The organism is Prosthecobacter sp., from assembly GCF_044226605.1.
In the GTDB taxonomy this organism is placed as follows: domain Bacteria; phylum Verrucomicrobiota; class Verrucomicrobiia; order Verrucomicrobiales; family Verrucomicrobiaceae; genus Prosthecobacter.
Map to the genome: position 1 here is coordinate 1 of NZ_JBGAGS010000011.1, position 56,640 is coordinate 56,640.

The following is a 56,640-nucleotide window of genomic DNA, read 5'->3' on the forward strand; positions in this document are numbered from 1 at the left end:
CAACGAAACCGCGCCCGCATGAATCCCCAAAACCCCACCGACGAATACCTCCTGCTCATTCGAGGCACCCACTGGAACCACGGCATGTCCCCCTCAGAACTCCAGCACGTCATGACCGACTTCTACGCCTGGGTGGACGGCCTCGGCAAAGCGGGCATCCATCGCGGCGCACAGCCTCTCGTGGAAGAAGGCAAACTCGTCACCGGTCCCAAGGGAACCACCGTGACCGACGGCGTCTTCGCCGAGTCCAAGGAAGCCATCGCCGGATACTTCCGCATCGCCGTCAGCAGCATGGATGAAGCCGTGCGCATCGCCCAGCAGTGCCCCATCCTTCAATACGGCGCGACCATCGAAGTCCGCCCCATCGCCGATCTCTGCCGCCCCATGGCCGAAGTCAAATCCGCCACCCAGCATTAAAATCCCCACGCCAATTCGTCATTGATTCGCTTCGCTCACCCTGCGGGCTCACTTCGTTCGTCTGTCTCGCTCCGCTCGGCTCGTCATTCGTCATTCGTCATTCGTCATTCGTCATTCGTCATTCAACACCCCCAACCCACCACCACCACCACCACCATGAGCACTCCATCCTACCCCGCCTTCAGTCCCTACATCACCGTGACCAACGCCGCCGAGGCCATCGCTTTCTATGAGAAAGCCTTCGGTGCCAAAGAGCGCTTCCGCCTCACCGACAAAACCACCGGAAAAATCGGCCACGCCGAGCTGTCTCTGAACGACGGCCTCCTCATGCTCTCGGATGAAAATCCCGCCTGGAACAAGTCCCCGCAGACGCTGGGTGGCACGCCGGTGAAGTTCTGCCTCATGGTGGAAAACTCAGACGCCGCCATCGCCAAAGCAGCCGCCGCCGGGGCCACGGTGCAGATGCCCGCCATGGACATGTTTTACGGCTTCCGCAGCGGCTGCGTGTGCGATCCCTACGGCCACGTCTGGCTGCTGCAGCACGAGATCGAAAAAGTGTCTCCCGAAGAAATGCAGAAGCGCTGGGACAACATGAGCGGCGAGTGCCCCGCCTCCAAAGACGCCGCCAAGTAATCGCCGCAAACATTCCTCATTCCTCATTCCTCATTCCTCATTCTCCACCCATCTCATCATGATTAAAAAAATCCTCCTCGGCCTCGTCGCCATCATCGCTGTCATTTGCATCATCGCCTCCTTTCAGTCCGATGACATGAACGTCACCCGCACGGCCACCACCACCGCCTCGCCGGAAGCCGTGTTCAAAATCGTGAACGACTTCCGCCAGTGGGATGCGTGGTCCCCGTGGGCCAAGAAAGACCCTGCAATGAAGAAGTCCCTCGAAGGCCCGCCGGAAGGTGTGGGCGCCGTTTACAAATGGAACGGCAACAACGAGGTCGGCGAAGGCAGCACCACGCTCATCGAGAGCAAGCCGAATGAAAAAATCGGCATGAAGCTGGCCTTCGTGCGTCCCTTCGCCGGCACCAGCGATGTGCAGTTCACCTTCACTTCTGAAGGCAGCGGCACCAAGATCACCTGGGCCATGCAGGGCAAAAAGCCCTTCATCGGCAAGATCATGGGCCTCTTCATGGATTGCGATAAAATATGCGGAGACCAGTTCCTCGAAGGCCTCGCCAACCTGAAGAAGCTCGCCGAAGCCGCGCCGAAAGCCTAAGCCAAGGAGTGGGGGTTTCGCTTCGCGGCTTCGCAGCCGACCCCCACGAAAACCCACGCCTCACTTAAAACCCACGCGCAGACTTATCTTCCCAGAGTCTTCGCTTCGCTCATCCACAGACGGGGTCGGAGACCCCGTCGCCTCGGCCAAAACCCCTCCCCCCCATGCTCGACACCCCCTCATCCCCCATCACCACCACAGCCCAGCCTGCTGCGGTGATTCACATCACCGTGCCGCGAGATCAAATCCAGGAGGTGATGGGTCCGGCCATTCAGGAAGTCATCGCCGCAGCCACGGCGCAGGGCATTGGACCGAAGGGGCCTCTGTTTGCCCACCACTTCGGCATGACGCCCGGCATCTTCAATTTCGATGTCGGCGTGCCGGTCTCCGATGCCGTGCAGCCCACCGGCCGCGTCATCGCTGGAGAGATCCCTGCCGCCACCATCATCCGTACCGTCTATACCGGCCCGTATGAAGGTCTCGGCCAGGCCTGGGGAGATTTTCAGGACATTATCGAAGGCCAGGGTCACACACTCGGCCCCAGCCTGTGGGAGCGCTACCTCTCCGGCCCCGAGTGCGGCGGCGACTCCTCCACCTTCCGCACGGAGCTCAATCAAACCATCGTCGCATCATGACATCTCATACCACAGTCTCACAGGAAGAGGCGCTGCAGGCCCGCCTTACGCTGCTGGCCAAAGAAAAGGCCCACATGGCCGCTGGCGATGAGCTGGCACGCCAGCGCCGCGAGCTGCCCTGGGTGAAAATCACCAAGCCCTACGTCTTCGACACGCCCACCGGCCAGCAGGTGACGCTGGCGGATCTCTTCGACGGCCGCAGCCAGCTCTTTCTCTACCACTTCATGTTCGGCCCGGATTGGGAGGAAGGCTGCACCGGCTGCTCCTTCCTGTGCGATCATGTGGACGGCGCACGCCAGCACTTTGAGCATCACGATCTCTCCTTCGTGGCGGTGTCGCGCGGCCCCATCGACAAAATTGAAGCTTATCGCCAGCGCATGGGCTGGAAGTTCCGCTGGGTCTCCGCCGCACACACGGACTTCAATCAGGACTTCCACGTCTCCTTCCCGCCTGAGACCGTGAAGAACGGCAAGATCACCTACAACTTCACCGAGCAGGACTACAACGCCGACAGCGAAGAACTCCCCGGCTTCAGCATCTTCTTCAAAGACGAGGACGGCCAGATCTACCACACCTACTCCTCCTTCAGCCGCGGCGGCGAGGCTTTGCTCGGCGCTTACCAGTTCATCGATCAAACTCCCAAAGGCCGCATGGAAAAGGTGAACGGCAACCTCATGGACTGGGTGAAACGCCACGATCGCTACGAAAACGACGGCCGCACCGCCGAAAAGAAATGCTGCGGCTGTAGTGCCGCCTAACGCCATCATCCCCTTCACGCTAACTTCGACATCCCACTACTTCACCATCATGCCTCCTCCCGCCCCCATCGACTCACCCCTGTCCGAACGCGAACTCGTGCTCGTCCGTGAAACCGACGTCCCCGCTGCCAAACTCTTTGCCGGATGGACCACCCCTGAGCTCTATCCCCAGTGGTTCTGCCCCAAACCGTGGTATGTAACCGACGTCGAAATCGATCTCCGCCCGGGCGGCTTTAGCAGCATGACCATGTGTGGTCCCGATGGCGAGCGCTTCCCCAACAGGGGCGTCTATCTCGAAATTGTGCCCAACGAAAAAATCGTCTTTACCGACGCTTACTTCGCCAACTGGGAACCCAATCCCAATCCTTTCTTCACGGCGATCGTCACCTTCGAAACACTGCCCACCGGCAAAACCCGCTACACCGCCCGCGTCATGCATTGGACCAAGGAAAACTGCGAGAAACACGCCGCCATGGGCTTCGCGGACGGCTGGGGCAAAGCCTTCGACCAGCTCGTCGAACTCATGAGCAAATAATCCTCTCCGCCTTTTCATCCCCACCATTCATCCTTCACCCTCTCCCACCATGGCCCGCGTTTCCACTTACCTGAATTTCCCCCGCAATACTGAAGAGGCCTTCGCCTTCTACAAGTCGGTGTTCAAAACCGAATACGTCGGTCACATCGCCCGCTTCGGCGACATCCCCGCCAGCCCTGACTGCCCACCTGCAGCGGAGGCAGACAAAAATCTCGTCATGCACATAGCGCTGCCAACTCTGGGCGAGCATGTGCTTATGGGCACGGACTCTCCTGAGTCCATGGGCTTCACCTGCACCAAAGGCAACAACGTGCACATCAATCTCGAACCCGACACCCGCGAAGAAGCAGACCGCCTCTTCAATGCACTCTCCGCCGGCGGCAAAGTCGAGATGCCCATCCAGGACATGTTCTGGGGCGCCTACTTCGGCTCCTTCAGCGACAAGTTTGGCATCAACTGGATGATCAACTGCATGCAGCCTAAACAATGACGAATGCAGAATGCAAAATGCAAAATGCAAAATGACGAATGCCTGAGCCGCTGTGTCCGACTGAATTCTTGAATCACCCAACCCAGCTCGATTTCGTCATTCGTCATTCGTCATTCGTCATTCCCACCGCAACACCCACACCTCCGCAATAAACACCCCATGTCCCAATCCCACATCCAGCCCTATCTCTTCTTCGGCGGCCGCTGCGAAGAAGCTCTCGAGTTCTACAAATCCGCCATCGGTGCCGAGACCCAGATGCTCATGCGTTACAGCGACAGCCCGGACCCCATGCCGCCGGGCATGCTTCCCACGGGTTATGAAAACAAAGTCATGCATGCCAGCTTCAAGGTCGGCAGCAGCGTCATCCTCGCTTCCGACGGCTGCGGTGGCGAGGAGAGCAAAGGCTTCCGCGCCTTCTCACTCTCGCTCGCTCTGCCAGATGCCGCAGCAACCGATCGCGTCTTCAGCGCACTCGCTGAAGGCGGCTCGGTGAACATGCCCCTCGGAGAGACTTTCTGGTCCTCACGCTTCGGCATGCTGCAGGACAAGTTCGGCATGGGCTGGATGATCACCATCGATCCCGGTTGCGATCCGAAGTACAAAAACGCCTGAACCTAACCTCCACCACTGTGCGCCATGCAAAAGATCAGCACCTTCCTCTGGTTCAATGACAACGCCGAAGAGGCTGTGCGCTTCTACCTCGGCGTCTTCAAAGACGGCCGCATCCTGCGCACCACCCGCTATGCCGAGGTGCCCGAGGAGGAGAGACCGCCCTGCCCTCCCGCAGGCACCATCATGACCATCGAGTTCGAGCTCTTTGGCCAGACCTACACCGCCCTCAATGGCGGCCCCATCTTCACCTTCAATGAAGCCATCTCCCTCGTCGTCTCCTGCCAGACGCAGGAGGAAATCGACCGCTACTGGGATGCCCTCACCGCCGATGGCGGCAAGGCCGTGCAGTGCGGCTGGCTGAAGGACAAGTTTGGCGTCTTCTGGCAGATCGTCCCTTCCATCCTCGCGGACCTCAACGCCTCCGGCGATCCCGCGGTCGCTTCACGGGTCACCCGCGCCATGCTCAAAATGATCAAGCTCGACATCGCCGCGCTTCAAGCCGCTGCCGCCTCCCAATAACCCCCACTCTCCACGCCATGAGCCAGCCCCACGATCCCGCTACCGAGATCATCAGCACCCGACTCTTCTCCGCCAGCCGCGAACGCATCTTCGCGGCCTTCAGCGATCCCACCCAGCTCGCCCGCTGGTGGGGGCCGAAGGGCTTTACCAATACCTTTGAATTCTTCGACTTCCGCGCAGGCGGCGACTGGATCTTCACCATGCACGGCCCCGATGGCAAAGACTACGCCAATCACTCCCGCTTCATCGAGATCGTGCCCGCCGAGCGCATCGTTTATGAACACATCACCCCGCATTTCCGCATGACCATCACCCTGGCAGATGCCGGAGACGGCGCTCACATGACGTGGTGCATGCAGTTCCCCACCGCGGAAATGTGCGAACGCTTCAAGCCCATCTGCGTCCCGGCAAACGAAGAGAATTTTGACCGGCTCGAAGCCGCTCTGCTGAAGTAAGAAAGCCTCCGCCCACTTTACCTTCACTTGGCCGTTCCCTGACCTCCTCTCTGTTCGTAAATCAGCAGTCACTTTCTCCCTCCACACTCCCATGAAATACGCTACCCTCGCCACCTCCATCATGCTCGGACTTCTGTTCGTCACGTTCTCCAGCATCTTTTTCTTCGGCACCATTCCCGAGCAGAAGCTGAACCCCGAGGAGGCCCACTTCATGGCCGCCTTCGGTCCTACGGGTTACATGAAGTTTGTGAAGGTGTTTGAGATGCTTGGCGGACTGCTGCTCCTCGTTCCAAAAACCCGCAACCTCGGGCTGCTGTGCCTCGGTCCGGTCATCGTCAATATCCTGGCCTACCATCAGTTCGTAAAGGGAGACGGCATCCTCAATCCCATCCTCATCGTCATCAGCCTGCTCGCCCTCTTCTTGCTCTGGTCCGAGCGCAAAGCCTGGGCCGGGCTGGTGAAGTAAAGGTGACTTAGGCCTCACAGGCCTGCATGTGGCATCTGGCTGATTCCCTTCTTCGCGGCCTTGCACGATGCGAAAGAATGGCTGGATCCGCTCTTTCCACAGTCCGAATTCAGTCCCATCAGTCGCCGGACATGAATCCAGGTGACTCCCGGTCTTTTTTCGCAGCACTCATCGGCGATGGGCGATCATTGATCTTGCTCACAGCACTGGCGCTCGCCTTCTCAGGAGGCGGCGCCATTTTTCTCTCGGTCACGGGCCACTTTCTTCCGCACGATGTCGAATTTCTCGGCATGCAGCCCATCACCCTGTGTGGGCTGAACCACTGCCGCATCGTGCATTTCATGATTCATGATCGTGCGTCCTTCGGCGGCGTGCTTATCGCGATCGCGGCGCTCTACACATGGATCGCCCTCTTTCCTCTGCGCGAAGGCGAGAGCTGGGCGTGGTGGACTCTGGTGCTGACGAATGTAACGGGCTTCGTCTCTTTTCTCGCCTATCTCGGCTACGGTTACCTGGACGGCTGGCATGCCTGGGCGACCGCCATGCTGCTCCCCGTGGTGGTGGCAGGTCTGTGGCGCACGCGAAGGCTTTGTGTGCATCCCATGACATGCCGACCCGGCAGATGGCCGGCCTCCTGGCACACGGCTGCATCATGGGGCTGGCTGCTGTGGCTTGCCTGGGGTGGCGGCATGGTGGCCGCGGGCGCGACGATTTTGATCATAGTAATGACCGCCGTATTTGTCCCCAGTGATCTGGATTTCATCGGCTACTCGCTTGCTCAGCTCAATGCCATCAATCCCCGTCTGGTGCCGCTGATTGCTCACGATCGCGCCGGTTTTGGAGGAGGTGTCCTGACCACCGGTCTGCTGATCCTGTGCATCGTGTGGAAAGCACCTCCCTCACGGCACTTATGGCAGGCCGCGGTGGTGGCGGGCGCCATCGGTTTTATTTGCGCCATCGGAGTTCATTATCCCATCGGCTACCTGGATGCCGGGCATTTGGCGCCTGCATGGGCCGGAGCATTGTCATTCGGCCTCGGAGCCTGCCTCTCACGTTCTAAAATGAAATAACCGCAGCCTCACAGCGGTTTCATGAGCAAGTCCCATCCCGACCGCTCACCATGACCTCACGCCGCACATTCCTTGCCACCACCGCCATGACTGCCGCCACGCATGCGTTTGCGGCTCCGAAAGACAATGACATCAAGATCGCTCTCATCGGCTGCGGCGGGCGCGGTACCGGCGCGTGCAATCAGGCGCTCTCCGCTGGCTCCACCATCAAGCTCGTCGCGGTGGTCGATCCCCTGGAGGGCAAGGCTCAGGCGGCGCTGGACATCCTGAAGGAAAAACACGAGGGCCAGGTGGATGTGCCGCCGGACCAGGTGTTCACGAATTTCGAAGACTACACCAAGGCCTTCGCACTGGCCGATGTGGTGCTCATCACCACGCCGCCCGGCCCGCGCCCCTTCCTTTTTGAGCAGGCCATCAAAGCCGGAAAGCATGTGTTCATGGAGAAACCCGTGGCCGTGGATGCCGCCGGCGTGCGCCGTGTGCTCGCCGCCTCCGAAGAGGCGAAAAAGAAGAAGCTCAATGTCACCGTGGGCTTCCAACGTCGCTACCAGCCCAGCTACATCGACATGATCGAGCGCATTCATAATGGCGAGATCGGCGATCTCATCTTTGGCCGCGTGTACTGGAACGGCACCTCGCGCCCCGGATTTGAGCGCCTGCCGGGCGAGAGCGAGATGCACTACCAAATCCGCAACTGGTACTTCTTCACCTGGATGAGCGGAGACCACATCCTCGAGCAGCATTGCCACAATCTCGACGTGGCCAACTGGGTCATGAAAGGCGAGATGCCCATCAAGGCCGTGGGCCAGGGCGGACGCCAGGTGCGCCGTGGAAAGGAAAACGGCACCATCTTTGACCACCACACCGTCGAGTTTGAATACGAGAGCGGCATGCGCATTCTCAGCCAGTGCTGCCAGATCGGCGGCAAATGCGCGCGCGATGTCAGCGAACATTTCCACGGCACCAAGGGCGCGGCCGATCTCGCCAACAACGGCAAATTCCTCATCAACAACATGCCCCCCGGCGGCAAGCGCACCCGCAACAAGGAAGATCCCTACCAGCTGGAGCACGACGCCCTCTTTGAAAACATCCGCACCGGCAAAGTCCGCAACGACGCCGACTACGCCGCACATTCCACATTGATGGGCGTCATGGGCCGCATGGCCACCTATACCGGCCAGGTCATCTCGTGGAATCAGGCCATGGAATCACAGGAAAACCTCGTTCCCGACAACCTCTCCTGGGCCACCGAGCCGCCGGTGAAACCGGATGCGGACGGATGGTATCCCGTGGCGATTCCGGGGACGACGATGCCGATTTAAAAGGGTAAAAAAATGAAGGGTAAAAAGATTTCTCCGATCTCTGATTCTGAAATTTTTTTACCCGAAATCTTTTTACCCTAATCCTTTCAAGTCATCGCCCCCAGCCCATGCGCCTTACGTGCCTGCAGACATTTGTCATCCCCGACTTCCACACTGCGGCACGGCGTCGTTCGCTTCTCATAAATCCGGCATGAGACACAGGAGCCGATTTCACCTTCCAGATTCACACACCTCACCGGTTTTTGCTCCGTTCCTTTGAAACACACCTGCCACGGACTCACCTGCACCAGCATGCTTTCCTCCAGCCCATGCTGCACCGCCTCCTGCCAGTAGAAAGAGACGCGGTAGTGCGCACAGCAGGCGCCGCAGGTCTGGCAGGGGGAGGCTGATTCTGGCTGCGTCGTGAGGGCCATGAGGGGGAGCAGGGTCGGAGTGACACCAGAGAGAGGACGGGCCGCGGGTCAAAAGATAGCAATCCTGGCACACTGACAGGCATTTACTTGGTTGTTTCGCCAAATAGTTTGGCACCAGGAAAAATGCGCCTGCTATGGCAGGATGCCATCCCCCACCCGCCCCTCCCTATGAAAACGGTCCAAGTCTATGATCCGCCCATGTGCTGCTCCACCGGCATCTGCGGCCCGAACGTCGATCCCGATCTCATCAACTTCGCCGCCATGCTCTCCCAGTTGTCCGGACAAGGGGTGAAGGTGGAGCGCCAGAATCTCGGGCAGCAGCCCATGGCCTTTGCGCAAAATCCGGTGGTCAAAGACGCGCTGCAAAAGGAAGGGACCACGGTGCTGCCGCTGATCTTCCTCGAGGGAGAGATCTACATGAAGGGCCGCTACCCCAATCATGACGAGCGCCCGGCTTTCTTCCGCGCCGCACTGGGCATCATGGAAAAGGAGGCCGCATCATGAAGCTTCCTCCTTATGTGCCCGATCCCGCCACGGCCACCCGCTTTCTGTTTTTCACCGGCAAGGGCGGTGTTGGGAAGACGTCCTTGTCATGCGCGGCGGCATTGAAGCTTGCCGAGGCTGGCAGGCGCGTGCTGCTGGTGAGCACCGATCCAGCCTCCAACCTCGATGAAGTTCTGGAGACCCGGCTGACCAATCACCCCACGGCCATCGCAGGTGCGCCCGGGCTGGAGGCGATGAACATCAACCCCGTCGAGGCCGCGGCGGCGTATCGCGAGCGTTTGATCGGGCCCATGCGCGGCATTCTGCCCGAAGCGGCGCTGCGCAGCATGGAGGAGCAGCTTTCAGGATCGTGCACCGTGGAGATCGCGGCCTTTGACGAGTTCTCCGGCCTCATTGGAAACCCCGAGGCCGTGCAGGCCTATGACCACGTCATCTTTGACACCGCGCCCACCGGCCACACGCTGCGCCTCATGAGCCTGGCAAAGGCCTGGGATCAGTTTTTGGAAAACAACACCAGCGGCACTTCCTGCCTGGGCCCGCTGGCCGGTCTGGAAAAGCAGCGCGTCATTTACGAGGCCACGGTCAGTACGCTCGCAGACGCAGCGGCCACCACGCTCGTGCTCGTCAGCCGTCCTCAGGTTGCGGCCCTGCGCGAAGCGGAGCGCACCTCCAAAGAGCTGCGCGCCATCGGTGTGGGCAATCAGTGCCTCATCATCAACGGCTCCTTTGAAACGCAGTGTGCAAAAGATCCGACGGCGCAGGCCATGCAGCAGCGCGGCATGGCCGCCCTGGAGGCAGCAGACAGCTTCATCCGCAGCATGCCCAGCTTCATCGTTCCGCTGCGTGCCATCAATATCCTCGGCATCGCCGGACTGCGCGTGCTGCTGGGCGGCGATGCACCCGGCAGTCTCACGCCTCAGGTGGTAGAGAGCTGGACGCCACCCGAAATGGAAAGCCTGGCAGATCTCGTCAGCGCCATGGAGCAGCAGGGCCATGGCGTGATCATGACCATGGGCAAAGGCGGTGTGGGCAAGACCACCGTGGCCGCAGCCATCGCCGTCATGTTGGCCCGCCGCGGCCACTCCGTCCATCTCAGCACCACCGATCCCGCTGCGCATGTGGCCCAGACGCTGCATGGCCGGGTGGAGGGCCTCACGCTCAGCAAGATCGATCCGGCTGCGGAGACGGCTGCCTATCAAAACGAAGTGATGCAGGCCCAGGGCGGCGCGATGGATGACGCAGGCCGCGCCTTGCTGGAGGAAGATCTGCGCTCCCCCTGCACTGAGGAGATCGCGGTGTTTCGCGCCTTTGCGCGCGAAGTCGGCCAAGGGGCCAGTCGCTTTGTGGTGCTGGACACCGCTCCCACGGGCCACACGCTGCTGCTGCTGGATGCCAGCGAGGCCTACCACCGCGAGTTGCAGCGCCAAGCCCGCAGCACCCAGCCCGAGCAGGTGCTCAGGCTTCTCGATCGTCTGCGTGATCCTGATTATACCCGCATCCTCCTCGTCACTCTGCCAGAGGCCACGCCCGTGCATGAGGCCGCTGCTTTGCAGGCAGACCTGCGCCGCGCGCGGATCGAACCTTTTGCATGGGTCATCAATCAAAGCCTGCTGCACAGCGGCACCTGCGATCCACTCCTGCAAAGCCGCGAGGCCTCCGAGCACCGCTACCTGCTGGAGGTGGTGGAAAAGCAGGCGCACCGCACCGCGTGGCTGCCCTGGCAGCCCGAGGAGCCGGTGGGGCCGGACGCTCTCGCCCACCTGGCATCTTCATCCCTGCAAAGTGCTTTGGCGCATGCCTGAGCTTCTCAGCTCTTTTGCGCGATGATGAACACATGCAGCTCAGGATGCTGATCGTACTCGAGATGGCGCAGGATGCAGCCCGCCGCGGCGAGCAGCTGCAGTGTCTGCGGAATGCCCAGCGTGCTGTAGTGCATGGGCGGGCCCATGCTGCAGTCCTGCTTCGCCCCCGGCGCGTCCAGTCCGCCGAGCGTGAAGATGATGACCCCACCCGGTGCCAGCGCGCCGCAGAGCTTTGAGAGCACCTCCGCGCTCTACGCCAGCGGCACGTGCCAGATGCTGTCCCATGCGCTGATGAACTCATACTCACCTGGCGGCTGCCACTGGCATACATCCGCGTGGTGAAAGACCACGCCAGGGTGCCGCTGCCGCGCCAGATCAAGCATCCGCGCAGAGATGTCCAGCCCTTCAGTGAGGTAGCCGTGCTGCGTCAGCAGACGGATGAAGCGCCCATGGCATCCGCAGCCCACGTCCAGCGCACGCCCGCCCTGCTGGCGGCGAAATTTCAGCGCGTGCTCGTGCTGGCGCATGCCATTGGTTTCCAGATGAGGCTCCAGCCACTGGTGCGCGATCTCATCGTAGCTGCGGGCGGTTTCTGCGGGCTGCATAGGCCGCGCAGACTCACGGCAGATGAATCCGTCCGCAAGCAATGCCATGCGGCCACCGCATTCTCCTCTTGTGCATCAGCAGGCGCTTTGAGTAAAACCGCAAACCTGCTGAAATGTGGCTGCGCTCCGGCACGTCACTCATGCGCGCCACCACCGGCCTTTTCCATTCTCCATCTCCCGCCCATGTCTTCCGCCCCCTCCAAATGGTACTCCACCGTCACCCGCTACCAGTGGCTGGTGCTTCTCGTCGCTTCGCTCGGCTGGGTGTTTGATGCGTTTGAGGGGCAGATTTTTAACATCACCCGCAAGTCGATGCTGGCGGAGATATTCATGCAATCGCCCGACTCGGCGGATGTAAAGGCATGGGGAGACATCGTTCTCGGCTTCTTTCTGGTAGGTGGCACACTTGGAGGTTGGTTGTTTGGCATGCTCGCGGATCGCTGGGGCCGTAATCCGACAATGATCATCACAATCCTGTTCTACTCGATCTTTTCGGGCCTGACTTACTTCGCCACTGATCTCTGGCATGTCTGCGCTCTGCGTTTTCTGGTAGCGATGGGCGTAGGCGGTGAGTGGGCGGTGGCCGCGGCGCTTGTCGCGGAAGTCTTCCCCAAAGAGGCCCGTGCGCGCGCTTCCGGCATCTTCCATTCCACAAGTGTGCTGGCCACATGGCTCGCTGGCATCACGGGCATGTGGGTCGGCGCGAACTGGCGCTATGGCTATCTCATAGGTGTCGTTCCCGCACTGCTCACTTTGTGGGTGCGCGCCTCGATTCAGGAGCCGGAGCGTCTGCAATCGGCCCAAAAGTCGATGGGAGATCGCGTGGGGAGTTTTCGCGAGTTGTTCAGTCACCCCGTGTGGCGGGTGCGCGCGCTGTGCGGCATGACGCTCGCCGCCGTGGGACTGGGCACTTTCTGGGGCGTCACCGTCGCGGGGCAGGATTTGATGAGTCATCTCCTCACCAAACTTGGCTGGGCGAAGGATGTGATTGAATCAGAATCCAAATTTGCCTATGGCATCGTGCAGGCAACTGGCGGCGGTTTGGGCATGCTGGCTTTCGGGCCGATATGCGAGCGCATCGGACGCAAGCGCACGTTCTTCATGATGCAATTGCTCGCGCTCATTGTGATTCCCATCGTCTGCTTTCTGCCTCAAACCCACTGGCAGATGCTCGTTGCGCTGCCCGTCATGGGATTCGTCACGTTAAGCATTCATGCTGGATTCGCAGTGTATTTTCCCGAACTTTTCCCCGATCACCTTCGTGCGACAGGAGCGAGTTTTTGCTTCAACACCGGGCGCCTGCTCGCCGCGCCAATTCTTTTCACATCGGGAAAAATCAAGGCCGCCTATGATCCTCCCGTTGCCATCACAATGCTTTCAGGATTGTTTGTGATCGGCCTTCTGGTGCTGAAGTTCCTTCCAGAAACCAAGGGACAAGAACTGCCGGAATGATGCTCTGCAAAGCATCGCAGCACCGGTGCTCATCTGGCTCAGCGCCGGGATGAAATCGGCCCTGGATCTTCGGGTGGCCATCACCTGTTTCGGCGGGCTTTTCCTGCTGGGCCTGATTTTCCTCGCGTGCCTGCCGGAGACCCGCGGCGAGGATTTGCCGGAGTAGCCGAATGGTCACAGCCACTCGCGTCCCCATGGCCGAATGGTGGATGTGACAAAACTCTTTTGCCTCATGCTTGTGCTGTACGTGCTGTTCATGGCCGCGTCGTGTTCGCACACCGGAAAGACTGCGGGTGTCCATGAGGCCAGAACCTCCTACCTCAGCGGCGGAAAAAAGATCGTGGTGGAGACTTATCTGCCCACATCCCCCGGACCACATCCGGCGGTGGCGGTGCTGTATGGTTCGGGAGGACTTGTGAATGGCAAAGGAGACATGGTGGCCTTCGCACAGCAGCTCGCACAGCGCGGCATGGCGGCGTACCTCATCCACTACTTCGACCGCACCGGCACGCTGATCGCCGGAGACAAATCCATCGCCGCAGACTCGAAGGTGTGGCAGGCCACCGTGAAAGACGGCATCGATTTCATCGCGCAGCAGCCGGAGGTGAATCCGCGAGCGATCGGCCTGTATGGCTACTCCTTGGGCGCGTTTCTCAACGTCGGCGCGGCCACCACGGATGCACGCATCGTCGCGGCAGCCGAGCTTTCCGGTGGGCTGTTTGACTGGCTGAAAGGCCACACACAGCGCTTCCCGCCCATGCTCATCCTGCATGGCAGCAATGACCAGCGCGTGCCCATCAAGTTTGCCGAGGAGCTGCAGCGTGAGGCCCGGCGCTTGCATGCGCGGCCTGCGGTGCATATTTATCCTGGAGAAGGTCACTCCCTTTCCAAACCCGCCGCGGCGGACGCCACCGCGCGTGCCCTCAATTTTCTGCAGCTCCACCTGCACCCATGAGCTTCACGTTTCATCCTCTGGACCGCCTAGCCCTCGGCCTCTGCCTCTCCTTGTGCATCATGATGGCGTCCTGCTCCGGCCCGCATGCGCGCGACTTCGCAGGCAAGAAACCCGCTCTGGATCCCAAGGACTACTTCACCGGCCACCTCCGCTCCCAAGGCACCGTCAAGGGGCCCGGCGGCAAGGTGCAGGACCACTTCTCCACCCAGCTGCACGGCGTGCCAAATCGTGATGGCTTGCTGCTCATTCAGGACTTCACCTTTGACAGCGGCCGCAAAGTTCATCGCGTGTGGGACATCCACGCCGTGGATGCTCATCACTTCGAGGGGCATGCCAGCGATGGCGTGGGCATCGCTCACGGCGAAGCCTGGGGCAATGCCTTTGAATGGATCTACACCCTCGCCCTGCCGGTGAAGGGCCATCCCGTGAAAGTGCACTTCCACCAGATCATGCAGTTGCAGCCCGATGGTCAGCTGCAAAACCGCGCGCAGTTCCGCAAGTTTGGCCTGCGGCTGGGCAGCGTGTCCGAGACCTTCCGAAAGTGACGCCACGTGCCTGATGTCCGCTTGCTGAAATGAAAAGCTGCGGCACGAGTGACCGCTGCCGTCCGCTTACTCTCCCGCGCCCATGCCCACGGTTCACTTCACCGCCAATCTCGCGAGCCAGACCGCAGCACCCGTCTGCCAGGTGGAAGCCGCCACGGTTCGCGAGGCCCTGCAGGCCGTGTTTGCACAGCACCCCGCGCTGCGCAGCTACGTGCTGGATGATCAGGGCGCGGTGCGGCAGCACGTCATCGTCTTTGTGGATGGCACCGCCATTGCCGACCGTCGGCAGCAGGCCGATGTGCTGAAGCCGGATTCGGAAGTTTTCGTCATGCAGTCACTTTCAGGAGGATGAACAAACCATGAGCCAGAAACTGTACCTCGGCACCCGCAAAGGACTCATCGAAGCAGAGCGCGGCAAAGAAGGCTGGCGCATCACCCGCTGCTCATTCCTCGGCGTGCAGGTGCCCATGCTGCTGCCTCACGCTGCTGAGGGCGTGGTATACGCCGCTGTGGAGCACGGACACTTTGGCACCAAATTTCACGCCTCCAAAGATGACGGCGCCACGTGGGAGGAGCGCGCCTGTCCGGCCTACCCAGCCAAGCCGGAGCACGCGCCGGAGGTCATCAATCCCGCGAGCCAGCAGGCCATTCCCTGGGACCTGAAAAAAGTCTGGGCTCTCGAGGCCGGAGCAGCATCGGAAGAGCTGTGGTGCGGCACCCTTCCCGGCGGACTGTTTCACTCGCTCGATGGCGGCGCCACATGGCAGCTTGTCGAAAGTCTGTGGAATGATCCGGGCCGCGCCAAGTGGATGGGCGGCGGTGCCGAGTGGCCCGGCATCCACACCATCCTCGTCGATCCGCGTAACCGCCACCGCCTGCTCATCGCCATCTCCTGCGGCGGCGTGTGGGAGTCTTTGGACAATGGTGCGAGCTGGAAAAACATCGGCTCGGGCGTTCGCGCCGAATTCATGCCGCCAGAGCTGGCCTTTGATCCCGGCATTCAGGATCCGCACCGCATCGCCTGGAGCGCGGCGGATCCGGACACAATCTGGATGCAGCACCACAACGGCATCTTTCACTCCACCGACGGCGGTCAAAACTGGCGCGAGATTCTGAATGCCAATCCGTCCAATTTCGGTTTCGCGGTGGTCATGCATCCGCGCGACCCGCAGACCGCCTGGTTCGTGCCCGGCATCAAAGACGAGCTTCGCGTGGCCTGCGACGGCGCCCTCTGCGTGATGCGCACCTGCGATGGCGGCCAGACCTTTGAGCCTTTGCGCCACGGCCTGCCGCAGGAGCACGCCTATCATCTCGTCTATCGCCACTGCCTCGATGTCTCCGGCGATGGCGGCACCCTCGCCTTCGGCAGCACCACCGGCTCCCTCTGGATCAGCGAAGACGGCGGCGACTCCTGGGACCGCCTCAGCGCCGATCTGCCCCCGATCTACTGCGTGCGGTTTGGGTGATGCTGGGGCAGGGCATGCCCACGCATCAACTGGCTTTGACGCGACGCAAGAGTTCCGCGCTGAACTTGGCCAGAAGTTCCGGGTTGTTGAGAAAGCGGGAGGGTGAGCGGCTGGCAACGACAAGGCCTGCCAATTCTGGCTCGGTCAATTCTTCAATCGATCTCCCATAGAGGCGCGTGCAGAGATGACGAATGCCCGTCTTCCCGGCTCCGTCGTTCAGGCAGGCACAGAGCAGGACATCCCGCTCCGCCGTGGAAAAATGCAGGCGCAGCGACCAGCTCCAAAAAAGGGTTCGCATGTGCCGCCGCGACGAAGAGATCCCTTCAAGATTGTCCTGGGCGAGAAGGCATACCACAATGAAGTGATCCGCGGAGCCTTCTGCATGCAGGCATTGAACGAGGAAGGGCGGCAGCACAGGTGTCGATGCTCTCTGCGCCTCGAGCCTCTGCCTGATGTGAGGGATTCGCGGCTGAAAGGAGGACAGTTCAGAATGCAGGAACAAGATGCCCACGCCAGCCGCCATGAACCCGATGACAAGCAATGGGATCAGCACGAGAAGCCGCAGGATGCGACTTGCGCTGATGGCCGTTTTTTCGGCTGTCTCTGTGCGAGGACTTTTCATGTTCAGGTCCCGCGTAGTCTGGCCCAAACGCGGAGACTTCCAAGACCTGTTGTGTGAAATGGCGGTGAAGCGGCAACGCGTTTCCGTCAGTTTCACTCTTTACCCTCGGGCGCTTTGCTGGTGATCCACTCAATGCTCTCCAGCGCCTGAATCGCGGCGAGGAAGTCCGCGTCCTTCGCATCATCGGCGGAGATAGTCACGGTGCCCAGCACATCCGGCTGAGGTGCCACCAAGCCGGAGCAGGTCACCTTCGCATTCCCGGGTTCGACCGGCTTCTCCGCCAGCGCGGCATCGGTAAACACGGCCTGGCAACCCACGCCCTGCTTGAGCTTGATCTCCTGCATCTTCGCCGCTCCTTCCACCGAATGCGCGGCGGCGGCTTGCTGCACATTTTGCGCGGTCACCTCGATGTCCTTCTGCGTTTTGTAGCGCATGGAGCTGTTGAAAAACGTCATCTTCCAGGTCTTGTTGGGGTCCGTCGGAGAGAAGAGAGCAAGCGAGTGCTGCTCCGCAGTGCCAATGCCCATGGTCACACAATGGTTCCCCAGCTGCCATGCCGCAGGCACCACAAAACGCAGACGCCCCATGGCCCCCATCTCAAACTCCTGCGGCTCGCTTTTGGGCCGGGCAAAGGTGCAATAGATGAGAGACTCGCCCAGCTTCTTCAACATGCGCGTGTCATCGTCCGTCGGCGTGATGACCGAGGCATGTATGTCCACCCATTTGCCCAGCAGCTCGAAGTAGCAGTCGATATTCGCCAGCGTCTGTTTCTCCCCTTGGCTCTCGTCCACGGTCACATACTCCACGCATTCACACATCGGCGTGCTCCACTGCTTCACGCTGTCCTTTTGCACCATCGGATTCTGCACAGCCTTCTGCCAGAAATGATCGCGGCAGGCCTTGCTGTCGTCACCGCCCCCAGGCTGCGGCTCCACAATGGCGGACACATTAAAGCGCCCCGCATTGCCACGATAGATCAGTCCGTCGGCATCGAAATGCTGACTCTCCACGGCAAGCACCGGCCCCTCAAACTTGATCCGCCATCCCTGACCGACCACAGGAATGACCAGGGTCTCGGCATGCAGCACTGCGCTGGCGATCACACTGACCAGCAGCGCCGCGATGACATGCCTCATGCCTCTGAAGATCGTCGCCTGAATGCTCACACCATCGCAGGCGCGAAGCCGTCCTTCTGTTTCTTCTTCAGCTTGCCCATGCGCACCATCTCTACATCGGCGGCCACGACTTTGTACTCGGGGCACAGCGTGTCGCCATCGCAGCCCTGGCCGGTGACGTTGTTCACCATGGCTTCGGGGAAATGGAACGTCGTGTAGAGAATGCCGGGCTTCACCTCATCGGTGACACGCGCCTCCAGCTCCACCTCGCCACGCGCGCTGGAAAGCCGCGTGATGTCTCCGGTGCGGATGCCTTTGCGTTTGGCATCCTCCGGATTGATGGAGAGGAAGTCCTGGCCGACGATGTCGCTGTTGCCCGTGCGGCGCGTCATGGTGCCGCAGTTGTAGTGCTCCAGAATGCGCCCGGTGGTGAGAATGAAAGGGAACTCCGCACCGTTGGTCTTCAGCTCGGTGGATTCCTTCCACGAGAAGAAATGGAAGTGTCCTTTGCCACGGGTGAACTGCTCCTGATGCATGATCTGGGTGTCCACGCCGCCTTCTTTGACGGGCCATTGCAAGCCGTTCACACTCAGGTTCTCCCAGGTGATACCTTTGAAGAACGGCACGATTTGAGCGATCTCCGCCAGCACACCATCCGGCGTGTAGTCCGCCTGAGCCACGCCGAAGCGCTGCAAGACTTCGCACATGATCTGTCCGTCCGGCTTGGTGCCTGCGAGCGGCTTCACGGCGGCGTTCACCCGCTGCACACGGCGCTCGGCATTGGTAAAGGTGCCGCTCTTTTCCAGGAAGGACGAGGCAGGCAGAATGACGTCAGCATACTTGGCCGTCTCCGTCATGAAAATCTCCTGCACCACGAGGAACTCCAGGCTCTCCATGGCATGGCGCACGTGGTGAGCATCCGGGTCCGTCTGCACCACATCCTCGCCCATGAGCCACAGCGCCTTCAGCTTGCCCTCGATGGCAGCGTCAAACATCTGCGGGATCTTCCAGCCCGGCTCCGTCGGCGAAGGCACGCCGTAGAAGGCTTCATAGCGCTTCTGCACCTCCACATCGGCCATCTCATAATAACCCGCGCCCTGATGCGGCTGGCAGCCCATGTCCGCAGCGCCCTGCACATTGTTCTGGCCGCGCAGAGGATTCACGCCCACGCCTGGACGGCCGATGTTGCCCGTCATCATCGCGAGGTTCGAGATGAGCATCACCGTCTTGGCACCCTGCTCATGCTCCGTCACACCGAGGCCATGGAAGCTCATGGCAGCCTCCGCGGAAGCGTATTCGATGGCGGCAGCACGCACGAGATCAAGGCTCACACCGGTGATCTTTTCCAGCTCTGCCAGATCAAGCGCACGCAGGCCGGCCTCAAACTCTTCCCAGTTTTCGCAGCGCTTCTTCACGAACTCCGTCTTCACCAGACCGGCATCGAGAATGCAGCGCGCAAACATGTTGAGTAGCGCCACATTGGTGCCCGGGCGAAGCTGCAGGTGGTGCTTCGCATACGGCACGAGTTCGATCTTGCGCGGATCGATCACGATCAGCGGCGTGCCTTTCATGATGTGCTGCTTCAGGCGCGCACCCGTCACCGGATGGCCTTCGGTCGGATTCGCACCGATGACCATGATGCAGCGCGTGTGCTCGATGTCCTCATACGAATTCGTCGCCGCACCCGTGCCAAAGCTCTTCTGCATGCCCCACGCGGTGGGCGAGTGGCACACGCGCGCGCAGCAGTCGATGTTGTTCGTGCCCATCACATTGCGGATGAACTTCTGCATGAGGTAGTTCTCCTCATTGGTGCAGCGCGCGGAGGAGATGCCCGCCACCGACTGCCCGCCGTTCTCGGCCTTGATGCGCGTCAGATTGGCAAAGATGTGATCATACGCCTCCTCCCACGTGGACTCCTTGAACTGCCCGTCCGGCTGCTTGATCAGCGGCTTGCGCAGGCGGTCTTTGTGATTGTAGAACTTGAAGGCAAAGCGTCCCTTCAGGCAGGTATGCGCATGGTTCACCTCCGCATCGACGGGGGCTTGAACGCTGAGCACCTGATCGCCCTTCGTCGCCACATTCAGATTGCAGCCCACGCCGCAGTAGGTGCAGATGGTGCGCGTCTTCTTCGTCGCCTCGATGGACTTGGAGAAAAACACATCGCTGATCGCCGATGTCGGACAGGCCTGCGAGCACGCGCCGCACGACACGCACTCGGAGTCCGCAAACGACTCATCAAGCCCCTTGATGATCTTCGCATTGAAGCCACGGCCATGCATGGACAGCACATGCTGCCCCTGGATTTCATCGCAGGCACGCACGCAGCGGGAGCAGTTGATGCACTTCGCCAGCTCGGAGGTCATGTAGGCGTGCGAGTGGTCCTTCTTGCGGTCCAGATGGTTCGCACCCGCCGGATAGCGCACCTTGCGAATGCCCACCTTCGCCGCCACGGTCTGAAGTTCGCAGTTTCCGCTGACCTCGCAGGTCAGGCAGTCCAGAGGGTGGTCCGTCAGAACCAGTTCCACGATGTTCTTGCGCAGCCTGCGCACCTTCTGCGATTCCGTAAAGACGTGCATCCCCGCCGTCAGCGGCGTATGGCAGGAGGCCACGACACGACGTGGCCCATCCGCCTGCAAAGCCACCTCCACCGAGCACACACGGCAGGCCCCATAAGGCTCCAGCTGCGGCGCATCACAAAGCGTCGGCACATGCCCCCGCCCGCGATGCCGGTCGATGAAATTGAGAAGCGTATCGCCTTCATTGAACTGGCAGGCTTCGCCGTCGATGAAAGCAGTGAGAGTGGAGAGATCCTTGACCATAATGTGAGTGGTTTGGATGAATGCTAGTCGTTAAAATAAGAGCGAAGTTCGCCATCAAAATGCTGCAGCGCATTCTTGATCGGCAACGGCACACCGCCGCCGAGGGCGCAGAGGCTGGTCTGCTCCATGGTATCGAGCAAATCGGTGATCAGTTCGCGGTCGATCTTGAAGTTCGAGTCGGCGCGGGCTTTGGCCACGAGTTCCTTGCCACGGGTGCTGCCGAGGCGGCAGGGAAAGCATTTGCCGCAGCTTTCGTCCGCAGTGAACTGGAACATGTGCTGGATGTACTCGATCATCGGCATGCTCTCCGGGATGCTGACGACGCCGGCGTGGCCGAGGAGGAAGCCGGCTTTCTTGAAGCTCTCAAAATCCACCGTGAGCTCGCCGATGTGGGACATGGGTACGATGCCGCCCAGCGGGCCACCGATCTGCACGGCCTTGATTTTGGATTTAAAGCCGCCAGCGAGATCGAAGACCGTCTGCAGCGGGGTTCCCATGGCGACTTCGTAGATGCCCGGACGCACAAAATGGGAGTCGAGCGAGAGGAGCTTCGGCCCGGTCGACTGCGGGGTGCCGATCTGTGCATACGCCTTGCCGCCCATGGTCAAAATGGCGCGCAGGTTGGCAAAGGTTTCCACGTTGTTGACGATGGTTGGCTTGCGGAAAAGACCTTCGATGGTGGGAAACGGTGGCCGCGTCCGCACCTCGGGGCGCTGGCCTTCGATGCTGGCGAGCAGCGCGGTCTCCTCTCCGCAGATGTAAGCGCCCGCGCCCTTGATGGTCTTGAGCATGAAGTTGAAGCCCGTGCCGAGGATGTTCTTCCCTAGCAGACCCGCGGCGCGCAGGTCTTCGATGGCTTCGTTCACAATGGTCACTGAATCTGGGTACTCGGCGCGGATGTAGAGGATGCCGTTCTCCGCGCCAGCATACCAGCCCGCCACCATCATGCCCAGCAGCACGCTGTGCGGCTGCTTTTCCATGAGGTATTTGTCGATGTAGGCGCCCGGATCTCCTTCGTCCGCATTGCAGACGATGTATTTCACCGCGCCCTCTGCGGCACGGCAACTGGCCCACTTGAAGTGCATGGGGAAACCCGCACCGCCTCGGCCGCGCAGGCCGCTGTCCTTGAGCTCGGTGTTCAGCGCATCGCGATTCCCCTCGGTGATCAGCTTCTTGAAGGGCGCGTAGTAGTCCTCGATGCCTTTGAATTCCGCCGTGAGAATGGCGGGCTGCAGGTGCGAGACCACTGCGTAGCGATCCTCCGCATCCCCCTTCCCCGTCTTCACCAGTTCAGCCACGGCATCATCGCTCTGGCCGGAGTAATTCTTCCCCTGATACTGAAAAGCCCCGCCCTCATGGCAGCGGCCCAGGCAGCAGATGTGGCCGATCTCCTCGGGCTTGAAATGCGTTTCCAGGCTGTGGTGCAGCTTGTCCTGCGTGCCGGCGCAGAGGCAGGCGCTGCCGTTGCAGAGGAAGATCTTCTTCCCCTCGTTTTCCTTTTTCAGGAAATCGTAGAAGGACACCGCGCCCAGCGTGATCGCATCGCCAAAGAGATGATCCTGGCCCATCTGGTGCACCACTTCGTTCTTTTCAGCCGTGCCCGCCTTTTCGGCGGCATCGACCATGCGTTCAAAGACGTTTTTTTCGACACCTTTGCGAAAAGAGAGGGCACTGAGATTTTTGGACATGCGTTGGTTGGGAAAGATTAACGGTCAAATCCTGCGAATGCATTCTCAAAAATTGAGATTCCACTGCTCTGGCCATGGTCTTTCCCACCCATCTCCCCTGCCGGTCACGCCAGCGCAGGCTCAGCGTTTTTTGCCAAACAGCAGGCGCCAGGCAAACATGAAGACCAAAGCCCCCGCCACGGCGGTGCCGATGCCCTTGATGCTGAAGCTGCCGGTCATGTCGTGAAATCCTAGCTTGTGGCCCAGGTAACCGCCTATGATGCTGCCGATGATCCCCAGCAGCACGGTGGTGATGGGATTGATGCCCTGCCTCCCCGGCATGATGATTTTGGCCAAAACGCCTGCCACCAATCCGAGTGCCGACCAGATGAGAAGTGCTTCCAGTGTCATAAGTGCGGCCATGCTAGCGGCTCGCCCCGCCCGGCTCAATTCCATTCCTATCCCTTCTTTGCAACCTGCTGCCACGCATTCCAGCCGCCCTTCAGCACATAGGCATTCTCGATGGAAATCATCTGTTTCAGATGTTCCAGGACCTTGCGGCTGGCATCGCACTTGGCCGCGTTGCAATACACGACGATCGGCTTCTTGTTCGTCTGCAGCGTGTCCAGCAAGCCGAAGAGCTGCTCTTCGAAATGCTGCTCATTCAGCAGCACCGCGCCCGGCACATGCCCTGCGTCATACTGCTCCTGGACGCGGGCATCGATCCACAGCACCTGTCCATTCCAGCGCTCCTGGATGACCTTCATGGAAACCTCGTCATTCCTCAGCGGCTCCTCGATCACATACAGCGCCGGCGCCCGCGGGTGCCAGGCATGCGTGGCCCAGGCGGCAGCAGCGGCCAGCAGCAGCAAAATCGTGGCCTGAATGAATGCGCGAACCATGGAGCAGCCAGATCAGGGCTTGGGTTCAGCCGCAACGGGGGCCGGAGCCGGAATGGGAGCCGGAGCAGAGGCCGCCGCAGCAGCAGCGGTGGTTGCCGGGGCAGGCTGCGACTCCGGCTTCTGCGTGATGGTGAAAAAGGCCAGCTGGTTGCGATACTTGGGAATGCTGCTGGTGGTCTCGATCTTCAGCGCCCCCATGGTGACCTCCTGGGTGCTGTCCGGCTTCACCGTGATGAGGTACTGCCGCCCTTCTTTGATCTCCTTCACTTCAAACTTCACATTCTGACGCGTGGGAGTGATCTTGATGATTTTCATCGGCTCAGCGCCGACGAACTCCACCAGGCAGGCCTTCTGCGCCGGAGCGTCGCCGACCCACCACTGGAGGTTTTTCGGCTTGATGTCCACGACGGCTGGCACATCGAGGACGAAATTGACCTGCCAGTCGGGATTTTTGGGGTCGTCCGTGTTCACCGTCACGAATTTCTCGTGCCGCCCCACAAAGGTGGAAACCTTGAAGGACGCATGCCCCGTGCCCACCTCGCCGGGCTGATATTCCGCCTTGTCCAGCGTGGCGCTCAGACAGCTGCAGGCGCTTTCCAGCCCCAGGACCTTCACCACCTTGTCCCCTTTGTTGCGGAACTTGAAGGTGGTCTCCACCTCCTCGTCCTCCGGCTTCGGCTTCAGCTCGATCGCAGGCACATCGAGCGCCAGTTCCGCATGCACGGAGGCGGCAAACGCGAGCAGTAGAAGGGAGAGGCGGCTGGCTTTCATGCGGAAATATAGCACATTCCTCCCCCCCGAATGCAAGGGCTGTTGACGTCCGGGGGCATCCGCGCACTCTGGCAGCCTATGCGCTTCGCCATCTGCAACGAAACCTACCAGAACTGGACCTTTGAAAAAATGTGCGAAGATGCCGCCGCCGCCGGCTATCACGCCATCGAGCTCGCCCCCTTTACCCTGAAGGACGACCCCCGTGAACTCACCGTCGAGGAGGCCCTAACCTTCTGTGCCAAGGCCAAATCCTTCGGCCTGGAAATCCTGGGCCTGCACTGGCTGCTGACCAAGCCCACATGGTTTCACATCACCACGCCGGACGCCCTCCAGCGCAAGGAAACTGTCAAATTTGGCCGCCATCTCGCCCAGTTCTGCGGTGCCACCGGCGGCCGCATCATGGTCTGGGGCAGCCCGAAAGCGCGCAACCTCCTGCCGGAATGGAACTATGAAGATGCCTTCAAGCGCGCTGCCGAATGCGTGTACGGCGTGGCCGAAGAATGTGGCAAATACGGCGTCGTCATCGCCATGGAGCCCCTGGGTCGCAAAGAGACCAATTTCCTCAACACCGCCGAGGAAACCATCCGCCTCTGCAAAATGGTGGACCACCCCTCCTGCAAACTGCACCTCGATGTGAAGGCCATGAGCGACGAGTCCAAATCCATCCCCGACATCATTCGCGACAGCAAGGACTGGACCGTGCACTTCCACACCAACGACGCCAACCTCCGCGGCCCCGGCCAGGGCGAGATCAAGTACGAACCCATCATCGCCGCCCTGCGGGAGACAAACTACGACGGCTACCTCTCCGTCGAAGTCTTCGACTACACTCCGGATGCCCCCACGATCGCCCGCCAGAGCATCGGGTATCTGAAGCAGGTCATGGGAGTTTGATCACGCTTCAGCAGCGTCTGGCTTCTCCTGCGGAGCCTGCTCGGAAAAGCACAGTTCCCAGAGATACTGCAGGTGATCCTGCAGCTTGGCTTGTGTGTCGTAGGAGTCATCCCCGTGAGTCCAGCGATCATACATCTGCGGCGTCACCAGTCCGGGTTCATCTAGTGCAGCCCTCAGCAGCACCTTAAAAACACGCGCTTCCGCCTCCTCTGGCCAGGATCTCCGACACCACGCGCCAAGGTACTCTTCATCGTAAAAGTTGGGATTGAGATAGTTGGAGATCATCTCTTCCAGCATGCTTTTGTCCCGAAGGTGATGTCGGTGATGCCGCCCGGTGCCATCTCCCCACTCGGCGGAAGATTCATCCCGCCCTCTCACCTCAGCACTTAGCCTATCGAGTCGCTCCACGGCCCGCTCATGCTCCGCAATGGGTTCGAAGAGGATGTCCAGCCCCTCGCCCCGCATCAGCAGGCTCTCCAAGCTGTCCGCAACGAACGCCGGACACGGATCCCTGTGGTAGGCTCCATACCTGGCCAGGCGATAGAGCCCTGGCGGGGTCATGCCTTCGGAGTACGCCAGCAGGTGATAGGACCGGTTGTCTCCCAGCACCATGAAAGGTGGAAAAATCTCTGTATCCTCCATCTTGGTCACGCACTGCCAGCAACGGCTGGGCTGCTCGAGCTTCAGCCAGCGCTCCTTTCCCGTATGACCTTCCGCCCGCAGATCCACGGACAACAGCAGTTCGCCGCACTCATCCATCAGGTCCAAATACTCTTCCGATGCCGCCACAGTCAGGGAGTCAAGCAGGCGCAGCACCTCCTGCGGTGGCGGTGGCCGGACGGTTTCCTTCAAACGCAGGCATGGATGCAGACGCGGCAGCAGCGGCTTTCCGCGCCCGACCTGTTCGTTCACCTGACTGAAATGCGATGCCCACAGCCGGTCCGCCAGTGTTTCCGGCCAGTCAGGTGTGCGAAGGACTGGATCGTTTGATGTCCGGGAAGCCTCCGCCAGCTGCTCATGCAAGGCGGCAAACCGCCACCTGATGCTGCCCGCTTTCCCGACATGCCTGGCAAGCGCCCGCGCATAACTCTCCTGCACCGCCACCTCCCACGCTCTGGCTTTCGCATCTTCCCGGCGTGATGCGGAAAAAAACACCCGGTCGAGATTTTGTCCATGCTGCATCAGCGCGGTCATCGAAGGCGCGATGAATACAGCATTCGCCAGTCCATCGGCCGTCAGTTCATCCTCCGTCACACAATAAATGCCACGTGGACATGCTGACCCGCCAGCCAGCAGGAGAAGACCGCCGCGCCCGTTGTGGCCGATGATCAAGGTCTGCGGCAACCAGGTGAAGAGGCCGTGTGCCTGGGTGATTTTTTCCACATCACCGGTATTGTAGAGATGCAGGCACAGCTCTTCTTCCACGCGCCAGCCCCGAAGATCCACGTCATACCGGTCACTGCAGCCATTGGACTTCAGCAGGGCCATGTAATCATTCGGAAGCCACATGCCCGCCAGTTTCTCCAGTGCTTCCAGATCACGGTCAGAGCTCATCCAGCATCGGGTCCCCTTGCAGATCTGCGAATGCATCTTGTCGAAAAAGCTCATGAAGTCAGGGGAGGAATACGACCGGAACTAGCCCCTGCAGGCGAAGGTTGAAAATGTTTTGTTCAGCCTCTGACTTCACCCACAAAAAAGCGGGATGGCCTTTCGACCATCCCGCGTTTGTTGATTTAAAAAGAGCTGACACCAGCCGCCTTATTCCTTCGGCTTGTCAGGAGCCGGAGCGGGTGGGGGTGGAGGTGTGGGTGCGTTCGGCGCTGGATCACCTTCAGCGGGAGGACGACGGAAGCCGCCCTGACCTTCTCCGGGAGGGCCGCCGGCACCGCCAGGAGCGCCGCCGCCTTCACCCGGCCGGCCCATGCCGCCACGGTTGCGGAACATCTCACGCATTTTTTCCATCGCCTTGATGTACTCGTCTTCGGAGACGCTGCCGTTGCCGTCAGCGTCCATGCGCTTGAAGTTTTCTTTGGGGTCGCCAAACATGCCGCCACCACGCGGGCCGCCTTCGCCACGACCGCCCTCACCACCGGGGCGCATGCCTTGTCCGGGCGGGCCACCAGGAGCACCGCCGGGGGAGCCTCCTTCACCTCCTGGCGGACGACGGAAGCCGCCGCCGCCGCCTTCACCACCCTGCGGACGCATGCCCTGTCCGCCGGGGCCTCCCTGTCCGCCCTGACGCGCCATTTGCATCATTTTGCCGATTTCATCCTGATCGACAAAACCATCTTTGTTGCCGTCCATGCGGCCAAAGCGCTCTTCGCTCTCCTTCTTGCCGAGGGCGTCAAACTCTTCCTTGCTGATCTTGCCATCCGAGTTGGTGTCAGCGCGTTTGATAAACTCCGCGATGCGTGCACCGGGATCGCCACCACCTTGAGGGCCCTGCGGTCTGCCTCCGGGTGGAGGTCCGCCAGGCTGGCCACCTTCAGGCGGCGGTCCTTTCGGGGCGTCCTGGGCGCTGGAGAGGCAGGTCAGGCTCAGGATGCTGAACCCGTAGAGGAATGTCTTTTTGAGTTTCATGTCGTGCGTGTTATTTGGTTAGTGAAAGCACTGCGGCTCAAACATCATCGTGTGGGAATGGTTGCAAAGTTTGCAGAAAAAGTTACGCCAGCTCCGCCAGCAGCGCCTGATTCAGGCTGACGCCCGCGACGAAATTTTCGATGGGGAAATTCTCATTCGGCGCGTGCGCCTGACAGTCTGGCAGCGCCAGCCCCAGCAGCAGTGTGTCGGCATTCAGCACGTCTTTAAATGCCTGCACGATGGGAATGCTGCCGCCTTCACGGATCAGCGCCACCTTGTCCCCGAACACTTTTTTCAGCGCACGCTGCGCTGCTGTTCCAAGAGTGGAATGCGGGTCCATCAGGTAGGGCATGCCGGTGTGTCCGGGCTTGATCTCCAGCCGCACGCCTTTTGGCAGATGCGCCTGCAAATGCGTGGCCACACGCTGCAGCACCACATCCGGGTGCTGATCTGGCACCAGACGGAACGACAGCTTCAGAAAAGCCTCGCGGCCGATCACGGTCTTCGAGCCTTCCCCTTGATAACCACCACCGATGCCGTTCACCTCCGCCGTGGGCCGTGCCCAGCGGCGCTCACGCTCCGTGTAGCCCGGCTCTCCAAACAGCGCGGGAGATCCCGTCAGCTCCAGCATCTCCGCATCGCCATCGCCCAGATCCGCCCAGGCCTTCCGCTCCCAGTCCGCGATTGGGCGCACCCCGTCGTAAAAGCCTTCGACCATCACGCGCCCTTCGGCATCGTGCAGCGTCGCTGCCAGCCGCGCGATGGCCGTCACCGGATTGGCGATGGCACCGCCAAAAATACCGCTGTGCAGATCGATCGACGGTCCATGAATCTTCGCCTCCAGGCAGGCAATGCCTCGCAGTCCGTAAGTGAAGGTGCCCACGCCGGGAGCGACCATGCCCGTGTCCGAAATGGCCACCACATCGCACTTCAGCATCTCGCGGTGCTGCTCCAGAAACGGCTTCAAATTCGGACTGCCGATCTCCTCTTCGCCTTCAAACAGCACCGTCAGGTTCACCGGCAGATCGGCGTGCTTCGCCAGCGTCTCCGCCAGCCCCTGCACGTGCGCCATGAGCTGCCCTTTGTTGTCCGTGGCTCCTCGGCAGAAGATTCTCCCGTCACGGATCGTCGGCTCAAATGCCGGAGACTTCCACTCTCCCAGCGGCTCCGCAGGCTGCACATCGTAGTGCCCATACAGAAGCACCGTGCGGCGTCCGGCGATGTGCTTGTTCTTCGCCACCAGGACCGGATGCCCCGGCGTCTCATGCAGGTCTCCCGTCAGCCCCATCTCACGCACCTTGCTCAGCAGCCACTCAGCGCAGGCCCGTGTATCAGCACGCCGCGTGGAGTCAGTGGAGACGGAGGGGAATCGGAGGCAGGTAAGGAGGTTGTCGAGGCCGGGAGGGTTCATAGGACGAAAAATGAGGGACGGGTGGCCAATAGGTCAAGCGATACCGCCAAAGCAAATTCGTCCTCCCGCCCGCAGTCGCCTTCGCTTTTGACGCGCGCCCAGGGATGATAGAGTGCCTGCCAGCGAGGTCTTCCGTCCTTACTTCAGCTTCTTCACCTCGACCTCGTCCACACTGCCCTTGCCGCCATAAAGGTTCAGCAAAACACCGGCCTTGGGGCCTCGGGTGAGCTCGGTCTTGAGTTCGAACACCGCCTTGTCGTTTACCATGACGGTGATCTTGTCGCCCTTGGATTCAAATGCCACGCGCTGCCATTCCTTGGCGGCATCGGCACGGGTGTTGGCCGCTTTCAGATTGGTCTGGCTCTCCACATCGCGCACGGCCACCACGCCTGCCGGCGTCACGGCGATGTTGATCTTGCGCTGCGCACCAGGCCGCTCCCCAGGCGTGTAAAAGCCGAAGGCGATCCAAGAACAGGCCCAGGGCTTGACCAGCAGCTGGATGGAGGCGTCCTCCACGGGCGCATCAAAAGCACGCCAGATGACCGCCCCTCTCGCCGCCGCCTGGTCCATGAGCAAAGTCCCTTCCGCGAGTTCAAACTTCGCCGCCTGCTCGCCTTTGGCGAAGATCCACTTTTCGTCCAGCTTCTCCGCCTTGAAATCATCCGCCAAAAGGACGTCCCCCTTCAGGCGCATGGCCTTTGGGGGCTTTTTGTCCGCCGCATGCAGCACTGCCGTGAAGGCGAGCCAGAGAATCAGAAGGCGTTTCATGAGACTTCAAGGCGAGTTCATCAATGCTTCACCTCGACATTGCAGGAGAGCTCCTTTGGCGGCCAGAAAGCCACGAGCAGCAGCGCCGTGGCCACCAGCGCAAATCCGGTGGGCCAGAGGAAAAGCTCACGATAATTCACCGAGCCATCCGCAGCGGTCAGGCTGCCCTGCAGCGGAATAAAGATCCATTTGGCAGCGAGGTCTCCGAGCCCCAGCACAAGAAGATTGAAGAGCCCCTGCGCACTGGCCCGCACATCCTTGGGGAAGGCGGCGTCGATGAAGATGTAGAGAGTGGCAAAGAAGAAGGCGTAGCAGATCCCGTGCAGCACCTGCACGGCGATGATCATCGTCTGGTTTGCAGGCATGAAGGCAAACACCGCAAAGCGTGCCGCGTGGCCCAGAATGCCCAGCGTCATGGTGGTCTTCCAGCCCAGGCGTGCCAGCACGGCACCCAGCACAGCCATGGTCAGGATCTCGGCAACCTGCCCGATGCTCATGACGGGCATGATCCATTCTGGCTTGATGCCCACGGCCTTGCTGCCCAGAAAGCCGCCGGCCATGAGGAAGTAACCGTTGTGAATGGTCGAGTCGATGAACGTAACGATGAACAGCACCAGGAGGTAGGGATGCCCCAGAAATTTGAAGGCGCTGAGCCAGGCAAGTTTGCTCTCCCCTTCGGCAGCAGGCTTCGGCGGAGTATGTGGGAGACTCAGGCTGAAAAAGGCCAGCAGCAGAGAGGAGGCACCGGAAACCAGGAAGATATTCCGGCTGGCGGTAACCGCCTCGACACCGGACTTGCCCTGCAGGATGAAATAGAGCGGCCATGCGGCGAGGATCCATCCGATGGTTCCTCCCATGCGCACCAGCCCAAATTCCTTCTGCGCGTTCTGCAGGTGTGTAAAGGCGAGAGAGTTGGCCACGGAGATTGTCGGCACATAGAAGAGCGAGTGCACAAGCATCAGGGCAAAGAAGGTGGGGAAATCCTTCACCCAGTACATGGCCAGAATGGACAAGCCGCCGACCAGATGGCTGAATGCCATGAACTTCTCAGCCGCAAAGCTGCGATCAGCAAACTGATTGCTGAAAAAGATCCCAATCACAGAAGCGATCGCAAATGCCGTGCCCACCAGCGCCACCTGGGTGTCGGTAAAGTTCAGTCCATCCTTGCCCATGTACCCCCAGATCAACGGCAGCCACGCTCCCCAGATGAAAAACTCGAGGATCATCATGACAAACAGCTTCTTGGCGGCGGGGGACTTCATAAGTGGCCGCGAGGCTAGGGAGAGCGCCACATCTTGGCAAGGACAAAACCACTCCCGGCTTGAGCAGGCCGAAACCTGATGATATTGAGAAAGAATATGGTCCGCAAAATCGTCCGCTATCCAGAACCCGTCCTCCGTGCCAAATGCCGCCCCGTGACCGAAGTCACGCCTGAAATCCGCACCCTGGCCGCTGACATGCTGGAAACGATGAAGGATGCCAATGGCGTCGGCCTCGCAGCCCCTCAGGTGGCCGAGGACATCCAGCTTGCCGTCATCGACGTCTCCCACAATCCCGACTGCATCACTTTCATGAAGGTCAATGGCGAGAAGGTGAACATGGTGGAGCACATGCCCGTCGTCTTCACCAATCCCCAGCTCGACCTCGGCAAGGACAAGGAGATCGGCGAAGAAGGCTGCCTCAGCTTCCCCCGCCTGCGCGGAGACATCCGCCGCTCCAGCGAGATCAAGGTCACCTACACCGACCTCGAGGGCAGGACCGTCACCGTGGAAACTGACGGCCTCCTCGCCCGCGCCTTCCAGCACGAGATCGACCACCTCAATGGCATCCTCTTCATCGACCGCCTCAACGCCGTCGCCAAAGTCGGCATGAAGCGCAAGCTCGCCCGCCTGATGCAGGAGTGGGAAGAGGACGACGAGTAAAGCTTCGCCTCAAGAGCGCCCCCGGGGAGAGCGAGGCACCGAGCCGCATGCTCTTTTTGACAAAGGGCATGCCCCCAAAGCGGGGGGCAGAAACAATCCCGCAGTGCATTCGTTGGTTTCAGCCATGAAACGAAGACGCATGCTCTCCACCGTGGCAGGCTTGTATGGCGCGCAGGCCCTGCTGCGTCAGCACGCCCAGGCGGCCAGTCCTCAGAGCGCAGAGGATCTGCATGACCCGTATGCAGACGTGGACTGGGAGACGTGCGGGCATCTGCATTCGATGTCGCATCAGCATGGCGGGCAGACGAAGGCCTCGTGTGATGAGTTTTATGCCATGGGCTACCGCCACTTGGCGTTCAGCAATTATTATCCCTCCGCGCCCACGTATCCTCTCACTCAGGCCTTCCAGGCGAAACGTGCGGACGTCATCGCCGCACCGAACGCGGAGCAGCATTCCATGCCGGATGCGCCGCTTCATTTCAACTCGCTCGGCAGCCTGCTCGCCACCGGTTATGGCAGCAGTCTCACCGCTGCGCAGCGCGGCACGGCGCCGCTGGTCCACCGGTTTGGCGGCTTGCAGGTCTTTACCGAGGACCGGCCTTGGGCCGGCGTGTATCGGCTGGACCTGACATTGTCTGCAGACGCTGAAGGCGGGCCTGCCAAACTGACGGTCAAAGGCGCCACCGAATGCGAGTTCAGCGGCGCATTTGCAGCCAAAGCACCGGTGCATGAACTCCCCCTGATGGCGGGCAGCCACACCCTCTATTTCAGAACGACTGAACCGCAGCTCCACATGGAGCTGAACTATGATCGGAAGCAGCTCACGGTCACCCAGTGTCGCCTCATGCAGGGCAGCAACCGCCCCTGGCGCGAGGTTTTCCGCGCAGCGCTGGACGGAGAGACCATCGAAGGCCGGCGCACCGGCGGGCTGCTGCATGCCGATGGCGGGGGCATCACGCTCAACCACCCCACCCAGGATCGCCAGCGCTACGAGACGTTTCTGGACTTTGATCCCCGCGTACTGGGCATCGAAGTATGGAACCAGCTGACGTCCGGCTTCGGCTCCAGCAAAGGATTTTACGATGACAGCCCGGGGCCGCGCCTGCACTTCTACCAGCTGTGGGACGATCTGCTGCGCACCGGCAGACGCTGCTGGGGGTTCTTCGTCAAAGATCACAACACCTTCGGGCGCGGCCGCAATGTCCTGCTGGTACCAAAGGCTGAAGGGAGCGCTGCCAGCACGGAGGCGGAGGCTCTGCGCGCCTATCGGAAAGGAGCCTTTTTTGGAGCCGTGTCCGCACTGGCGGTCAACGACGCGGGGGAAGTGGTGCCGCCTTATGATTACAGCACGTTTCGGTTCTCACGCATCGTCGTCAAGAGGGATGCCGACGGCAGGGCAGCGGCTGTCGAAGTCGCAGTCACTGGCAACGACCACCTCAAGCGGCCCCACGTGCAGATTCGTTTTGTGACCGATCGAGGAGTCGCTCGGGTGGTCGATGCATCGCAAGCCGAGTTTCCTCTGGAGCGGGACACCGCCGGCCGCTGGCTGGCGGCCTTTGTGCGGGTGGAGGCCTTCGCCTATCCGGGCACGCACCTTGGCGGAGAGCCACTGACGGCTGAGAACATTCGCGGCATGAACGTTCATGACATCTCTCTCCTGCATGACCGCCGCTCCACGACCGGCAAGGCCCATTATTCCAGTTCAGGCGGCGCGGAACTTCGCTCCCGCATCCCCATCGTGGACATGATCTTTTCTCAACCTTTGCGCAGAGTGTGAGCTCGCCAGACGCAAGTTGCCACCAAGTCTCCTCCACTGGTCTGCGGCAGTCTACCCAAACAACCCCATCACCGGCTTGCCGGTGGAGAATGGCGGACGGGACAGGCCGGTGTTCATGGTGAGATCGTTCAAAGGCACTCCCAGGGCATGGAGCACGGTGGCATGCAGATCCTGGACCGTGACGGGATTGCTCACAGGCGCGGAGGCGGTCTTGTCCGACTCGCCGTAAACCGCGCCGCCGCGGATGCCGCAGCCGGCCACGATGGCGGAAAAGCACTTGGGCCAGTGCTGGCGTCCGGGCGGCCCCTGAGTGAGGATGATGGGCGTGCGCCCGAATTCACCCACCGCCACAACCAGTGTGTCATCAAGCAGGCCGCGCTGCTTGAGATCAGTGAGAAGCGCGGACAGCGCCTGATCAAGGCGCGGCAGGCAGAAGTTCATGCCATAGGACCCTCCTCCAAAGGCATTTCCCATGCCCATGTTTCCGCCGTGCATGTCCCAGCTGGAGCTCGGCGGACCGCCGCCTTTTTCATTGGGCGCTGCACCGACCCAGCCATTGACGGTGATGAAGCGCACACCCGCCTCCACCATGCGCCGTGCCAGCAGCAGATTCTGCCCCAGCGGGTGCATGCCATAGCGTTCGCGCACGGCCAGTGGCTCGCTCTTCAAATCAAAAGCCTGGCGGCCTTCCGGACGCGTCATCGAGTCGTAGGCCTTCTCCCGGAGTTCATTCCAGTCCTTTCCCTGCGGATTGTCCGCGAGGAGCTTGGATTCGAGATCGGCCAGCAGCTTGCGCCGTTCCCACAGGCGTTCGGGATCGCCCATGTCGTAAATCTCTGGTGCCTTGAAATTCGGCATGGCGGGGTGGTTGTCCGCCGAGCCGACAAACACCGGCGCATGCGCAGAGCCCAGGTAGCCGCCGGAGCCGATGTTCGGCGCGCAAAAGACCGGCTGCCCCACGCATTTGATGAGCCAGGCATTGGAGACGAGGTTTTCTTCACTCGGCAGATGCTTCGCCACCACCGAGCCAAGATAGGGCAGGCCGTCGGGCTCGCCCTGCTTCACGCGCTCGATCAACTGCCCGCTGAGCAGGTTGTGCATGGCGTCAAAGTGATTGTTGATCGGCCCCGGGTGCGTCATCGAGCGGATGAGGCAGAAATGATCGGTCACCTTCGCGAGCATTGGGTGGAGTTCGCTCAAGTGCATGCCCGGCACCTTGGTGCGGATGGGCTTGTACGGCCCGCGGATCTCAGACGGCGCGTCCGGCTTGAGGTCCCACGTGTCGAGCTGGCTCGGGCCGCCGCACAGCAGGAGAAAAATGCAGCGCTTCTTCGAAGCCACCGCTTTGCCCGAGGCGTCCAGCTTGTCCTTTCCGACGACGAGCCCTGGTATGGCGAGGTTCAGAGCGCCGATGCCACCGGCTTGAAGAAACCGGCGCCGCGAAGTCGGGAGGAGATTCATAAACAGAGGCTGTTTGAAACGAACGCGATATTGCCGCAGGCAACATGCCCCGTGCAGACCCCGGGGTTGAATAGCTACGGCACCACCCACCGGGATTTCTCATCTTCGGGACGGAAACTCCCATCAGGAAGCATTTGTCGGATCTCGGCAGAAGTTGCCTCTCCTCACTCACTCCCCCTTTTGGCTGGGGTTTTTAAACGTTTTCAAATGGAGCCAGCAGTCGGGGTCGAACCGACGACCTGCGGTTTACAAAACCGCTGCTCTACCACTGAGCTATGCAGGCACATTCGTGAGGGGCCATGATCATAAGCGACTGCGATCATTCGGCAAATGGATTTACAACCGGATTCACCTATGGATGGTCCGCCAACCGCATGCTCATCACCAGCTCTTCCAATGAACGCATCAAACACGCCCGCCGCGTACGCGAGGGGCGGGAGCGCGATCTCATCTTTGTGGAGGGCGAGCGCCTGGTGGGCGAGTGCGTCTCCTCCGGCCTCAAGCTCCAGGCCAGCTTCACCGCCGAGTCCCCTTCCCCGTCACAGCTCACCCTCTTGGAGCGCATCTCCTGCCCTGTATTTCAGCTTTCGGAGTCTGTCCTCGAATCGCTGAGCGACACCACCTCCACGCAGGGCATCATTGTCATCGCCGAGCGCCCCTTCCCTGCGCTGGACCGTCTCTTTGACAGCAAAGCCCCGCTCATTCTCGGCCTCGACCGCATCCAGGACCCCGGCAATCTCGGCACCCTCGTCCGCACCGCTGAATCCGCCGGCGTCAGCGGCCTCTTCTCTTTCGCGGGATCCGCAGACGCCTTTTCTCCCAAGACCCTGCGCAGTTCCATGGGTTCCGCCTTCCGCCTGCCCATTCTGCCCGATGTCTCCGGCCTCGGCACCATCGAAACCTGCCGCGCTCGCGGCATCAAATCCGTCGTCGCCACAGGGGAGGCCGATCTCCTCCACTACGACTACGACTGGCGCCAGCCCACCCTCCTCATCCTCGGCAACGAAGGCCGCGGTGCCAGCGCCGAAATCATGAAGGCTTGCGATGCCCGCGTGCGAATCCCGCTGCACTCTCCCGTGGAATCACTGAACGTAGCGGCTGCGGGCGCTGCGATCCTTTTTGAGGCGGTTAGGCAGCGCCGGTGAGCCAAGCATCAGCCCCTCCTCACTCTTCCACCGATTCAGGAAACCCGCAGATTCATCCAGAAGGAAATTGGTCGGTTTCCTGAATCTGTGGGAAAGCAAAATTCATCCAGCGCCCCCGTCCTTGACTCCGCCTACCCAATCTCCGGCAGCTTCCACTCCCCACGGAATGGCCGCGCATTCATGAGCGCATTTGCTGCCTCGTCATTCGTAAACGTCTCCGCCTTCGGATCCCACAGCAGCTTGCGATTCGCTTTCAGCGCCATCGCCGTAAGCTGCGGCAGCGTGTCCGAGCGCACGGCGGTCTCGATGTCACAAATCGCCCGCTGCTTGTTCTTGATCGCGTCCACAAAATTGCGCGTGTGCTCGAGGCTGGCGATCAGCTTGACCGGCATAGTACCCTCCTTGTTTGCAGGATCGCGCAGGATGGCGTCGTCACTGGCCTTGATGTTGCCACGCAGCACATGCACCCAGCCGTTTTCGCCGATGAACCGCGTGCCGTGGCCGATGTCCATGTTCTTCTCGTTCACAAAGGTAATCGGCGCGGCATTCGCATACTCCATGCGCACCTTCCAGGTCAGCACGGCATCGCAGCCGCCTTTGTCGGGATAGGTGGCCTCAGCCTCCACGCTTACGGGACCGGTGTCGTCAGTGCCATTGCCCCACTGCGCGATGTCCAGGTGGTGAATGCCCCAGCAGGAGATCATGCCGAGGGAGAAATTGGTGATGTTCTCATGGTTGTCCCGCTTGAGCTTTTCCACATTGAAGGCCGTCATCGGCGCGGGTCCCACCCAGCGCTCCCAGTCCACATGCTCAGGCACGGGTTGCTCGGGAAAATCAGGCCCGATCTTCCCGCCGGGCACGCCCACCTGAATCTCCTTCAGCCTGCCCAGACGGCCGTTCTGCGCCAGCTCGCAGGCCCACCGGAATTTGAGATCGCTGCGCTGCTGCGTGCCAAACTGAAACACCACGCCGGTCTTCTTCACCGCCGCACGCACGTGCTTGGACTCCTGCATGGACATGCCCATGGGTTTCTCGTGGTAGATATGCTTGCCGTTCAAAATCGCGTCGGTAGCAGGAATGCTGTGCCAGTGCACCGGCAGCGCCATGAGCACCGCGTCGATGGACTTGTCGCGGTTCAGCTCACGGAAATCACTCATCACCTTCAGGTCTGCGCTGCCGTAGCGCTCCGCCACCGCCTGCTGCGCGCGTTCGATGTTCTTTCTGTTCACATCGCACACCGCCGTCACCCGTACATCGTCATGATTCAGGAAGGCCCGCATGTCGTGCGTGCCCTGTGAGCCCACGCCAATGACGCCGAGCGTGATCTTGTTGGAAGGCGCTGTCTGCGAGCGCAGCACATGCGCCGACACAAACACAGGCGCGACACCGGTGGCAAGAATCTGGGAGAGAAAGGAGCGGCGTGTCTTCATGGTGGCGGAATGCTACGAAAATGCCGGCACCGATTTGAAGGACAAAATTTGGGTGAAATCAGACGTCGGCATCCTCGGCTTGCGCACGCTCGTTCCCACCTGCACATCTCCTCCCATGTCAGAAAACTCTTTCGATTTCATCGTCATCGGCGGCGGCAGCGGTGGCTACGCCGCAGCCCGCACCGCTCACAGCGCCGGCCTGCGCGTCGCCGTAGTCGATGGTGCCTCCGAACTCGGCGGCCTCTGCATCCTGCGCGGCTGCATGCCCAGCAAGACGCTCATCGAGTCCGCCAACCGCCAGCTCCACATCCGCCATGCCGAGGAGTTCGGTCTCAAGGCAACTTCCCATGGCGTGGACATCCGCACCATCCGCGACCGCAAACGCACCCTCATCGCCGACTTCGCGGGCTACCGCCAGGGCCAGCTCGAAGACGACCGCTTCACCCTGCACCGCGGCTACGCCAGGTTCGTCGATGCGCACACCCTGGAAGTGACACCGCGCGATGGCTCCGCTGCTTTCCACATCACCGCCCGCACCTTCTGCATCGCCACCGGTTCGGAAGTCTTCGTCCCAAATGTGCCCGGCCTGACGGAAACCGGCTTCTGGACCAGCGATGATGTCCTGGATGCTGAGACGCTGCCAAAACACATCGCCGTCCTCGGCGGTGGCGCCATCGCCCTCGAAATGGCCCATTACTTGGAGGCCATGGGCTGCCAGATCACCCTGCTCCAGCGCAATACTCAGCTTCTCACCGGTCAGGATCACGATTGCAGCGACGTGCTCGTAAAGGCCTACCGCGAACGCGGCATGGCCGTGCATCTCGGCACGCATCTCAGCAGGGTGTCCACACACGAAGGCCGCAAGCGCATCGAGTTCACCGAGGGGGGCCACACACACTCCATTCTCGTGGATGAAATCCTCCTCGCCATGGGCCGCGTGCCCGCGACGAAGGGCCTCGCTTTGGACGCTGCCAAAGTCACGCTGCACAAATCCAAGGTCATCGTCAATGACCGCCTGCAAACCTCCCAGTCGCACATCTTTGCCGCTGGCGATGTGTGCAGCCCGCTGGATGTCGTCCACATCGCCATCCAGCAGGGAGAAATTTCCGCCCGCAATGCCGCGAAGCTCATTCATGGCAAAGCAGCCGATGAGACCATCGACTACCGCCTCACCCTCTTCGGCGTCTTTTCCCACCCGCAGATGGCGGTGGTGGGTGCGACGACGGAAAAGCTCAAGGAGCAAAACACGCCCTTTCTCGAAGCCAGCTATCCCTTCAATGACCACGGCAAATCCATGGTCATGGGCGAGACCGCCGGCTTCGTGAAGATGCTCGCGCATAAAGAAACCGGCGAGATCCTCGGCGCCTGCGTCGTCGGCCCGGAAGCCACCGAGCTGATCCATGAAGTCGTCATCGCCATGAACTTCCGCGCCACCGTACAGCAGTTCATGGCCATCCCGCACTACCACCCCACTCTCAGCGAAATCTGGACCTACCCGGCGGAGGAAATCGCGGATCAGATGGCGGGGTGAGCAGTATAGGACATCATAATCCCAAGAAAAGGCAGGGTGCGACGGACGTTTGCATGTCACTACGTACCAACCATGCGCCGAGCCTTTCTCATCCTTCTGGCCGTTCCCGCCCTGCACGCGGCGGACTCCGCCAAACTGAAATACAACCGCGATGTGCGGCCCATCCTCAATGAAAAGTGCTTTCATTGCCACGGCACGGACGCCAGCCATCGCAAAGGCGACCTGCGCCTGGACCTGCGCGAGAGCGCGACCAAGCCTGCGAAGTCAGGCGACATCGCCCTCGTCCCCGGCAAGCCCGAGCTGAGCCAACTCATCGCCCGCGTCGAACTCCCCCACGACAACGACGACGTCATGCCGCCGGACAAAGACGGCAAGCCTTTGACCGCGGAGGAAAAAGCCATCCTTCGCCAATGGATCAGCGAGGGCGCCGAGTATCAGGGCCACTGGGCCTTCATCAAGCCGGAGCGCTCCCCCGTTCCGCAGATCAAGGATGCCGCGTTCACCATTCGCAATCCCATCGACTCCTTCATTGCCGAGCGCCTGCAGGAGGAAAAGCTCTCCCCGTCTCCCGAAGCCGACCGCGCCACGCTGCTGCGCCGTGTCACGCTGGACCTCACCGGCCTGCCACCCACGCCGGAGGAAACCGCGGCCTTTGAAAAAGACACCAGCCCCAAGGCCTACGAAGCCGTGGTGGACCGCCTGCTCAAATCCGAGCACTACGGCGAGCGCATGGCCATGCAGTGGCTGGACTTCGCCCGCTTCGCCGACAGCCACGGCTTTCAGACCGACAGCAGCCGCGCCATGTGGCCCTGGCGCGACTGGGTCATCAAGGCCTTCAATGACAACAAGCCCTTCGATCAGTTCACGATCGAGCAGATCGGTGGCGACCTGCTGCCCAACGCTGCGCGCGATCAAATCGTGGCCACCGGTTTTAATCGCAACCACCGCATCAATGGCGAAGGCGGCATCATCGCGGAGGAATGGCGCATCGAAAACATCATCGACCGCGTGGAGACCACCAGCTTCACCTGGCTGGGCCTCACGCTCGGCTGCTGCCGCTGCCATGATCACAAATACGATCCCTTCTCGCAGAAGGATTTTTATTCGCTCTTCGCCTTCTTTAACAACGTGGCCGAGAGCGGCACCATCCAGGGCGCGTCCAATCGCAGCGGTGGCAACTCCGAGCCTGCCATCGCAGTGCCGGATGCCGAGGAAGAAAAGCAGATGGCGCAGCTGCGCAAAAAGATCGACGCCGCTCAGGCCCGGGTCACCGAGACGCAGCTCCAGCTCCCCAACCTCGTGGCCAGCTGGGAGGCAGACATGGAAAATCCCGAAGCAGCGAAAAAGCCCATGTGGGAACTGCTGCCCATCACCGATGCCAAGTCCCAGGGCAGAGCCTCCCTGCGCAAGCTGCCCGATGCCTCATGGATCGCCGGAGGGCGCAATCCAGAGTCTGATATCTATACCCTCACCGCGCCGCTGGCGGAGGGCAGCTTCACCGGCCTGCTGCTGGAGGCCCTGCCAGACCCCACGCTGCCAAATCAAAGCCTGGGCCGCGCCCCGAATGGCAACTTTGTGCTCACAGGCATCGAAGCCACGCTCAGCGCCCCCAGCCTGCAACAGCCGGTGAAAATCACCTTCGCCCGCGCCGAGGCGGACTACGCGCAAAAGGGTTACGATGTGAAGCTGCTGCTGGATAAAGACCCCAAAAACGGCTGGGCCATCGACGGCAACGACCCGCAGAAGCGCGTGGAGCGGAATGCGATGTTCCTGGTGGAAAAAGCGGTGCCCGTCCCCGCCGGGGCCACGCTCACCGTGCGCCTCCTCCAGCAGTCCAAATTCGCCAGTCACAATGTCGGCCGCTTCCGCCTTTCCACCACGGATGCAGAGCCCGCGCTGGCCAGCATTGACGGCACCGGAGGGCCGCCTGCCAGCGTGCTTGCTATCTTGAAGACACCCACGGAAAACCGCACGCCGCAGCAGCGCAGCGAGCTGGAAAAATACTACCGCGCCAGCGTGGACAGCCCCCTCCGCGATGCCGACTACGCCCTCGCCGCCGCCAAGGCGGAGCTGGACAAATACGAGCGCACCGTCCCTTCTGTAATGGTGATGAAGGAAGGCCCCGTGCGCGATGCCTTCGTGCTGAAGCGCGGAGAATATGACAAGCCGGGAGACAAGGTCAGCATGACCACACCCGCCGTGCTGCCGCCGATGCCGAAGGGCGCGCCAAACAACCGCCTCGGCCTTGCGCAGTGGATTGTGTCTCCGGAGAATCCTCTGACGGCGCGTGTGTGGGTGAACCGCGCGTGGGAGAAATTCTTTGGCTACGGCTTGTGCAAATCCACCGAAAACCTCGGCACGCAGGCGGAGTATCCCGTGCATCCGGAACTGCTCGACTGGCTGGCCACCGAGTTCATCCGCTGCGGCTGGGACATGAAGGCCATGCAGAAGCTCATCGTCATGAGCGCCACGTACCGCCAGTCCTCCAAGCTCACGCCGGCCCTGCTGGAGAAAGATCCCGAGAACCGCCTCCTCGCACGCGGCCCACGCTTCCGCCTGCCGGGTGAAGTCGTGCGCGATCAGGCTCTCTCCATCGCCGGACTGCTCGTGCCCAAGATCGGCGGCCCCAGCGTGAAACCCTACATGCCCGAAGGCGTGTGGGATGAAACCAGCAAATACGGCGATCTCCGCGGCTACAAGGCCGATACAGGCGAAGGTCTGTACCGCCGCAGCTTCTACACCATCTGGAAGCGCACCGCCGCCCCGCCCACCATGCTGATCTTTGACGCGCCCACCCGCGAGATCTGCACCGTGAAACGCAGCCGTACCAACACCCCGCTGCAGGCGCTCTCGCTGCTCAATGAAGTCACCTTTGTGGAAGCCGCACGCGCCCTCGCGCAGCAGATGCTGCAGCACGGCGGCGCCACGCCAGAGCAGCGCATCGCCTACGGCTACCAGCGCGCCACGGGCAAGGCCATCGAACCCGCTGCGCTCAAGCAACTGGCCGCTGGCGTGAAGCAGCGACTCGCTGAATTCCAGGCCAAACCCGCCGAAGCCACCGCCCTCATCGCTCAAGGTGCCACGAAGCCGGATGCTTCCCTGAACGCTGCCGAGCTGGCAGCTTATACCACCACCGCCTCCGTCCTTCTCAATCTCGACCGCGTCATCACCCGTGATTAACAGGACAAAAAATCAAACTCAGAAGTCTGGGAAATTTTTCTGCCCCTAATTTTTCTGCTCTCAATCCTTTCCTTCGAGACACCTCTCCGCCATGCACTCGCAGCGCCCCCCTTCCTTGCTCCACGTTCAGGACCGGCTCAACCGCCGCATCTTCCTCAAGAACTCCTCCGCCGCCATCGGAGCGGCCGCGCTCGGTTCTTTGCTCCACGATGAAGCCGCAGCCGCGTCTCCGACGCGCTATTTCCCCAACTTCGCGCCGAAGGCCAAGCGCATCATCTACCTCTTCCAGTCCGGCGCGCCCTCGCAGCTCGATCTCTTCGATCCCAAGCCGCAGATGGAAAAGCACCGCGCCGAGGATCTGCCCGCGAGCATCCGCCAAGGGCAGCGCCTCACCACCATGACCTCGGGTCAGAAGGCCTTCCCCGTCGCGCCTTCGCTCTTCAAATTCGCGCAGCACGGGCAGGGCGGCATCTGGCTCAGCGAGCTATGGCCGCATCTCTCCACCGTGGCCGATGAGATGTGCGTCATCCGCTCCATGTTTACGGAGGCGATCAATCACGATCCTGCCATCACCTTCTGCCAGACGGGTTCGCAGCTCGCGGGCAGGCCCAGCATCGGCTCATGGCTCAGCTACGGCCTCGGCAGCGCCAATCGCGATCTGCCCGCCTACGTCGTCATGACTTCCTTCGGCACCGGCCGCCGCGATGACCAGCCTCTCTACGACCGCCTCTGGGGCAGCGGCTTCCTGCCCACGCAGCACCAGGGCGTGCGCTTCCGCAATTCCGGCGACCCCGTTTTGTATCTCTCCAATCCCGCCGGCGTGGACCGCCCCATGCGCCGCCAGATGCTCGATGAACTCGCCGCGCTCAATCAGCGCGACTTCGAATCCTTCGGCGACCCCGAAACCGCCACCCGTATCTCCCAGTATGAAATGGCATTTCGTATGCAGATGAGCGTCCCCGATTTGACGGACACCTCCAAGGAACCGCAGCACATCATCGACAGCTACGGCCCCGAAGTGAAGAAGCCCGGCACCTATGCCGCGAACTGCCTGCTCGCGCGTCGTCTTGCCGAGCGCGATGTGCGTTGCATCCAGCTCTTCCACATGGGCTGGGACCACCACGGCGGCCTGCCCAATGCCATTCGAGGCCAGTGCTACGACACCGACCAGCCCACCACCGCCCTCATCAAAGACCTCAAGCAGCGCGGCCTGCTGGATGACACTCTCATTGTGTGGGGCGGCGAATTCGGCCGCACCATCTACTCCCAGGGCACCCTCACGCCCACCAATTATGGCCGAGACCACCACCCGCGCTGCTACTCCCTCTTCATGGCCGGAGCCGGCGTCAAAAAAGGCGCCACCTACGGCGAAACGGACGACTACAGCTACAACATCGTCCGCGATCCGGTGCACGTACACGACCTCAACGCCACGATCATGCACCTCCTCGGCATCAACCACGAACGCCTCAACTACAAGTTCCAGGGCCTCGACATGCGCCTGACTGGCATCGCTGGGAATGTGGTGAAGGGTGTGCTGGCGTAGCTGCGTCACGGCTGACAGTGCCAGATTCAAACCACTAATCGCACACTAATGTCAGGAACCAGAATTGAGCTCTCTGGTTCTTTATGAGTGTGGGATTAGTGTCCGATTAGTGGTTCCAGAACCCGTCCCCCTCCCTCACCCATCCTTTCGCTCCCGCTGCCTCGCTCGAAACTCGCCCGGCCCACAGCCCACCTGCCGCGCAAACATGCGGCTGAAGTAGTGGCGGTTGGGGAAGCCGAATTCGGCGGCGATTTGATCAATCGTCTTGTCGGTGAGCGCCAGCGCTTCGCCTGCCAGACGCACCCGCGTGCTCAGTACATAAGCCGCCGGCGTCTGTCCAAGGTGCTCTCGAAAAGCGCGGATAAACCGCTCCACGCTCATGCCTGCGCGCTCCGCTAAAAACGGATTCGTGAGCCGGCTGTGCGGTGCACGTGCGATGAAGGCCAGCACTTCCGCGATCCTTTCCGGAAGCGCCGAGGGTGCATCGATCTCCAGGGCCGCGAACACCGTGTGCAGCAGCGCCGCGCTCAGGTGGTGCAGCCTGTGGTCCCTCACCTCCGAAGGCTGATCCCGGTGCGTGCTGATCAGCCGGCGCAGCATCGGCTTCAGCGTGTCATCCACGGCAATCACCATCGGTTCGGCCGTCATCTTCACCCCGGGCCGTGCGGTGGTGAAGTGCAGCCAGAAGTGGCTGGCCTTCACCGGCCCGCAGCAGTCAAACACGGTGTCCGCCGGAATGAGCACCGCGCACTGCGGCCCCAGGGGAATCTTGCGCCCCTGATACAGCAGATGGCAGCCGGGCTTCGGATTGTGGTAAAAGCGCCAGAAGGGTGAGTCCACGCCCTGGTGGTTCCAGTTGTCCAGCGCGGGCTGGTAGCCGCTCTCATGGATCAAAAACGGCGTCCACCCAGACTGCGCCACACGCGCCAGATCCACGCCCCACGGCGTGGTGTAGTTCAGGTATTTGCGGCGCGCTGACATGCGTTGGATTGGAAATCAGATACGCCATGGCGCTGCCTTTTCACCAGTTTTCAGCATCAGCCACGCAGGATAAGACATAAAACAGCCATAAAGAGGCACAGACGCCGGGCGTTGTTTCAGGCAGCCTCTTTCCCCACCATGCAGCACCGGCTTCTCACTCTCCTCATGTTCTCCCCGGCATTGCTCACGGCAGCGCCAGGGCTGCCCGCAGACCACGCCATGCGCATGGAGCGTGGCTTGAAGTCATTTCAGCAGGACGTGGCGGCCATTCTCAAAGAAAACTGCCTCGGCTGCCATGGCGGCGAAAAAGTGAAGAGCGGCTTCGACATGGCGACGCGTGAGGATTTTCTGCGTGGCGGCTCCCATGGCTCCGCCGCCGTGCCCTTCGACTCCAAAAAGAGCGCGCTCATCGAGCAGATCAATCACGCCAAAGAACCGCACATGCCCGATGGCAAGCCGAAGCTCGGCGCCGATGTGATCGCCAAAATCGCCGCGTGGATCGACGATGGCGCGCCGTATGCCGAGCCGCTCATTGCAGGCAAAAAGCCCAATCGCGATCTCTCGGCCGTCACGGAAGAAGACCGTCGCTGGTGGTCTTTTCTGCCGCTCAAAAAAAGCAAAGCCCAATCCATCGACCAACTGCTGGTCAAAAACGCCGGGGGCGCATCCTTCAGCCCGCCGGCCACTCCCGCCACGCTCGTGCGCAGGCTTTATCTGGACCTCACCGGCATCCCGCCGACACCAGAGGAACTCAGCGCAGGACTCAAAAACACTGACGCCGTCATCGACAAGCTGCTCGCCTCACCGCGCTACGGCGAGCGCTGGACACGCCACTGGCTGGATGTGGCCCGCTACGCCGAAAGCACCGGCTTTGAGCAGGACTACGACCGCCCCTTTGCCTTCCACTACCGCGACTTCGTCATCAAGGCATTGAACATGGACATGCCCTATGACCAGTTCGTGAAATGGCAGCTCGCAGGAGATGAATACGAACCGCGCAATCCGCTGGCGCTCGCCGCGACGGGCTTTCTTGGCGCGGGCGTGTTTCCCTCCCAGATCACCGCGAACGAAGTCGAGCGCACACGCTACGATGCCATGGACGACATGCTCAGCACCACCAGCGCCGCGATGCTGGGCCTTTCCGTGGGCTGCGCCCGCTGTCATGACCACAAGTACGACCCCATCCCCACGCGCGACTACTACCAGCTCCTCAGCACCTTCACGACCACGACACGCAGCAATGTGGATGTGCATCCCGACGGCCAGGTGACTCCCGCCGTGAGCACGATGGACAAAAAGAAGAACACGCCTGATGTGCCCGGTAGCACGCGCATGATGATCTGCGGGGAAGGCTACGATCCCATCGTCATGCACACGCAGGGCGACCCCTTCTTTGACAAGACCTACCTGCTCAAGCGCGGCAATCCCGACTTCAAGGACGGCGAAATCGCGCCGGGATTCCTGCAAGTGCTCGCCCGCCCTGCGGATGAAAAACGCTGGCAGTGGCAGCCACCGCAGGGGTCCAGGTTTTCCGGTCGCCGCCGCACACTCTCAAACTGGATCACCGATGTCGATCACGGCGCAGGTGCCCTGCTGGCACGCGTCATCGTGAACCGCCTGTGGCAGCACCATTTCGGCACGGGCATCGTTGCCACGCCGAATGATTTCGGCAAAACCGGCACCGCACCCGGCCAACCGGAGTTGCTCGACTGGCTCGCCAGCCAGCTCATTGCCAACGGTTGGAAATTGAAGCCGCTGCACCGTCTCATGCTTCAATCCAAAGCTTATCAGCAGAGCTGCCAGCACAGTCCTGCAAAAGAAATCGCCGATCCTGCCAACGTGCTCTTCATGCGCCGCACCCCGCAGCGGCTGGAAGGCGAGGCCATCCGTGACTCCATGCTCGCCGTCAGCGGCATGCTTGATGAAACGATGTTCGGCCCCGGCACGCGCGATGAAAACAGCCGACGCCGCAGCATCTATTTCAACATCAAGCGCAGCCAGCTTATCGGCAGCATGGTGGCCTTTGATCTGCCCGAGCCACTCGTCAGTCAGGGAGCACGGCCCACCACCACCGTGGCACCGCAGGCGCTTATTCTCATGAACAGCACGCAGGCACGCCAGTGGGCCGATGGCCTGGCCAAACGCCTCGCGGATGCGGGTGGCACCCAAGAGCAGATCACCCGCGCCTACACCCTCTGCTTCTGCCGCGCGCCCACCGCCGCGGAACTCTCCCAAGGCACCGCCTTTCTCCAGCAGGGAGGCACCCTGGCCGACTACTGCCAGGTGCTGCTGAGCCTGAATGAATTTGTGTACGTGAACTGAACCCGATGACCGCCATGAACACATCCCCTCACCTTTCCCGCCGTGCGCTGCTGTCCCGCGCGGGCGGCGGCTTTGGCATGCTCGCCGCTGCAGCCATGCTCGACCGCGATGCCCGGGCCGCGTCTTCACTGAATCCCTTTGCACCCAAGCTCCCGATGCAGATGGGCAAGGCGAAGTCGATCATCTGGATCTTCACCAACGGTGGTCCTTCGCAGGTCGATACTTGGGATTACAAACCGGAACTCCAGAAGCGGGATGGCAAGGCGCTGGAAGGCTTCGATCCGAAAACGGGCTTCTTCCCCGGCTCCGTCGGTCCGCTGATGGCATCGCCGTTCAAGTTCCAGCAATACGGGCAGAGCGGCACCTGGACCAGCGAGCTGTTTCCCAAAACTTCGATGCATGTGGATAAGATGTGCTTCATCCACTCCTGCTGGACCGGCTCCAACAATCACTCACCGGCGCTCTTCATGATGAACACCGGCATGACGCGCATGGGCTACCCCTGCGTCGGCTCATGGGTCAATTACGGCCTCGGCAGCGAGAGCGATTCACTTCCCAGTTTCGTGGTGATGACCGATCCGCTGAACCGTGGTCTGCCCAAAGGCAGTGCGTCAAACTGGGGCGCGGGCTTCCTGCCCAGTGTGTATCAGGGCACATGGCTCAAGCCCACCGGCGCGCCCATCGACAATCTAGCCGTACCGGCCTCGCTCACGCCCAGGCGCCAGCGCGCCCAGCTCGATCTCCTCGCAAAGCTCAACTACAGCGCCCTGGCGGAGTCGCCGATTGAAAGCGAACTCAATGCACGCATCGAGAGCTTTGAACTCGCCTACCGCATGCAGACCGCGGCACCGGAGGCCTTCGATGTGTCAAAAGAGCCCGATCACATCAAGAAGCTCTACGGCGTGAATGAAAAGCACTGCGGCCACTTCGCCGCGCAGTGCCTCACCGCCCGGCGCATGGTGGAGCGCGGCGTGCGCTTCATCCAGCTCTACTCCGGCGGCATGGAAAACCAGCAGAGCTGGGATGGGCACAACGACATCGCAGGCAATCACCGCGGCTTTGCCCTGGAGAGCGACCAGCCCGTGGCCGCGCTCATCGCCGATCTGGAACAGCGTGGCCTGCTCGATCAAACGCTCATCATCTGGGGCGGCGAATTCGGCCGCCTGCCCATCTCGCAAAAAGCCGCAAAGCCGGGCCGCGACCACAATCCGCATGCCTTCACCGTCTGGATGTGCGGCGGTGGCGTCAAAGGCGGCTACCACCACGGCGAAAGCGATGAGATCGGCTTCAAGGCCGTCATCGACAAAGTCAGCGTGCATGATCTTCATGCGACGATCCTTGCCGCAGCCGGACTCGATCACGAACGCCTCACCTTCAAATTTCAAGGACTCGACCAGCGCCTCACCGGCGTGGAGAATCCGAAAGTCGTGACGAAGGTGTTTGCATAAGTTACTCTCAAAACCATGACGCGCGGTTTTCTCCCCCTCCTTCTTCTTTTCTCCACGCTAGCATCCTCACTCGCCGCCGCTCCCGCGAAGGTGAAGTTCAATCGCGATGTGCGCCCCATCCTCTCGGACAAGTGCTTCTTCTGCCACGGCCCAGATCCCAAGAAGCGCGAAGCCGATCTGCGCCTGGACGTGCGCGAGGCTGCCGTGGAGGCCAAGGCCTTTGTGCCCGGCAAGGCGGACATGAGCGAAATCATCCAGCGCATCCTCACCACGGATGCGGATGACCACATGCCACCGGCCAAGTCAAAGCTCGCCGATCTGACCGCAGCGGAGGTCGCCATCTTGAAGCAATGGATCAATGAAGGCGCCGAATACGAGGCGCACTGGTCTTTCATACCCTTGAAAGCGGATACCACGAATCAGCGCAGCATCGACGACATCGTCAGCACCGAACTGGCAGAGCGGAGTCTCAAACTCCAGCCCGAGGCCGCACCGGAGACGCTCATCCGCCGCCTCAGCTTCGACCTCACCGGCCTGCCGCCCACCCCTGAAGAAATCAGCGCCTTCGTCACCGAACATCAGTTCGATCCAGCATCCAGCATCAAGCACCTCGTGACGCGCCTGCTGGCTTCACCGCATTACGGTGAGCGCATGGCCGTGGACTGGCTGGATCAGGCGCGCTATGCCGACAGCTTCGGCTTTCAGGTGGATCGCGAACGCGAGGTGTGGCCCTGGCGTGACTGGGTGGTAAAGGCCTACAACGAGAACCTGCCCTTCAATCAATTCATCACCTGGCAGCTTGCGGGCGATCTGCTGCCAAACCCCACCGACGAGCAAATACTCGCCACCGCGTTCAACCGCCTGCACCAGCAGGAAAGCGAAGGCGGCAGCGTGGAGGAAGAGTACCGCGTGGAATACGTCGCCGACCGCGTGCAGACCGTCGCCACCGCCTTCCTCGGCCTCACCTTCGAGTGCTCCCGCTGCCATGACCACAAGTATGATCCCGTGACGCAGAAGGACTATTACGGCCTCTTCTCCATGCTGCAAAACATCGATGAAGCAGGGTTGTATTCCTTCTTCACCCCTTCCCCGCCCACGCCCGCACTGATGATGATGGACGCGCCCGCGAAGGAAAAGCTCGCCGCGCTGAATGCCAAAGTCGCCGCCCTCGAAAAGCAACTGGGTAGTGCGGGCAATCCTGCCCGCAATGCCTTGGAGTTACAGTCAGGAGTGCCCGCATCACTGGAAAACCAGATCGCCCACTTCACCTTCGACGAACTCAAAGGCAACAAACTCGCAGACACCCTTCATCCCGCTCCGCCGCCGGCACCTGCGCCGCCAAAGCCCGTGGCCGACGCCAAGGCCAAAACTCCCGCTGAGAAAAAGAAAGAAGCCAAGGCCCCGCCTCCTGGTCCCGAGGCCGTGCTGAAAGGCGAAAACAAACTCGTCCCTGGCAAGATCGGAAACGCCATCCAGTTCACCGGCGATGACTCCGTGGACACGCCGCTCGGCAATTTCAATCGTCACGACCCCTTCAGCATTTCGCTCTGGATTCAGACGCCGGACGAAAAGGAGCGCGCCGTCGTCCTCCACCGCTCCCAGGCATGGACAGATGCCGCCAGCCGCGGTTACGAACTCCTCATTGAGGAGGGCCGCATCAAGTGGTCCCTCATTCACTTCTGGCCCGGCAATGCCATCTCCATTCGCACGCAGGCCAAAGTCCCGCTCAAGGAGTGGACCCACGTCATCGTCACCAATGACGGCAGCAGCCGCGCCAATGGCCTCAAGATCTATATCAATGGCAAGCTTGCTGCCGTGGACGTGATCAAAGACCACCTCACCAAAAACATCACCGGCGGCGGCCATGACAACATCAGCCTCGGCGAGCGCATGCGCGATCGCGGTTTCAAAAACGGTCTCGTCGATGACCTCCGCATCTTCGACCGTGACATTTCGCTCCCGTTTGATGCCAAGCTGCAGCCGCTGCTCGCCGAGCTGAAAACGGCACGCGCCGAGTTCACCGCCTTTGCCGATGCGCAGAAGGAAATCATGGTCATGCAGGAGCTGCCGCAGCCCAAGAAGGCTTACATTCTCACACGTGGCGAGTATGACAAGCGCGCCAAAGAAGTCGGCCCCGTCACCCCCGCCTTCCTCTCTCCATTTCCCAAGGATGCGCCGAAGAACCGCCTCGGCTACGCGCAGTGGCTTACAGCGTCCGATCATCCGCTCACCGCGCGTGTCACCGTCAATCGCATCTGGCAGAGCCTGTTCGGACGCGGCTTGGTGAAGACCGCCGAAGACTTCGGCAGCCAAGGCGAGCGCCCCCTGTATCCCGAGCTGCTCGATCACCTCGCGCTGAAGTTCATCGAGAGCGGTTGGAGCGTGAAGGCGCTGATTCAGGAGATCGTCACCAGCCGCGTGTACCTCCAGCAAAGCATCGCCGATGCCAAGACCATGGCTGACGATCCCGACAACCAGTGGCTCGCCCGCGGCCCGCACTTCCGCCTGCCTGCGGAAATGATCCGCGACAACGCCCTCGCCGCCTCCGGCCTGCTCAAGCTCACGATGGGTGGCGCACCGGTGTATCCCTATGAGATGACCGAAGCCTTCAAGCCCATGGGCCCCAGCGCAGGCGATGCCGTATATCGCCGCAGTCTCTACACCAACTGGCGCCGCACCAGCCCCCCGCCTGCCATGGTCGCCTTCGATGCCCCACGCCGCGCAGTCTGCATTTCCAAACGCGAACGCACCGACTCCCCGCTGCAGGCCCTCATCCTCCTCAACGGCGTGCAGTATGTCGAAGCCGCCCGCGTGCTTGGAGAGAAGCTCCACTTAGAAACGAAGGGCGATGTGCCGAAGATGATCGAACTCGGCTTCCTCCGCTGCCTCAGCCGCAAACCGGATGCGAAGGAGGTCAGCATCTGCACGCAGCTTTATCAGGAGCAGCTCGCGCATTTCAAAGCCACTCCCAAGGAAGCGGAGGAACTGCTCAAGACCGGGAATGCGAAACGTGATGCAAACATTCCCCTTCCAGAAGCCGCTGCGGCAGCCGTGCTGGCGCAGGCTTTGCTGAACCACGATGCGTGTGTGGTGAAGCGCTGAGAAGAAGAAACCACTAATCGAAAACTCATTTTGAAAACATCTGTCATGAATGGAACTCGATTAAAGGGATGGGGCGCAGCCTTTGCAGGCTGGAGCATTCAAGCCACGCGACAGCGTCTTGGAGTGCGGTGGCAGAGATGCACGGCGCAAGCCTGCATCGGCGACACCGCTTTCGCGGGGTGGAGAATGTTCTTGGGCCTAAGATTGGCGTCCGGCTTGCAAAAGCGGTGTGGCACTACGCTTCCCACCGCACTCCACGACGCTGTCGCGCTTTCGTTCCCCCAAAAAATGCCGACCACGCACAAACAACGGTCATTAACCGAGTGTCGCTAATAACTGGCATTCCCACTCTAACGCAGCCCACATGAATACTTCGAATTTGCTCCTGAATCGCCGCTCCCTCCTCAATCGCTTTGGCATGGGCCTCGGCGGCATCGCGCTCAGTGAGATGCTTGCCCAAGGCTCCGAATCTGCGGACCACGGCGTGCTGGGCGGCACGCACTTCACGCCGAAGGCGAAGAGGATCATTTATCTCTTCATGTCGGGCGGGCCGTCCCACCTTGACTTGTTTGATTACAAGCCGCTGCTGAACAAACGCCACGGAGAGCAGCTTCCAGATTCTGTGCGCGGCACCCAGCGGCTTACGGGCATGTCGGGAAATCAGTCGTCCATTCCGATGGTAGGCTCGCCGTTCAAATTCACGCAGCATGGGCAGGCGGGCGGGTGGTTCAGCGAGCTGCTGCCCCACACGGCGAGTATCGCGGACGACATCTGCGTGGCGCGCTCCATGTTCACGGAGTCGATCAATCATGGCCCCGGCGTTACCTTCTTCCAGACGGGGTCGCAGATCGCGGGGCGGCCCAGCTTTGGGTCGTGGCTGAGCTATGGGCTGGGGGCGGAGAATGCAAACCTGCCTTCCTTCACCGTGCTCATCACCAAAGGCAAAGGCGGGCAGCCCCTCGGCTCCCACCTCTGGGGCAGCGGCTTTCTGCCGACGAAGCACCAGGGCGTGCTCTTCCGTGCGGCGAAGGATCCGGTGCTGTATCTTGGCAATCCTGCCGGTGTCAGCGCGGACAGCCGCAGGCTGATGCTGGACCGCCTCAAGGAGCTGCACGAGCATCAGTTCGCAGGCACGCCAGATGCGGAGATTCAGAACCGCATCGATCATTACGAAATGGCCTTCCGCATGCAGACCAGCATCCCGGAAGTGACGGATCTCAGCGACGAGCCGCAGCACATCCTCGACAGCTACGGCCCGGATGTGAAGACGCCCGGCACCTTTGCCGCGAACTGCCTGCAGGCGCGTCGTCTGGCGGAAAAAGGCGTGCGTTTCATCCAGCTTTACCACCAAGACTGGGACCACCACGGAGGCCTGCCCGGCGCGCTGCCAAGACTCTGCAAAGAAACCGACCAGCCCGCCGCCGCACTGATCAAGGACCTCAAGCAGCGCGGCATGCTTGAAGACACCCTCGTCGTCTGGGGCGGCGAATTCGGTCGCACGGCCTACTGCCAGGGCAAGATCAGCCCCAACTTCGGTCGCGATCACCATCCGAGGTGCTTCAGCGCTTGGTTCGCCGGCGGCGGCATCAAGGCAGGCTCCGTGTATGGCGAGACAGACGACTTCGGCTACAACACCGTGAAAGACGGCCTCCACATCCATGATTTCCACGCGACGCTGATGCAGCTGCTGGGCATCGACCATGAGCGGCTGACGTACAAGTTCCAGGGCAGACGCTATCGTCTGACCGATGTGCACGGCAAGGTGGTGAAGGGGTTGCTGGCGTGAGAGTTTAAGCACTCGGACGCCTCTAATCAGGCTCCAAAACGGATCAGCGCTCAGCAACGCCCATCGCACCGCGGGCAGTACGACAGACACTCTTGTCTGTCGGTCAGCGCTCCCGCAAACAGCCGTCGGGCACGGACATTCTCACAGCCCACGCCTCGGTGAAGCGAACCGCACGTCATCGGTCACTCGCATCCGAGTGTGTTTGCCACACGCTGATCGACGGGCAGGAACCGAAGAGTAGCGGAGATAGCCAGCCGCAGGCTGCCCGCAGGGCGAACGCAGCGAGGCAACGCCCATCGTACTGCCAGAAGGGCAACCGGGACGGTTGCACTACGGGGGAAAGCGTGTTCATTGCCCCTCCCCTTCATGAGCCAAACCCGCACAGCCAAGCAGCACCGCAAAACCGCCGAGACGGACATTGAGATCGAGCTCAATGTCGATGGTTCCGGCAAATCACAGATCGCCACGGGAGTGCCGTTCTTTGACCACATGCTCACGCTGTTCAGCAAGCACGGCCTGTTTGACCTCAAAGTGAAGGTCGTGGGCGACATCGAGGTGGACTATCACCACACAGTCGAGGACACCGGCATTGTGCTCGGCAACTGCTTCCGCGAAGCCCTCGGCAACAAAGCGGGCATCACGCGTTACGGCTTTTTCCTGCTGCCCATGGACGAAACCTTGGCCGAGGTGGCGATGGACCTCAGCGGCCGCGCCTTCCTCAGCTACCATGCGCCTGAGCGCGTGGAGGCCATCGGCGGCGTGAACCGCTTCAGCTATCAGCTCGTGGAGGAGTTCCTCCGCGCTTTCTCTTCCAGCCTGCTGGCCACACTCCACGTCGAGATCCGCCGCGGGCGCGATGCGCACCACATGGCGGAAGCCATTTTCAAAGGTCTTGCCCGTGCGCTGGATGCAGCGACGAAGCTGGATCCCCGCGTCACCGGCATCCCCAGCACCAAAGACGTACTGTGATGAAACTCGGAGTGCTTGATTACGGCGCAGGAAATCTGCGCAGCGTGTTGAATGCCTTTGATGCCATCGGAGCGCATGCCAATCTCGTCACGAAGCCGGAAGACTTCGCGGACATCGACATCCTCGTCTTCCCCGGCCAGGGAGCGTTTGGAGATTCCGTGCGCATCCTGAAGGAAACCCATCTGTGGGAGCCTCTGCGCACCTGGCTCAAAGCGGAGAAGCCCTACCTCGGCATCTGCCTGGGCTACCAGCTTCTGTTTGAAAGCAGCGAAGAGTGCCCCGGAGTGGAGGGCCTCTGCGTGGCCAAAGGGCAGGTGCGGAAGTTCGACTCCGCCAGCGGCCTTAAAATCCCTCACATGGGCTGGAATGTCGCCCAGTGGAATCCCGAGCAGTCCGCCGTCTGGCAGGGATTGCCGAACCCGACCTACATCTACTTCGTGCACTCTTATTACCCGGATGTGCAGGATGAATCTCTCGCCCTGTGCCGCACCGATTACGGCACCAGCTTCATCAGCGGCATCGCCAAGAAGAACCTCGTGGCCGTGCAGTTCCATCCGGAGAAAAGCCAGGAAGCAGGTCTCACGCTCTTGCGCAATGCGCTCAAGGTGCTGGCGCAGTAAAGTAGTCGAGAACTTTAGTTCGGTCTGGGAGAGGCGGACGCTGTTTCCAGAACGTGCTGAAGCTCGGGACTACTTTATTTAAACTTCTCCGAAATGCCGCGGATGAAGGCCTGATCTTCGGCTGAAAGTTTTGCAAAGGGCACTTCAAAGCCCTGGCCATCGGCGCGCTTGAAGTAACCGGTATCGCGCGCGGGAGAGGTGAAGCGCTCCAGCGAAGCCTGCATGACACGCCCGGTGCTGTCCTTCCAGTCGCGCACCGGCGTGGGCAGCAGTGGGGCGGCGGGAGCCGGGGCGGGTGCGGCCGCAGGTGTCGGTGCGGGAGATGCTGGGGGCGCGGCCTTGGCGCGAGGGCCTGGCATGATGGATTTCACCGATCCCGTCAGGTTCTTGGCGATGGACATCGTCATCAGCTTTTTGGATGACGGCGACAAAAAGGGCATCAGCGTCTCCTTGCTCTGCGGACCTGTCACTTCCTGCTCGACGGCCCACTCCATGCCTTCCTGATTTCGAGGGGATCCGATGCGCGTCAGGTTCATTCTGCCTTCGTTGAAAGTGGTGACGGCGATGCGTGCTGGCAGGGGCGTCATCTGGGCACCAAACATGGCGGCCTGCGCCCAGGCCTGGCGCTCGATCATGTCAAACGCCTCCGGGGTCAGCCCCGAGCCTGCGGGCAGCGCCAGAAAGAAAGCCGCCGTGTCATCACGCAGATGGATGTAGGCGGAGAAGCAGGGATCTGGCAGCGTCATGCCGCCGAGTGCCGGGTTTGCAGACACACTCTTGTGCACGATGCCTGCATACTTGATGGCTATCTGGTTTCCCTCGTCGGAATTCCCCGCCACTTCGCCAGCCTTGGTGGTGGGAAACCACTTGAGCAGCACGTCCAGTTTTTCGCGCGGGTTCATCGCGGCTTGGGTGAGCATGTTGGCCGGACTGGAGGAAGGCTCTGGCATGCCGCCAGCCGGGGTGCCTGCGGGAGCCTTCGGCGCATCCGTTCCAGCCGTCTTTGTCTTTGTCTTGGTCTTCGTTTCGTCGTCTGCCTGGGCTCGCCTGGGCAGATCCGCGAGCGCTGTGTTCGAGGGCATGAAGTAGGCTTCCAGATACTTCTGCGGGCTGCCACCGGTGTGACGTTGCTCTATTCCCTCGTCTGCGTCCTCCTCCTCCGGCACGAGGTGCCCTTCGATGACGGTGTCATACAGGAGGGCTCCGCGTATGCCGACGGCGAGACGCTTGGGCTGGGGCTTCAACTCCAAGGCCGCATCCATGGCGACGGTCCAAGCCACGTCGGCGATGTATTCCTTGGCGTCCTTGCTGAATTTGCGCAGGTCCGGCACATGCACCATGAAGGCGCAGGAGTCTGCATTAACGCGGCAGTAGGTGAGGAATTTCCCATGCGAGAGGCTGATGGTGGGCTTCTTGCCCGCCTGAATGCCGAGACGCCGCCCAAGCTTGACCATCTGGGCAAACTCCACCGCCATCTGCTGCGCCTCGGGGGTGTTTCCGTAGGCTTCCTGGCCTTTGTCCATGGAGATCAGGTGGTTCGCCTTGTCGAATTCGCTTACATCGCGGGCTTCGGCCAGCATGCCTTTGAAATCAAAGGCAGATGAGGGAGCCACCACGGC

53 protein-coding genes and 1 tRNA gene (1 of these 54 only partly in view) are annotated in these 56,640 nt (G+C 61.2%); 34 read left to right on the top strand and 20 right to left on the bottom strand.

Features of this window, described 5'->3' with window-relative positions; all coding sequences use genetic code 11:
• From ACILSO_RS16250 to ACILSO_RS16310, 13 genes are all read left to right on the top strand, one after another.
• A partial coding sequence (locus ACILSO_RS16250; RefSeq protein WP_395738485.1) for a YciI family protein occupies nt 1-417 on the top strand: 417 nt, incomplete at its 5' end.
• Between the two features lie 156 nt (nt 418-573).
• The gene (locus ACILSO_RS16255; protein ID WP_395738486.1) at nt 574-1,050 is read left to right on the top strand and encodes a VOC family protein; all 477 of its coding nucleotides are present in this window, start codon (nt 574-576) and stop codon (nt 1,048-1,050) included.
• Between the two features lie 58 nt (nt 1,051-1,108).
• Nucleotides 1,109-1,648 carry an SRPBCC family protein gene (locus tag ACILSO_RS16260; RefSeq protein WP_395738487.1) on the top strand — a complete coding sequence of 180 codons (540 nt, stop codon included), beginning with the start codon at nt 1,109-1,111 and terminating at the stop codon, nt 1,646-1,648.
• Nucleotides 1,649-1,812: 164 nt separating this feature from the next.
• Entirely contained in the window at nt 1,813-2,283 is a 471-nt protein-coding gene (locus ACILSO_RS16265) for a GyrI-like domain-containing protein (RefSeq protein WP_395738488.1), read from the top strand.
• Entirely contained in the window at nt 2,277-3,041 is a 765-nt protein-coding gene (locus tag ACILSO_RS16270) for a DUF899 domain-containing protein (protein WP_395738717.1), read from the top strand. The genes ACILSO_RS16265 and ACILSO_RS16270 overlap by 7 nt, the downstream gene beginning before the upstream one ends.
• 49 nt (nt 3,042-3,090) lie before the next feature.
• On the top strand, nt 3,091-3,576 hold the full coding sequence (locus ACILSO_RS16275; protein ID WP_395738489.1) for an SRPBCC family protein: 486 nt from the start codon (nt 3,091-3,093) through the stop codon (nt 3,574-3,576).
• 49 nt (nt 3,577-3,625) lie between these two features.
• Nucleotides 3,626-4,066, top strand: a complete 441-nt coding sequence (locus tag ACILSO_RS16280) for a VOC family protein (RefSeq protein ID WP_395738490.1) — start codon at nt 3,626-3,628, stop codon at nt 4,064-4,066.
• 159 nt (nt 4,067-4,225) lie between these two features.
• Nucleotides 4,226-4,678, top strand: a complete 453-nt coding sequence (locus ACILSO_RS16285) for a VOC family protein (protein ID WP_395738491.1) — start codon at nt 4,226-4,228, stop codon at nt 4,676-4,678.
• A 24-nt stretch (nt 4,679-4,702) separates the two neighbouring features.
• Nucleotides 4,703-5,197 carry a VOC family protein gene (locus ACILSO_RS16290; protein WP_395738492.1) on the top strand — a complete coding sequence of 165 codons (495 nt, stop codon included), beginning with the start codon at nt 4,703-4,705 and terminating at the stop codon, nt 5,195-5,197.
• Between the two features lie 17 nt (nt 5,198-5,214).
• Entirely contained in the window at nt 5,215-5,652 is a 438-nt protein-coding gene (locus ACILSO_RS16295; RefSeq protein ID WP_395738493.1) for an SRPBCC family protein, read from the top strand.
• Between the two features lie 91 nt (nt 5,653-5,743).
• Nucleotides 5,744-6,118: a hypothetical protein gene (locus ACILSO_RS16300; protein WP_395738494.1), complete on the top strand. Its 375-nt coding sequence runs from the start codon at nt 5,744-5,746 to the stop codon at nt 6,116-6,118.
• 290 nt (nt 6,119-6,408) lie between these two features.
• Nucleotides 6,409-7,188 carry a hypothetical protein gene (locus ACILSO_RS16305; protein WP_395738495.1) on the top strand — a complete coding sequence of 260 codons (780 nt, stop codon included), beginning with the start codon at nt 6,409-6,411 and terminating at the stop codon, nt 7,186-7,188.
• 50 nt (nt 7,189-7,238) lie between these two features.
• A complete protein-coding gene (locus tag ACILSO_RS16310) occupies nt 7,239-8,510 on the top strand; it encodes a Gfo/Idh/MocA family protein (RefSeq protein ID WP_395738496.1) in 1,272 nt (423 codons plus the stop codon).
• 86 nt (nt 8,511-8,596) lie between these two features.
• On the opposite strand, the gene ACILSO_RS16315 is transcribed toward ACILSO_RS16310, so the two are convergent.
• Nucleotides 8,597-8,923 carry a YkgJ family cysteine cluster protein gene (locus ACILSO_RS16315; RefSeq protein ID WP_395738497.1) on the bottom strand — a complete coding sequence of 109 codons (327 nt, stop codon included), beginning with the start codon at nt 8,921-8,923 and terminating at the stop codon, nt 8,597-8,599.
• 168 nt (nt 8,924-9,091) lie between these two features.
• Between ACILSO_RS16315 and arsD the strand changes: the two genes are divergently transcribed.
• Nucleotides 9,092-9,427, top strand: coding sequence for an arsenite efflux transporter metallochaperone ArsD (arsD, locus tag ACILSO_RS16320; protein ID WP_395738498.1), 336 nt, complete (start codon nt 9,092-9,094; stop codon nt 9,425-9,427).
• Nucleotides 9,424-11,229, top strand: coding sequence for an arsenical pump-driving ATPase (gene arsA / locus ACILSO_RS16325; RefSeq protein WP_395738499.1), 1,806 nt, complete (start codon nt 9,424-9,426; stop codon nt 11,227-11,229). Before arsD ends, arsA begins: the two co-directional genes overlap by 4 nt.
• 5 nt (nt 11,230-11,234) lie before the next feature.
• Here arsA and ACILSO_RS16330 read toward each other — a convergent pair whose 3' ends face one another.
• Nucleotides 11,235-11,471, bottom strand: coding sequence for a hypothetical protein (locus tag ACILSO_RS16330; protein WP_395738500.1), 237 nt, complete (start codon nt 11,469-11,471; stop codon nt 11,235-11,237).
• Between the two features lie 9 nt (nt 11,472-11,480).
• Nucleotides 11,481-11,834 carry a class I SAM-dependent methyltransferase gene (locus ACILSO_RS16335; RefSeq protein ID WP_395738501.1) on the bottom strand — a complete coding sequence of 118 codons (354 nt, stop codon included), beginning with the start codon at nt 11,832-11,834 and terminating at the stop codon, nt 11,481-11,483.
• A gap of 237 nt (nt 11,835-12,071) precedes the next feature.
• Here ACILSO_RS16335 and ACILSO_RS16340 point away from each other — a divergent pair, with 237 nt between their 5' ends.
• The 6 genes from ACILSO_RS16340 to ACILSO_RS16365 all read left to right on the top strand — a co-directional run bounded on the left by ACILSO_RS16340 (nt 12,072) and on the right by ACILSO_RS16365 (nt 16,252).
• Nucleotides 12,072-13,286 (top strand): MFS transporter, encoded by a 1,215-nt coding sequence (locus tag ACILSO_RS16340; RefSeq protein WP_395738502.1) that lies wholly within the window; start codon nt 12,072-12,074, stop codon nt 13,284-13,286.
• Nucleotides 13,287-13,311: 25 nt separating this feature from the next.
• A complete protein-coding gene (locus ACILSO_RS16345) occupies nt 13,312-13,452 on the top strand; it encodes a hypothetical protein (protein ID WP_395738503.1) in 141 nt (46 codons plus the stop codon).
• A gap of 66 nt (nt 13,453-13,518) precedes the next feature.
• Nucleotides 13,519-14,241, top strand: coding sequence for an alpha/beta hydrolase family protein (locus tag ACILSO_RS16350; RefSeq protein ID WP_395738504.1), 723 nt, complete (start codon nt 13,519-13,521; stop codon nt 14,239-14,241).
• The gene (locus tag ACILSO_RS16355) at nt 14,238-14,786 is read left to right on the top strand and encodes a DUF3833 family protein (protein WP_395738505.1); all 549 of its coding nucleotides are present in this window, start codon (nt 14,238-14,240) and stop codon (nt 14,784-14,786) included. The genes ACILSO_RS16350 and ACILSO_RS16355 overlap by 4 nt, the downstream gene beginning before the upstream one ends.
• A gap of 82 nt (nt 14,787-14,868) precedes the next feature.
• Nucleotides 14,869-15,138 carry a MoaD/ThiS family protein gene (locus tag ACILSO_RS16360; RefSeq protein WP_395738506.1) on the top strand — a complete coding sequence of 90 codons (270 nt, stop codon included), beginning with the start codon at nt 14,869-14,871 and terminating at the stop codon, nt 15,136-15,138.
• Nucleotides 15,139-15,145: 7 nt separating this feature from the next.
• Entirely contained in the window at nt 15,146-16,252 is a 1,107-nt protein-coding gene (locus tag ACILSO_RS16365) for a WD40/YVTN/BNR-like repeat-containing protein (protein WP_395738507.1), read from the top strand.
• Nucleotides 16,253-16,277: 25 nt separating this feature from the next.
• On the opposite strand, the gene ACILSO_RS16370 is transcribed toward ACILSO_RS16365, so the two are convergent.
• The 7 genes from ACILSO_RS16370 to ACILSO_RS16400 form a co-directional block, all read right to left on the bottom strand.
• Nucleotides 16,278-16,550, bottom strand: coding sequence for a hypothetical protein (locus ACILSO_RS16370; protein ID WP_395738508.1), 273 nt, complete (start codon nt 16,548-16,550; stop codon nt 16,278-16,280).
• 416 nt (nt 16,551-16,966) lie between these two features.
• Nucleotides 16,967-18,010, bottom strand: a complete 1,044-nt coding sequence (locus ACILSO_RS16375) for a hypothetical protein (RefSeq protein WP_395738509.1) — start codon at nt 18,008-18,010, stop codon at nt 16,967-16,969.
• 26 nt (nt 18,011-18,036) lie between these two features.
• Nucleotides 18,037-20,808, bottom strand: coding sequence for a formate dehydrogenase subunit alpha (gene fdhF, locus ACILSO_RS16380; protein ID WP_395738510.1), 2,772 nt, complete (start codon nt 20,806-20,808; stop codon nt 18,037-18,039).
• A 23-nt stretch (nt 20,809-20,831) separates the two neighbouring features.
• Nucleotides 20,832-22,496 (bottom strand): NADH-ubiquinone oxidoreductase-F iron-sulfur binding region domain-containing protein, encoded by a 1,665-nt coding sequence (locus ACILSO_RS16385; protein WP_395738511.1) that lies wholly within the window; start codon nt 22,494-22,496, stop codon nt 20,832-20,834.
• A gap of 120 nt (nt 22,497-22,616) precedes the next feature.
• Nucleotides 22,617-22,886: a GlsB/YeaQ/YmgE family stress response membrane protein gene (locus ACILSO_RS16390; protein ID WP_395738512.1), complete on the bottom strand. Its 270-nt coding sequence runs from the start codon at nt 22,884-22,886 to the stop codon at nt 22,617-22,619.
• 47 nt (nt 22,887-22,933) lie between these two features.
• On the bottom strand, nt 22,934-23,377 hold the full coding sequence (locus tag ACILSO_RS16395) for a rhodanese-like domain-containing protein (protein WP_395738513.1): 444 nt from the start codon (nt 23,375-23,377) through the stop codon (nt 22,934-22,936).
• A gap of 12 nt (nt 23,378-23,389) precedes the next feature.
• Nucleotides 23,390-24,148: a DUF1573 domain-containing protein gene (locus tag ACILSO_RS16400; RefSeq protein ID WP_395738514.1), complete on the bottom strand. Its 759-nt coding sequence runs from the start codon at nt 24,146-24,148 to the stop codon at nt 23,390-23,392.
• A 78-nt stretch (nt 24,149-24,226) separates the two neighbouring features.
• Here ACILSO_RS16400 and ACILSO_RS16405 point away from each other — a divergent pair, with 78 nt between their 5' ends.
• Nucleotides 24,227-25,042 carry a sugar phosphate isomerase/epimerase family protein gene (locus ACILSO_RS16405; RefSeq protein ID WP_395738515.1) on the top strand — a complete coding sequence of 272 codons (816 nt, stop codon included), beginning with the start codon at nt 24,227-24,229 and terminating at the stop codon, nt 25,040-25,042.
• Here the strand turns inward: ACILSO_RS16405 and ACILSO_RS16410 are convergent, their stop codons facing one another.
• The 5 genes from ACILSO_RS16410 to ACILSO_RS16430 all read right to left on the bottom strand — a co-directional run bounded on the left by ACILSO_RS16410 (nt 25,043) and on the right by ACILSO_RS16430 (nt 31,063).
• Nucleotides 25,043-26,596 carry a hypothetical protein gene (locus ACILSO_RS16410; RefSeq protein ID WP_395738516.1) on the bottom strand — a complete coding sequence of 518 codons (1,554 nt, stop codon included), beginning with the start codon at nt 26,594-26,596 and terminating at the stop codon, nt 25,043-25,045.
• 204 nt (nt 26,597-26,800) lie between these two features.
• On the bottom strand, nt 26,801-27,622 hold the full coding sequence (locus ACILSO_RS16415; protein WP_395738517.1) for a hypothetical protein: 822 nt from the start codon (nt 27,620-27,622) through the stop codon (nt 26,801-26,803).
• 82 nt (nt 27,623-27,704) lie between these two features.
• The gene (locus tag ACILSO_RS16420; protein WP_395738518.1) at nt 27,705-29,033 is read right to left on the bottom strand and encodes a dipeptidase; all 1,329 of its coding nucleotides are present in this window, start codon (nt 29,031-29,033) and stop codon (nt 27,705-27,707) included.
• A gap of 138 nt (nt 29,034-29,171) precedes the next feature.
• Complete coding sequence (locus ACILSO_RS16425) at nt 29,172-29,801, bottom strand: hypothetical protein (RefSeq protein WP_395738519.1); 630 nt, start codon at nt 29,799-29,801, stop codon at nt 29,172-29,174.
• 20 nt (nt 29,802-29,821) lie between these two features.
• Nucleotides 29,822-31,063, bottom strand: coding sequence for an MFS transporter (locus ACILSO_RS16430; RefSeq protein ID WP_395738520.1), 1,242 nt, complete (start codon nt 31,061-31,063; stop codon nt 29,822-29,824).
• 96 nt (nt 31,064-31,159) lie between these two features.
• Here ACILSO_RS16430 and def point away from each other — a divergent pair, with 96 nt between their 5' ends.
• Nucleotides 31,160-31,723, top strand: coding sequence for a peptide deformylase (gene def / locus ACILSO_RS16435; RefSeq protein WP_395738521.1), 564 nt, complete (start codon nt 31,160-31,162; stop codon nt 31,721-31,723).
• 124 nt (nt 31,724-31,847) lie between these two features.
• On the top strand, nt 31,848-33,500 hold the full coding sequence (locus ACILSO_RS16440) for a hypothetical protein (protein ID WP_395738522.1): 1,653 nt from the start codon (nt 31,848-31,850) through the stop codon (nt 33,498-33,500).
• Nucleotides 33,501-33,551: 51 nt separating this feature from the next.
• On the opposite strand, the gene ACILSO_RS16445 is transcribed toward ACILSO_RS16440, so the two are convergent.
• Nucleotides 33,552-34,961, bottom strand: coding sequence for a DUF1501 domain-containing protein (locus ACILSO_RS16445; RefSeq protein WP_395738523.1), 1,410 nt, complete (start codon nt 34,959-34,961; stop codon nt 33,552-33,554).
• 208 nt (nt 34,962-35,169) lie between these two features.
• Nucleotides 35,170-35,244 (bottom strand) — tRNA-Thr (locus tag ACILSO_RS16450).
• Nucleotides 35,245-35,260: 16 nt separating this feature from the next.
• On the opposite strand from ACILSO_RS16450, the gene ACILSO_RS16455 reads away from it, so the two are divergent.
• Nucleotides 35,261-36,106, top strand: a complete 846-nt coding sequence (locus tag ACILSO_RS16455; protein WP_395738524.1) for a TrmH family RNA methyltransferase — start codon at nt 35,261-35,263, stop codon at nt 36,104-36,106.
• A gap of 131 nt (nt 36,107-36,237) precedes the next feature.
• Here the strand turns inward: ACILSO_RS16455 and ACILSO_RS16460 are convergent, their stop codons facing one another.
• Complete coding sequence (locus tag ACILSO_RS16460; RefSeq protein WP_395738525.1) at nt 36,238-37,536, bottom strand: Gfo/Idh/MocA family protein; 1,299 nt, start codon at nt 37,534-37,536, stop codon at nt 36,238-36,240.
• A 115-nt stretch (nt 37,537-37,651) separates the two neighbouring features.
• Between ACILSO_RS16460 and ACILSO_RS16465 the strand changes: the two genes are divergently transcribed.
• From ACILSO_RS16465 to ACILSO_RS16475, 3 genes are all read left to right on the top strand, one after another.
• Complete coding sequence (locus ACILSO_RS16465; RefSeq protein WP_395738526.1) at nt 37,652-39,067, top strand: dihydrolipoyl dehydrogenase family protein; 1,416 nt, start codon at nt 37,652-37,654, stop codon at nt 39,065-39,067.
• A 72-nt stretch (nt 39,068-39,139) separates the two neighbouring features.
• Nucleotides 39,140-42,247 (top strand): PSD1 and planctomycete cytochrome C domain-containing protein, encoded by a 3,108-nt coding sequence (locus ACILSO_RS16470; RefSeq protein WP_395738527.1) that lies wholly within the window; start codon nt 39,140-39,142, stop codon nt 42,245-42,247.
• Between the two features lie 91 nt (nt 42,248-42,338).
• The gene (locus ACILSO_RS16475; protein WP_395738528.1) at nt 42,339-43,793 is read left to right on the top strand and encodes a DUF1501 domain-containing protein; all 1,455 of its coding nucleotides are present in this window, start codon (nt 42,339-42,341) and stop codon (nt 43,791-43,793) included.
• Between the two features lie 135 nt (nt 43,794-43,928).
• On the opposite strand, the gene ACILSO_RS16480 is transcribed toward ACILSO_RS16475, so the two are convergent.
• Nucleotides 43,929-44,774 (bottom strand): helix-turn-helix domain-containing protein, encoded by an 846-nt coding sequence (locus ACILSO_RS16480; RefSeq protein ID WP_395738529.1) that lies wholly within the window; start codon nt 44,772-44,774, stop codon nt 43,929-43,931.
• A gap of 138 nt (nt 44,775-44,912) precedes the next feature.
• Here ACILSO_RS16480 and ACILSO_RS16485 point away from each other — a divergent pair, with 138 nt between their 5' ends.
• From ACILSO_RS16485 to hisH, 6 genes are all read left to right on the top strand, one after another.
• Complete coding sequence (locus ACILSO_RS16485; RefSeq protein WP_395738530.1) at nt 44,913-47,096, top strand: PSD1 and planctomycete cytochrome C domain-containing protein; 2,184 nt, start codon at nt 44,913-44,915, stop codon at nt 47,094-47,096.
• Nucleotides 47,097-47,101: 5 nt separating this feature from the next.
• Nucleotides 47,102-48,544: a DUF1501 domain-containing protein gene (locus tag ACILSO_RS16490; protein ID WP_395738531.1), complete on the top strand. Its 1,443-nt coding sequence runs from the start codon at nt 47,102-47,104 to the stop codon at nt 48,542-48,544.
• A gap of 15 nt (nt 48,545-48,559) precedes the next feature.
• Nucleotides 48,560-51,646, top strand: a complete 3,087-nt coding sequence (locus ACILSO_RS16495) for a DUF1553 domain-containing protein (RefSeq protein ID WP_395738532.1) — start codon at nt 48,560-48,562, stop codon at nt 51,644-51,646.
• A 364-nt stretch (nt 51,647-52,010) separates the two neighbouring features.
• Nucleotides 52,011-53,432 (top strand): DUF1501 domain-containing protein, encoded by a 1,422-nt coding sequence (locus ACILSO_RS16500; RefSeq protein ID WP_395738533.1) that lies wholly within the window; start codon nt 52,011-52,013, stop codon nt 53,430-53,432.
• A gap of 366 nt (nt 53,433-53,798) precedes the next feature.
• Nucleotides 53,799-54,401: an imidazoleglycerol-phosphate dehydratase HisB gene (gene hisB / locus ACILSO_RS16505; RefSeq protein ID WP_395738534.1), complete on the top strand. Its 603-nt coding sequence runs from the start codon at nt 53,799-53,801 to the stop codon at nt 54,399-54,401.
• Nucleotides 54,401-55,021, top strand: a complete 621-nt coding sequence (gene hisH / locus ACILSO_RS16510) for an imidazole glycerol phosphate synthase subunit HisH (RefSeq protein WP_395738535.1) — start codon at nt 54,401-54,403, stop codon at nt 55,019-55,021. Before hisB ends, hisH begins: the two co-directional genes overlap by 1 nt.
• 74 nt (nt 55,022-55,095) lie before the next feature.
• Here hisH and ACILSO_RS16515 read toward each other — a convergent pair whose 3' ends face one another.
• On the bottom strand, nt 55,096-56,640 hold the 3' portion of the coding sequence (locus ACILSO_RS16515) for a hypothetical protein (RefSeq protein ID WP_395738536.1). The gene runs 324 nt beyond the window's last position; only the last 1,545 of its 1,869 coding nucleotides appear in the window; its start codon lies beyond the right edge, outside the window; the stop codon is at nt 55,096-55,098.

What these genes read in the sequence shown, in the direction of transcription:
- arsA (WP_395738499.1), top strand. Translation starts at nt 9,424, where the DNA reads ATGAAGCTTCCTCCTTATGTGCCCGATCCCGCCACGGCCACCCGCTTT.
- ACILSO_RS16415 (WP_395738517.1), bottom strand. Translation starts at nt 27,622, where the DNA reads ATGAAACTCAAAAAGACATTCCTCTACGGGTTCAGCATCCTGAGCCTG.
- ACILSO_RS16350 (WP_395738504.1), top strand. Translation starts at nt 13,519, where the DNA reads ATGCTTGTGCTGTACGTGCTGTTCATGGCCGCGTCGTGTTCGCACACC.
- ACILSO_RS16400 (WP_395738514.1), bottom strand. Translation starts at nt 24,148, where the DNA reads ATGAAAGCCAGCCGCCTCTCCCTTCTACTGCTCGCGTTTGCCGCCTCC.
- ACILSO_RS16455 (WP_395738524.1), top strand. Translation starts at nt 35,261, where the DNA reads ATGATCATAAGCGACTGCGATCATTCGGCAAATGGATTTACAACCGGA.
- ACILSO_RS16440 (WP_395738522.1), top strand. Translation starts at nt 31,848, where the DNA reads ATGAAACGAAGACGCATGCTCTCCACCGTGGCAGGCTTGTATGGCGCG.
- ACILSO_RS16390 (WP_395738512.1), bottom strand. Translation starts at nt 22,886, where the DNA reads ATGACACTGGAAGCACTTCTCATCTGGTCGGCACTCGGATTGGTGGCA.
- ACILSO_RS16480 (WP_395738529.1), bottom strand. Translation starts at nt 44,774, where the DNA reads ATGTCAGCGCGCCGCAAATACCTGAACTACACCACGCCGTGGGGCGTG.
- ACILSO_RS16460 (WP_395738525.1), bottom strand. Translation starts at nt 37,536, where the DNA reads ATGAAGACACGCCGCTCCTTTCTCTCCCAGATTCTTGCCACCGGTGTC.
- ACILSO_RS16410 (WP_395738516.1), bottom strand. Translation starts at nt 26,596, where the DNA reads ATGAGCTCTGACCGTGATCTGGAAGCACTGGAGAAACTGGCGGGCATG.
- ACILSO_RS16475 (WP_395738528.1), top strand. Translation starts at nt 42,339, where the DNA reads ATGCACTCGCAGCGCCCCCCTTCCTTGCTCCACGTTCAGGACCGGCTC.
- hisB (WP_395738534.1), top strand. Translation starts at nt 53,799, where the DNA reads ATGAGCCAAACCCGCACAGCCAAGCAGCACCGCAAAACCGCCGAGACG.
- ACILSO_RS16315 (WP_395738497.1), bottom strand. Translation starts at nt 8,923, where the DNA reads ATGGCCCTCACGACGCAGCCAGAATCAGCCTCCCCCTGCCAGACCTGC.
- ACILSO_RS16285 (WP_395738491.1), top strand. Translation starts at nt 4,226, where the DNA reads ATGTCCCAATCCCACATCCAGCCCTATCTCTTCTTCGGCGGCCGCTGC.
- ACILSO_RS16295 (WP_395738493.1), top strand. Translation starts at nt 5,215, where the DNA reads ATGAGCCAGCCCCACGATCCCGCTACCGAGATCATCAGCACCCGACTC.
- ACILSO_RS16370 (WP_395738508.1), bottom strand. Translation starts at nt 16,550, where the DNA reads ATGCGAACCCTTTTTTGGAGCTGGTCGCTGCGCCTGCATTTTTCCACG.
- ACILSO_RS16275 (WP_395738489.1), top strand. Translation starts at nt 3,091, where the DNA reads ATGCCTCCTCCCGCCCCCATCGACTCACCCCTGTCCGAACGCGAACTC.
- ACILSO_RS16500 (WP_395738533.1), top strand. Translation starts at nt 52,011, where the DNA reads ATGAATACTTCGAATTTGCTCCTGAATCGCCGCTCCCTCCTCAATCGC.
- ACILSO_RS16405 (WP_395738515.1), top strand. Translation starts at nt 24,227, where the DNA reads ATGCGCTTCGCCATCTGCAACGAAACCTACCAGAACTGGACCTTTGAA.
- ACILSO_RS16305 (WP_395738495.1), top strand. Translation starts at nt 6,409, where the DNA reads ATGCAGCCCATCACCCTGTGTGGGCTGAACCACTGCCGCATCGTGCAT.
- ACILSO_RS16335 (WP_395738501.1), bottom strand. Translation starts at nt 11,834, where the DNA reads ATGCAGCCCGCAGAAACCGCCCGCAGCTACGATGAGATCGCGCACCAG.
- ACILSO_RS16395 (WP_395738513.1), bottom strand. Translation starts at nt 23,377, where the DNA reads ATGGTTCGCGCATTCATTCAGGCCACGATTTTGCTGCTGCTGGCCGCT.
- fdhF (WP_395738510.1), bottom strand. Translation starts at nt 20,808, where the DNA reads ATGGTCAAGGATCTCTCCACTCTCACTGCTTTCATCGACGGCGAAGCC.
- ACILSO_RS16290 (WP_395738492.1), top strand. Translation starts at nt 4,703, where the DNA reads ATGCAAAAGATCAGCACCTTCCTCTGGTTCAATGACAACGCCGAAGAG.
- def (WP_395738521.1), top strand. Translation starts at nt 31,160, where the DNA reads ATGGTCCGCAAAATCGTCCGCTATCCAGAACCCGTCCTCCGTGCCAAA.
- hisH (WP_395738535.1), top strand. Translation starts at nt 54,401, where the DNA reads ATGAAACTCGGAGTGCTTGATTACGGCGCAGGAAATCTGCGCAGCGTG.
- ACILSO_RS16445 (WP_395738523.1), bottom strand. Translation starts at nt 34,961, where the DNA reads ATGAATCTCCTCCCGACTTCGCGGCGCCGGTTTCTTCAAGCCGGTGGC.
- arsD (WP_395738498.1), top strand. Translation starts at nt 9,092, where the DNA reads ATGAAAACGGTCCAAGTCTATGATCCGCCCATGTGCTGCTCCACCGGC.
- ACILSO_RS16495 (WP_395738532.1), top strand. Translation starts at nt 48,560, where the DNA reads ATGACGCGCGGTTTTCTCCCCCTCCTTCTTCTTTTCTCCACGCTAGCA.
- ACILSO_RS16465 (WP_395738526.1), top strand. Translation starts at nt 37,652, where the DNA reads ATGTCAGAAAACTCTTTCGATTTCATCGTCATCGGCGGCGGCAGCGGT.
- ACILSO_RS16485 (WP_395738530.1), top strand. Translation starts at nt 44,913, where the DNA reads ATGCAGCACCGGCTTCTCACTCTCCTCATGTTCTCCCCGGCATTGCTC.
- ACILSO_RS16255 (WP_395738486.1), top strand. Translation starts at nt 574, where the DNA reads ATGAGCACTCCATCCTACCCCGCCTTCAGTCCCTACATCACCGTGACC.
- ACILSO_RS16365 (WP_395738507.1), top strand. Translation starts at nt 15,146, where the DNA reads ATGAGCCAGAAACTGTACCTCGGCACCCGCAAAGGACTCATCGAAGCA.
- ACILSO_RS16355 (WP_395738505.1), top strand. Translation starts at nt 14,238, where the DNA reads ATGAGCTTCACGTTTCATCCTCTGGACCGCCTAGCCCTCGGCCTCTGC.
- ACILSO_RS16260 (WP_395738487.1), top strand. Translation starts at nt 1,109, where the DNA reads ATGATTAAAAAAATCCTCCTCGGCCTCGTCGCCATCATCGCTGTCATT.
- ACILSO_RS16375 (WP_395738509.1), bottom strand. Translation starts at nt 18,010, where the DNA reads ATGAGGCATGTCATCGCGGCGCTGCTGGTCAGTGTGATCGCCAGCGCA.
- ACILSO_RS16385 (WP_395738511.1), bottom strand. Translation starts at nt 22,496, where the DNA reads ATGTCCAAAAATCTCAGTGCCCTCTCTTTTCGCAAAGGTGTCGAAAAA.
- ACILSO_RS16265 (WP_395738488.1), top strand. Translation starts at nt 1,813, where the DNA reads ATGCTCGACACCCCCTCATCCCCCATCACCACCACAGCCCAGCCTGCT.
- ACILSO_RS16420 (WP_395738518.1), bottom strand. Translation starts at nt 29,033, where the DNA reads ATGAACCCTCCCGGCCTCGACAACCTCCTTACCTGCCTCCGATTCCCC.
- ACILSO_RS16490 (WP_395738531.1), top strand. Translation starts at nt 47,102, where the DNA reads ATGACCGCCATGAACACATCCCCTCACCTTTCCCGCCGTGCGCTGCTG.
- ACILSO_RS16280 (WP_395738490.1), top strand. Translation starts at nt 3,626, where the DNA reads ATGGCCCGCGTTTCCACTTACCTGAATTTCCCCCGCAATACTGAAGAG.
- ACILSO_RS16300 (WP_395738494.1), top strand. Translation starts at nt 5,744, where the DNA reads ATGAAATACGCTACCCTCGCCACCTCCATCATGCTCGGACTTCTGTTC.
- ACILSO_RS16310 (WP_395738496.1), top strand. Translation starts at nt 7,239, where the DNA reads ATGACCTCACGCCGCACATTCCTTGCCACCACCGCCATGACTGCCGCC.
- ACILSO_RS16360 (WP_395738506.1), top strand. Translation starts at nt 14,869, where the DNA reads ATGCCCACGGTTCACTTCACCGCCAATCTCGCGAGCCAGACCGCAGCA.
- ACILSO_RS16425 (WP_395738519.1), bottom strand. Translation starts at nt 29,801, where the DNA reads ATGAAACGCCTTCTGATTCTCTGGCTCGCCTTCACGGCAGTGCTGCAT.
- ACILSO_RS16470 (WP_395738527.1), top strand. Translation starts at nt 39,140, where the DNA reads ATGCGCCGAGCCTTTCTCATCCTTCTGGCCGTTCCCGCCCTGCACGCG.
- ACILSO_RS16430 (WP_395738520.1), bottom strand. Translation starts at nt 31,063, where the DNA reads ATGAAGTCCCCCGCCGCCAAGAAGCTGTTTGTCATGATGATCCTCGAG.